Origin of the sequence: Leptolyngbya sp. FACHB-541 (assembly GCF_014695875.1) — a bacterium.
Lineage (GTDB): Bacteria > Cyanobacteriota > Cyanobacteriia > Elainellales > Elainellaceae > JAAUTN01.
On record NZ_JACJPC010000110.1, the window covers coordinates 173,014 to 230,684 of the forward strand.

Below are 57,671 nucleotides of genomic sequence, written 5' to 3' on the forward strand. Positions count from 1 at the left end.
GAGGCGGCAAATCTCTGTGTTTCCAGCTTCCGGCGCTGCTCAAACCAGGGCTGACGGTCGTGGTTTCGCCGCTGATTGCGCTAATGCAAGATCAGGTCGAGGCACTGCAAGATAACGGCATTGGAGCAACCTTCCTCAACAGCAGCGTAGGTTTAACGGAGGTGCGTCAGCGCGAGGCGGACATTCTGAATGGGCGGATTAAGCTACTTTATGTGGCTCCAGAGCGTTTGTTGGGAGAACGTTTTCTATCGCTGCTTGACCAGATTCAAGCAAAAGTCGGGATTGCGGCATTTGCGATCGACGAAGCGCACTGCGTTTCAGAGTGGGGGCATGATTTTCGCCCGGAATATCGGCAGCTTCGCAGTTTGCGCGATCGCTACCCAGATGTGCCCGTGCTGGCACTGACGGCAACAGCAACAGAACGGGTGCGGCAAGACATTGTGCGGCAGTTGGAGTTGCGATCGCCCAACGTTCACATCGCCAGTTTCAACCGCCAAAACCTTTACTACGAAGTTCGTCCAAAGCAAAGACACGCCTACGGAGAACTGCTGGAACAGGTGCGACAAACTTCCGGCTCTGGGATTATTTACTGCCTCAGTCGGCGCAAGGTGGATGAACTCACCTATCGACTTCAGCGCGGTGGCGTTGAAGCGCTGCCTTACCACGCTGGACTTAACGATAAGGAGCGATCGCAAAATCAGACCCGCTTCATTCGGGATGACGTGCGCGTTATGGTTGCAACGATCGCCTTTGGCATGGGAATCAACAAGCCAGACGTGCGGTTTGTGATTCACTACGACTTGCCCCGCAACCTGGAAGGCTACTATCAGGAGTCGGGACGCGCCGGACGAGATGGCGAAGCGGCGCAATGCACCCTCTACTTCAGCTATGGCGACATTAAAACGGTTGACTTCCTAATTGAACAGAAGTCTGACCCTGACGAGCAGCAAATCGCCCGCCAGCAGTTGCGCCAGGTAATCGACTATGCCGAGGGAACAGATTGCCGCCGCCGAATTCAACTGGCTTACTTTGGTGAGAGCTTTATTGGCAACTGCGGCAACTGTGACAATTGCCTGCATCCCCGCCCGACAGAAGATTGGACAGTCGAGGCGCAAAAATTTTTGTCCTGCGTGGCTCGCTGTCGAGAAAGCTTTGGGATGAAGTACATCATCGACGTACTTCGCGGTTCCAAAGACAAGCGAATTCTGAAGAACGGACACGACAAGCTTTCGACTTATGGCATTGGACGCGATCGCAGTGCCGATGCCTGGAAAGCGTTGGGGCGATCGCTCCTGCACCAAGGCTTGTTGGAAGAAAGCTCTGACGGCTACTCAGTCTTAAAGCTGAATGCCGCCAGTTGGGACGTGATGCGGAGCCAACGCACGGTCGAGATTGTGTTGCCGCCACGTCTAGAAAGCCAGGCTGAGGAATCTCAACCCAGAGCAGATTCAGAAATGCTGTTTGAGCGGCTGCGAGTGTTGCGCAAGGCGATCGCCGATGAGCAATCTGTGCCGCCCTACGTCGTCTTTGCTGACTCCAGCTTGCGGCTAATGTCCCAAAAACAGCCCCAAACTCTAAAAGAATTCGCCAAAATTTCGGGAGTGGGTAGCCACAAGCGCGATCGCTACGGTGCTCGATTTACTGCTGAAATTCGGGCTTTTTGTGAGGAGCAGGGAATTCCCACTCGCTCAGAAAACGATGATTTCGGTTCAGAACAGACCGAACCTACTCCATCTCCCTCATCAGAGGGAATGCTGTCCACCACTCACCTGCACACGCTAGATTTGCACCAGCAGGGCATGTCTCCAGCCGAAATTGCCGAACAGCGCAACTTTCGCCTCAGTACGATCATTGATCACCTAGGAGTGCTGATGGAAGCTGGACAACGGGTCGATTTAGATTCGCTCGTTCCCCCAGAGCGGCAGGCAACGATTGAACAGGCGATCGCCATCACCGGTGCAGATTCCCTACGGATGATTCGGGATCACTTAGGAGAAACCTACAGCTACCCCGAGATTCGCCTGGTCAGAGCAGCCTGGAAGCGATCGCACTCCGATGAAGAATGACTGAGTGGCTACACGCTATTCGCCCTTCCAGTTAGGTTTGCAATCACTGCCATAAATTCCGCCGCATCGACGGGTTTGGGGATGTGAATCTGGAATCCTGCTAACAAAAGCTGGGTGCGATCTTCTACTCCAGCACAGGCAGTTAGTGCAACTGCGGGCAAAATCAGATTGCGATCGCGGGCGATCGCCCGAACTTGTCGAATCAAAGCATATCCATCTTCTTCCGGCATGTGGATATCGCTGACCAATAAGTCGGGGGTTTGGTCGGTCGCTGCAGTTAGAAAATCAACAGCCATTCGAGTAGATTCCAAAGCAATTACCGTTGCACCACACTGTTCCAAAAGCGTCGTGAGAAAGTCGCGGGTATCTGCCTCATCATCCACAACTAAAATACGTAATCCGGCTAGCTGATTTGGCTGGTGAATTGTTTTTTGTCCCAAAACGGTTGGTGAGGTGAGTTCCGCTGCTTCTGCAGCTTCGGGTGGGGCAACCAGCGGCAGGGTAACGGTAAAGGTTGCGCCCTGTCCCTCTCCCTCGCTCTCCGCCAGCACCGTGCCACCGTGCAACTCTACCAGGTGCCGCACAATCGCCAACCCTAACCCCAACCCACCGTGAGAACGGGTAATAGAGCTGTCTGCCTGCCGAAATCGATCAAACACATGCGGCAGGAATTTGGGGTTAATGCCTCTACCTGTATCGCTGACTCGAATGCTAACGGTACGATTGCTCTGCAATAGCTGCACTTCGACCCTGCCATTTTGCGGCGTAAACTTAATGGCATTAGACAGCAAATTCCAGATAACCTGCTGGATTCGTTCTGGATCGCCAGAAATCGCCTGAGTTCTGGGGTCGTAAAACGCCTCTAAGTCAATCATTTTGGCTTCAGCCGCCGGACGAACTGAGTCTAGCGCTGCTTCAATCAGAGAAATGAGGGTGACGGATCGAATGTTAAGCCGCACCTTGCCGCGAATGATCCGCGAAACATCTAAGATATCTCCAACCAGTTGGGTTTGCGATCGCGCGTTTCGCTCAATCGTTTCGAGTGCCCGATTAACCGTATCCAGGTCAAACTTGCGAGTACGCAACAGTTGTGCCCACCCCAAAATGGCATTGAGCGGCGTTCGCAGTTCGTGAGAAAGCGTTGCCAGAAACTCATCCTTCATCCGGTTGGCGGCCTCTGCATCGGCACGGGCAGCCTGTTCACGCACCAGCAATTCGTCCTTAGCTCGATTGGCGGCTTCTAGCTGAGCGGTGCGTTCAACCACCCGCTGTTCCAGTTCAGCATTGAGCGCACGAATTTGAGCCTCAGCCTGTTTGCGCTGGGTGATGTCGTGCATCACGACCACGGCTCCCAGCCTTGTCCCTTGGGGGTCAGCGATCGCCTGCCCGCTGGCTAATACCGTTCGGGCACTTCCCTGTTTCGGCACAATCATCATTTCCCGATTGTGGACATGCTCGCCTTGCAGGGCCCGAAACAACGGAATCTGCTCTTTGGTCAAAGGGGTTTGTCCATCAGGTGAATACAGACTGTAATATTCTGCCCACTGCTCTGGCGCTAGGGCTTGTTCTGGTAGTCCATGAAATTCTCGGGTTGCCCGATTAAACAAAGTCAACATGCCATTAGAATCGCAAGCGACAATCCCAGCATTCACATTGTCCAGCACGGCTTTGAGAAATTCTTGCTCACGCACCAGGGCAGCTTTAGCGTTAGAAAGTTCTGCCGTGCGTTGCTCTACTCGTAGCTCCAACTCATTATGAGCCTGCTTTAGCGCGGCCTCCGCCCGTTTTCGCTCCGTGATGTCCAGCACAAAGGAAACTCCGCACTGGTTTGATTCTTCTAGAAACGCTCCACCGATTAAAACCGGCACGCGGCTACCGTCTTTGCGGAAATACTCTTTCTCGAAGGGCGCAAACCTACCGGAACGGACTAACTCAGCGACGGTTTTTTGGTCTAGATCGCAGAACTCGGCAGGTGTCATATTTTTCCAGCTAATTCTGCCTGCCTGCAAATCTTCTTTGGTGTAGCCGACAGTCTGGAGAAAAGTGTGATTGGCTTCGGTGATGTTGCCCTCTAAATCCCAAAACATGATGCCGATCATGTTCGATTCGGCGACTCGTCTAAACCGAGCTTCGCTTTGCCGCAAAGCGATCAGCGCAGCCTGCAATTCTTGCTGTCGGCTAGCAACACTTTCTGACAGCGTGAGTGTATCCTTACTCTGAACGGCAAGCTCATGTTCCAATACATCCCGAAACTGCTTGACAGCAACTTGGTTAGAAACTCTTGCCCGCAGTTCGTCTACTGAAAAGGGCTTCATTAAATAGTCTTGTGCCCCATGTCGCAACAGATCGATTCTCAGATTGTCATCTGCTTTGGCACTCAACAAAATGATTGGCGTGCTGTTTAACTCCGGATAGGTTCGTAGGGTTTGCACCAGCTGGTCGCCACTGATTTGGGGCATCATCAGGTCGGTCAAAATCAGGTCGGGCTGAAGGGCGATCGCCTGTTCTAACCCAGCTTGACCGTTGGGAGCCGTGGCAATGCGATATTCCTGCTGTAGGGTTTCGCAGATGAACTGGCTCATATCAGGATTGTCTTCTACAACCAACACGAGCGGACGGACTGATTCTTCTGGAGAGTGGGTGAATGAGTCAGGAGTCTTATGACCATTGCCAACTTCTAAGGTTGCTAGCGTCTGTCGGGCGATCGCCTCGTCTATCTCAACTTGGATAGCATTTGCGGAGTTAGCAGCATTTTCACCATTACTGCCAACATCACTATCAGCTAGCGGCAGGGTAACGATAAAAGAGGCTCCACCTCCTGGCGCATCTTCTACTGCAATTGTGCCTTTGTGTAACTCGACAAACTCCTTGGCGATCGCTAACCCTAACCCCGTTCCGCCGTGCTGATTGGGCTGGCGATCGCCCTGCTGATAGCGCTCAAAAATGATTTGCCGCAGTTCTGGTGACACTCCCGGTCCACTATCTTGAACCGTTACGCTAACCTGTCTAGCAACCTCATCCACCCATGTTTCAGCAAAGCTTCCATGGCTCTGAAGCTGCAAAGTGCAGCGTACCTCACCCCCCACTGGCACAAACTTAAACGCATTAGCCAGCAAATTTAAGAAAACCCGCTGGAGTTTCTCGGCATCTCCTTGAACCAGCAGCGCAGATGGTGTTTCAACAATAAAGTTAACCTGACGTTCTTCTGCCAACGTGCTGAATTGCGAAGCACTCAACCGCAAGAGTTGTGCCAGGTCAAGCTGCACACAGCGTAACTCCATCCGATTTGCTTCCAGCTTTGATATATCCAACAAATCGTTGACATATTTCAGTAAGGTACGAGCGTTGCGGTTGATGTTCTCCAGGCTGTGGCGAAAGGGTTGAGCAGCCTCTTCCCGCAGTAAACGCTCCGTCGGTCCCAATACCAGCGTCAGCGGCGTTCGCAGTTCATGGCTGACGTTGGTAAAAAACTGGGTTTTAGCCTGATCCATCTGCTTAAGCTGGTCATAGAGCGTGGCTAATTCCTGGTTGGCCATCTCCAGTTGCAGTCTACGCTCCTCCGCTAGTTTTGCACTGCGAACCAACCTCTGAACCTGAGGAATTAAAGGAGGCAGGGCAAGGGCTGTGATCACGGAGGCGATCGCCGTTACCAGCTTCACTCCCCCTGCCAACCAGTAAGTGGGGTGCCAGAGCGTCCATACCTCAATAAAATGGGTCGCCCCGCAGGCGGCAATAAACAGCCCAAACGCTAAAAAAATTCCGTGAAAGGGAAGCTGAATTTTACGAACTAGGTGAACCAGCGTTACCGAAATTGCAAAATAGGCGAGCCCAATTGATAGGTCAGAACCTACATGCAGCCCAACCAGTTCTGGCTTCCATAAATAGCAATGTCCGTGTGGAATAAAGCCATTGGAAGCAAACAAACTATTCAAAAATTCAGACATACCGAATCAACCAGGAAGGTTAGAAGTCGCCCGTACTAATACACACTAGGAGGGTTTCTCCCCCGAACCCTATTCCCTTCATTATATTTTCGAGAAACCCTATAAACCTCTTGCTACTGAGGCAACTTGTCATCAGGACTGTAACAATTTATGCCTGAACAAAAAATTTAGCGTAAAGGCAATGCCCTCACGCTAATAAAGTTGTTTGAAAAGTAGCAGGCATCTCCGTAGAGGCGTAAATTTGGCAAGTAGACGCTGAAATAAACCGAGAATTTTTGCCCAAATGCCATGCCCCTACAGGCACTTGATATTAGTTAGACTGCACTACTTGTGCTCCTATCGCTGAGACTTGTGAATTGGAGTACCACAAGGGTAGGTGGCAATAGGCTCACGCTTTTCGGAGGTTGGTGTACTTGCAACGGACGACACAAGCTCTCGGTCTGCCTGTTGCGCGGTTATGTAATCTTGCCGCAGTTGCTCCAACAGCTCTTCACGGCGATCGTAGAGCCGCTTCAGCGGACGGGGAGGACACTGGTTGGTCACATAAGCAGTCAGAATCGGCAGTGCGATCGTGCTGTCGGTGTAGCAGACCACGGTGCTGGGTAGCTCATTCGGGTCAATTTTGCCCCAACTTACCGCTTCGGTAGGCGTTGCACCAGAAAGCCCACCCGTATCAGGACGAGCATCGGTAATCTGAATAAAGTAGTCGTGCCCCCGCTCTTCTAAACCCAACACCTCATGAATTTGGGGCTGGGTTTGCAGCAGGAAGTTCTTGGGGCTACCACCACCAATGATCACCGCAGCGCTCTTACCCTCTACACCGGGAAGGTCTGAATTACGAGCACCATAGGCGATCGCCGCTGTCTCATTCACATCGAGAGAGGGGTCAAGCACCAGTTTCGATCCTTCCAATGCCAGTGCAGCTACATTCATTCCAATCGAACTGTCTCCAGGCGAAGAGGTGTAAATCGGCACGCCACATTCGTAAGCAGTAGAAAGCAGGCAGGGATGCTGCACACCGCGTCTTTTCTCAACTTCACTCACGTATTTACCTAAAAGATAATGAAACTCAGCAGTTCCCATACGTTTCTGGAAGGGTTCAGAACGCAACAACTCACGGATGAAGGCATCGGTTTCTAGCAGCACATCATAGTCAAATACGATGTCATAAATTCGAATCCGGCCTTCCTGGCGGAGTTTCACGTCATCTACGAAAGGATTGCTGGCAAATAGGTCTAGCCCCAGACCGTAGTGCATATCGTGATACAGATTTGCCCCGGTGCTGATGATGTAATCGATCATGCCGTTGCGAATCAGCGGTGCCAAAACCGATACGCCAAATCCAGCAGGAGTCATCGCGCCTGATAGGGTCAGTCCAACCGTAACGCCCTCACGCATCACTTCGCGGCTAAGCAAGTGACAAATTTCTCTCAAACGCGCAGAGTTGTAGGCGGTGAAGTAGCTGTCGATCAAATCGACCACGCTAATTTCTTTGGGCATCGGAGCAGGTGCGATCTTGTGGCTGAGCGATTTAGACATTGGTACACTCCCAATTGTTAAGCATCAAGTGTGAAACGGTGAGGGTGCGCCTTTGGAGGATGAACCGCGTCTCTGCAAACTGTGGACTTGGGTTAAGTCAAAATTCAGCCTGATCTTGCAGGAGTTTATGGCTTGGACATGTTGCTCACACCAAGCTAGAAATCTAACCTGCAAGAAGTCTGAATGAGTTTTGATGAGTACACGAATGCGATCGCCCCTACTGATTCAACCCGTAATAGGGCTGAAACTCCGGCAGCAACCATAGCATTCCCAACAATCGCCCTAGCTCAAAGCTTTAGCGATCACCAACTCAAAGCAGGAATAGACATTTCCTGCCTCAAGCTCAAAACTGAATTAACCCAAATTCTTCAAATCTACAGATATCCTGATCGACCCAGTTTGCGAATATGCCAGAGACGGCGCTATATCGTCATGGCTTGTGCAGACATGCACTCCGCAAACCTCTAGTTACAGGTCGATCAGCTTATACTGGGACCCTCACAGCGGTCTGCCCAAGAGAGAGCTGGGTCACATCGCCGTCTCCGCTTTAGTTTCATTTCTAGATACCACAGGGGCATCCATGGATCCCCAGTGAAAGCAAGGAGTTTCAACGCTCTGTGCAACCTTTCTCAATAAAAGATAACTCTACTTTAACACTTATAGTCCCTCGCGCTATCCCATCAAAGGGGTACTTGGAAGTACATAAAAGTCTTACCTAGACAAGTTGCTGTAGCATGAATCTAACCAAGCTTTTTTCCCAAGCTTATTTACTATGATCTTTGCTCGGCTCTTGTAAGGTTCAGTCTAGTAAATCCTGATTCAGGAGCTACTCACTTATGCCAGATTACATCTCCTCATCCACACTGAGCTGTGTGCCAAGCTCGACTCAAACTCAAGAGTCAACCTGGCAGACCTTTGAAGGCATCTTGCAACGACTTCACCAAGAAGGAATTTATATTGATGCTGAGCAACTCGCAGTTTTTTTCCTCTCTCACGGTTTACCGGTGCATTTACGCTATGTACCCGATCGCCTAAAGCAAAGGGCGATCGCCATCAACCAAAATTACCAGGGCGACATGGCGCAACTCGTTGACGAAGTAGAATCTCACACACAAGATTGATGGAAACTAACGCTCCCGATCTCGATCAAAGCCTGTCCACAGAAACCGCACCCGACCAGTCATCTGATCAGCCCCCCACAGAACTGACGGCTGAGCAATATCAGCGCAAGATGCAGCGACGCAAACAGGTTCAGGAGCAGCGGTTAGCCGACAAAACAAACCAGAAAGGTCTGGTCATTGTGCATACGGGCAACGGCAAAGGCAAGACAACGGCTGCCCTGGGAATGGTGTTGCGATCGCTAGGACACGGCTATCGAGTGGCGATCGTCCAGTTCATCAAAGGAGCCTGGGAGCCTGCCGAAAAAGTAGTCCTTGCCCCCTGGACAGAGCCCAAAGACGGCAGTTTACCTCAGCTAGAATTTCATGCAATGGGAGAAGGGTTTACCTGGGAAACCCAAGATCGCCAGCGAGATATCGAAAAAGCCCAGGCTGCATGGCAAAAAGCCCTCTCATTCATCCATAACTCAGACTTTAGAACCGTACTGTTAGACGAAGTAAACATTGCTCTCAAGCTGGGCTACTTGCAAGTTGAACAAGTATTGACAGGTCTAGAGCAAAAGCCTGAAAACTCTCATGTCATCCTAACTGGACGAGGCGCACCCCCAGCGTTAATTGAACGGGCTGACCTAGTTACTGAGATGACGCTCATCAAGCATCCCTTCAAAGAGCAAGGCATCAAAGCACAAGCTGGAATTGAGTTCTAGCTCAAGGAGCAGGATTCTTACTCATCATCTGGCCAGGGCTACATATCTTAGTAAAGTTCTCTGCACCTTATAGAACTGAAGTGTAATTCTTATTTGAAGACTCAGTGCTGGTACTGGGCAGTACCAAACAAGAGCGGATAGCCTAGCTTTAACCGAGCTTAAAAACTTTTTGCGAACACCGGGAAACCCAGGGTGTGCAGCCATCTCTGCAATGCAGAGTAATTTGTGCTGCTTTGAAATCTATCTGCATCATTTCTTTGCACATGAGCAGGGCAAAATCAGCATGTATAAAAAGAGACTCAGCATTCGGACTCGTTCACTTTTTGTGACGACTTCTCTTATCCTGACCCTAGTTTGGCTGCTTGGAGTATTTGCTTCGGCAGTGCTAGCAGCCCAAGAATATGTTCCTCCTGACGTTGGGCTGCCAGACCGTCGAGAATCAGGCGGCGCTCGCTTCTTGATAGAGCGACAACCCGTCGATTTCTTGCAAGGCACTTTAGAAAGCTTCTACTAATCTGGATCTTGAGTATCGCCACGAACAGATTGAATCAACGGTATCGCTTCAGGTAACTGGCTGTAGCCTAGCCAAAGGGTACTACCCCCCAAAATCGTAATTGCCCCAATCAACAAACCAGTCAGCAACTTAACCTGAGAACGAAGCAGCTTGACTTCCTGTCTACGAGTCTCGGCATCTAGCAAAACAGCTTTAACATCTACAACTTCAGCTTCTAGCTTTTTAACAGCATTGGTTGGCGATCGCCGAAATGAAGCCTTTGAATATAGCCATTTCGTGATCAATTCAGGACAGTTTTTCTTAATCCAACGCATTGCAAAGAATCTGAATGCTGGCTTAGACATTGTTGAAATCCGCCTCATCAAGCCATTCAGAGAACGAGAGCGAAATTTTTGGTTGATCAGGTTTGCTGAACCCACGTCATAAAGACAGCTCAGAATTGCCTTAATCGTTACATCCTCTCGTCGAATCAGGTTATCCAACAACAGCAACACATCGCGCATCCGCTCTGCCTGCAAACGCTCTTCTTCTGCAGATGGCATATTCCGTATCGTGTTTTGGCGAGGAGGGCGCATGAGAAAGCTTTAGAGGCAGTAATTCTATTATTGATTAGGCATAAAGAAAGATGAAACCCACTTTCAGACAGAGATAACGATGTAACTAAGCTTACGTCTTCTAGCAAATTGTACTGCTGCAAAATGCAGCCTCTTAATCAGCGTCTTAATCGCAAACGGTGATTGTTAAACTTCTACTTGTGTTGCTAACTCTTACTCACTCCCTAAGCTCACGCTTTGAGAGACTTTGAGGGGTTTGCAAGCTCCTCAAAATATTTTTTGGGGCTTTAGAGTACGCCCTAAGCCCCTTACACCCTCCTTATTTGCTTAGCAAAGCCGTTTTACCCTGCTGGGTTAAATTCCATTGTTCACCTCAATACCAGGTAGGCTGTTGAGTTGAGCGTCGGTGAGCGGATTGCCGCCAAAGTTGCCATACATCCGAGCTAACACACCTGTAAAGGCAGCATTGTAATCGAGCGCAACTTCGTTAGAAATGTAATCGGTGCGGGCATCGGTGTAAGCATTGTCGTTAGGAGCAGACGGACCACCTACCAGTGCACCGTAAAGAATATTGCGGTTGGCAGTAGGGTCGCTGATGTTGGTTGTGCCAGAGGCTCCACGATGATGAGGATTCTTGGGTGACTTGTCCCCAAACCCAACCATGTAGCTCATTTTGTTGGGGTTAACGCCCAAAATGTAATCGACCTGGTCTTCTGTGAAGTTAGAATAGCGCCCTCCTCCGTTGTTGACCGTATCGCTGTAAATTCCTGATAGGAAAGCAGTATTAGCGCTGTAGCGCAGGGAACCCCACTGGTCGAGCCATGCCATGCCGCCTTCTGTATGTTTGACGCTGCCGGTTTTGCTGCTCCAGTTGTTGAGCCAGCCTTCTACATCGTTGCGGTATTTAACATTGCCTGTTTCCTGAGCCAGCAGAATGGCTGCACCGTGAGATTTGTTGTCCCAGTTGTGTGTCCAGCCTGCATTTACGCCCTGATAGTAGCTTTCGGCTTTGTTGAGGTAGTTTTTGTCGCCTGTGGCTTTGTAAAGCCAGGTTGCGCCCCAAACCAGTTCGTCGTTGTAACCGCTCCAGGAGTTGTAGTAATTCGCGGCATCGGGAATGGAGTCAGAATACTTGCCCCGATAGGTGTCTGCGAACTGGAATAGCTGAACGGCGTTTTTAAGCAGGCGATCGGCGTAGGCAGGGTCAGATGAGCGGAAGACGATAGAAGCTGAGGCGAGGGCAGCAGCAGCTTCACCCGCCAAGTCAGAACCAGGATTTTGGCGATCGATTTTATAGGCAGGGCGCTGCATTGTCATGTTTTCGGCAGATCCCCAATAGGCATGATCGAGGTCGCCTCGTCCGACTTGCCCCCAAAATGCTTTAGTGCCATTGCTGTCCGTGACGTGAGCTTTGAGGATGTAGTCTGTCCCCCAACGGATGGAATCGAGCGCCTCATCAAGCTGCCCGCTTTTTTGGTAAGCCTCGCGGTATTCAATCACACCCCAACTGAGCAGCGTCATTGAACCCGCCATTGGGAAGCCAAATTTGACGTGATCGCCTGCATCATAATAACCACCCGTAAGATCAACGCCGACATCGGCTCCGTCTTTGAGTCCAGAGTTGCCGCGCCATTCAATTCGATTGTCACCAGGAAGCGCACCAGAGCGCTGAGCTTCGTAAAACAGCAGAGATTTTTGCAGTGCTTCTCCGTAGTTGAGGGCTCCGGAAGTGGGTGGGGGGAGGGGGGTGGGAGTGGGAGTTGGGGTAGGCGTGGGAGTTGGGGATGCGTCGTCATTGAGGAGGGTGGCGATCGCCTGCCCATCCCGAATCGTAGCTTTTGTAGGGCTAGCCAGGTTGAGCTTAAAGGTTTCGTTTGCCTCGACCGTATTGTCGCCCTTGATGGTGACAGCAATCTTTTTGGAAGTTTCACCAGGCGCGAAAGTCAGGGTGCCAGAAGTAGCACCGTAATCAGAACTAGAGCTAGCGGTTCCATTGGCGGTGGAGTAATTGACCGACACAGAACTGGTGCTGGCTTGAGAGAGCTTAACGGTGAATGCGGCGTTGGTGTTGGTATTAAGAGTTCCTTCCTTAACGGAGAAGTCGTCGACCGAGAGTGTGGGTAGGGCGATCGGAGCAGGTGCAGGGGTAGGTGTCGGAGCAGGAACAGGGGTAGGTGTGGGGGTAGGCGTAGATGAACCTAACGATTGCCCATTTAAAATGTAGTTAGTTGGCTTAATGGTCGTTCCACTTGACTTATTGCTATTAAATCCAAAGGAAATATTTTGACCCGGGGAAATGCTGCCATTCCAGCTAACATTTCGGACTACATACCGATTTCCTGTTTTGCTGACGATTTCAGCATTCCAAATATTGGTAATTTCAAAAGGAGCCTCAAATTCTAGTGTCCATTGTTTTAAGGAACTGGTGCCACCGTTCGTGATGGACACTCCTCCAGTGAAGCCGCTACCCCAGTCATTGTTTACGGAAAAGGCGACAGTATTCATTCGTTGTCAATTTCCTTCTGTGAGTAAACAGCAAAAGCTTGGCGATTTTTTTGCTCAAAAAAAATAGTAGGTACTTCATTTCTGCGAGAGAAAATAGAAGCACCTACTGTGTTAATCGCTTTGTATATCTCGGGACTAAATCTGTTTAAAGATTGTTCCCAGTTGCTTAAAGATTAGTCTTTTAGTTCGTCTCAAGCAAGTGTTTTAGGAGTAATAAACAGCCTAAAGAACTGGAATCATCCGATGTAAGCTACTTCATCAAATTTGAGGAACAGCATTTTTCCTCACTGCCAGTTGTGCACTTATAAACGCCTCCTTTTCGAGCGGACTGTTCTCGATTCGCGGAACAGTGATCGCTGAAATCTGCGGCTAATTTATTCAGCTCTTCTGGCGCAAACTCGTAGCGATCGGGAAGGCTATAGGGTTTGCCGTTTTGGTCTTTGATGGCAATGTTTAATCTCATAAGAAATCTCCTGCTCTGCTTAAAATGCCTACAGTTTCGTATCCTACTAAGGCTTACAGGGTAATAGCATCGCAATTGTTGATAGGGGTGAAGCTAGCAGTTGGCGGATCCTATGATGCGATCCATCGTCCTGGCTTTGCCAAATTTGTCAGAATAGTGAGTCAGTGGCATCCAGGTAAAATAGGGCTGCATGGAAATTCTCTCGGTTACATTAAAAAACTTTAAGTCGCACAGCGATCGCCACTTCCAGTTTCAGCCTGGCACCAATGCCATCTGTGGTGAAAACGGCGCAGGAAAAACCAGCATTTTGGAGGCGATCGCCTGGACACTGTTTAACTACAGAGGTTCGTACAAGAATGAAGACCTGATTCGCAATGGGGCAAATAGTGCTCAAGCGACAGTTGCTTTTGTGTCGAGCCGCGACACCCGCACCTACGAAGTGCAGCGCTGCACGACCAAGGGCTACACCTTGTACGATCCGCAACTGGGGCAGCGCCTCGACTACAAGCACATCGAAGAGGAAGTGATGCCCTGGATGCGGCAGCATCTAGGAGTAGCTCCAGGAACCGATTTGGGGCGACTGTTTGCTAACACGATTGGCGTGCCGCAAGGAACTTTCACGGCAGACTTTTTGCAAACAGCAGAAAAACGCAAGCCGATTTTTGACGCAGTTCTCAAAGTAGAGGAATATCGGCAGACCAATCAACAAATGCTGTCGCTGGAAAAGTACGGCAAAGCAGAAGTTGAGCGGTTGGAGGGGGCGATCGCCCAGTACGAAGACTCGCTTAAAGACTGGAAAACCTTGCAACAACGGCGACAGGAAATCAGTCAGGAAATTGCAACAGCAGAGGCAGCACTTAGGCAATTGCAGACAGATTTGGCAAAGCTGCAAGTTGAGAAGGACGCTTTGGCTGCTCAGGCGCGACAAGTGCAGCAGCTAGAAGGCCAGTTGCACAAGCTAGACGCGCAGCTTGAAAGTAAGCAGCAAGCAAACTGGCTATTGCAGCAGTCTGTCGAGCGATCGCAGCAAGCAGTCCAGACCTGTGAATTGAGTCGCGAGGGCTACCAGGTATTTCTGCAAGCTGAGACAGCCCTGAGAGAATTGGATCAGCAGGGGCGAAACCGTCAGAATTTAATCAAACAGCGGGATGCTCAGCAAAAGATGCTGCTCGATCAGCAAACGGAGTTAACTCGACTCACCGTACAGCTCGAAAATTTAAAGCAGGCTGAACTGGAAGCTGAACAGCTACAGCCGTTAATCCAACAGCAGCTTGACCTGGAGCAACAGCAAACCACAACCGTTGAACTACTCCAGCGGCTTCAAGCTTCTGAAACGGAAGCTAAAAACCTGACGAAGCAGTGGACAAAAATCCAATCCAGCCTGGAGCGGCTGACCCAAGAGATTGTTCAGATTCAGGCGCTAGAAACGGCGCTCAGGCAAATTCCAGAACTGGAGCAGCGGCGCGATCGCCTTCAGGAGAGACTCAGCCGCATTGCTGCTGCAAAACAGTTTGAAGCAGCAATGCGGCAGTTAATAACAGTGGGGACAGAGAAGGGCGATCGTCACCAGCTTCAGGCAGAAGAAGCATTGTCTACACTGGCGCAAATGCAGCAGATAGTACCGCTGTTGGCAACAGCTTCTGTGGATGCAGCTCTAGATGCAATTCGGGCAGGAGTTGAGCTAAACGACGAACTGTTGGATGCGCTGCAACGCATTTTGGCAGATCTGGAACAGCAAACTTCTTTGCCGCAGCTTGAGCAGCAGCTACGCGATGTGAGAAAGCAGCTCGATGAGATTTACAGACGGCAAGCAGAGTTTGCCACGTTAGAAGCTCGTTTGGCGCAGCAGAGTCAATGGCAGGAGGAAGCTGAGCAAGTTCACAGCCGCATCAGCCAGCTTCAAACTCAACTGACAGCAGAACCAGCTTTAAAGCAACAGCGATCGCAGCTTGCAGCCAAGTTGGAGCAGTTGGGCGATCCGCGTGGACGCAGTCAGCTTCTCGCCCGACAGCTTCAGCAGCAGTCCCAGATTCAATCTGCCTTTGCTCAGCTTCAACAGGCACAGGCAGGCATTCAACAAAAAATTGCCGATTTAGAGGTGACTATCAACCAGTTTGCTGAGCTAGATGAGCAGCTAGATCAGCAAAAACAGTTGCGTCAAACCCATCAACCTGCTTACCTGACCTATCTCCAGCACCAAAAAGATGCTGAAACTCTGCCAGCTTTGCAAGCTGAACTGGAGGGGGCGATCGCCCAACTGCAAACGTTAGAAACCGAGCAGGTTGCCCTCAAAACTAACTACGATCAGACCATTCAAACCTACGATCCAGAACAGTGGCAGCAGGTTGAAGCCGTTTACAACACGACTCGCAGTCAGGCTGACCAAATCATGGGTGGACTGCCTCAGCAGCGCAAACTGTTGGACGAGCTAGATCACCAACTGACTACACTTCGGGCGTTAGCCGAAAAGCGCGATCGCGCCCAAATTGATTTGAAACAGCGAGAGCGAATTCGCCGCTTTATCACCTTTGCCCGCAAAGTTTACAAAGAAGCTGGGCCGCGCATTACCGAACGCTACGTGCAAAGCGTTTCCCAGGAAGCCGACAAGCTGTTTCGGGAATTGATGAACCGCCAAAACGTAGCACTGGAGTGGACGCGAGACTACGAAATCATGGTGCAGGAAGGCGCATTTTCTCGTCGCTTTATCAATCTCTCTGGAGGTGAGCAGATGTGTGCTGCGCTGGCAGTGCGTCTGGCATTATTGCGAGTCCTAGCAGACATCGATATCGCCTTTTTTGACGAACCCACAACCAACATGGATCGTCCTCGGAGAGCAAGTTTGGCAGAGGCGATCGCCAATATCAAAACTTTTCGACAGCTTTTTGTCATTAGCCACGACGACACCTTTGAGCAAGTCACCGAAAACGTCATCCTGGTCGAGCGAGAATAATTGTCGTCTTAGAGCAGGAAGAGCGCACCCTGCAGTGCAGGGTGCGCTCTTCCTGATTTTTGAACGGGAGTCCGGTTTCCCTAACTCCCGTTTGCCGAAGGGGCAGAATCTTGTCTGCCTGGTAGATGCAAGCTCGTTACAACCGCCGCCTCATGCTTAAGCTCTTTATTGCAGGTCGGCTTGGCAGGTTGCTAAAATTCGCTCGTCATTCTCGCTCATTTGCTCAATCTGGTGATAGCCCTCTAAACCAACGGGGGCGATCGCATTTCCCGTCGTCGCGACTGAGGAATTCTCGCTCAGTGCTACAACGTAAGGATGAGCTGTTTGTTCGTAGCTGTTAATTACAGTTAACTCTAGCTGATTCCCGCCAAACTGACCATTAAAACAGTCAAAGGAGGAATAAGGCATATAAAACGCACCCTCGACCTGGCTATCGTTTACCTCAAAAACCATGTAAGCAGCACCCACCTGCTCACGTTCTGGAGACTGACCAAATAAGTAAACTCCATCCGGTAGAGCGCGAAGACTTCCGACATCGGCTGCTGCAGTAGCGACTGACACGCGACCCTCACGGGCAGTTTCTGGAGCCTCTGTTGCCACTACAGCACCAGAACTACTAACTGCCAATCCCAGAGCGAGAAACAACCCAGCTAACGGCTGATTGATAACGTGTGTGAGAGTACGCAACGGCGAGAATGCGCGAAGAGATGAATTAAACACCGTAGTTTCCTCCCAAAAAAACTAAAAATCGAAGATCAGGCTGTTGTCAAATTTACTGGAGAAGCTATGTACAGCTATTCAACTAAGGAAAGACTTTGAACAACCGTTGGATAACCGTTAGGATGATTTGCCTTCCTGAGAACAAAGCTCTTGGTGCATAGCTGCAACCGTTACATTGAGCTACAACGGCAAATTTCTTGATTCCAGAAATTAATGTGGCAAATTCTTGGAATTGTCCGGGCGATCGCCCCTCTTCTGTAGCTTGCCCTTAATTTACGCCGAAATGCTGCTTCTTCGCTTCATCCGATTGATTCACCCGATTGATTCATCCAACTGATTCATGTGATGGACTGATCGGCTAGGATTCAACTGAAACAGCACCCGCAAAAGGTGCCTTCAGATCGCGAGGACAAGCCTTTGGGGTGCTGCGGAAGCTATTCATCATAACTAAAATCGCCTCTTGTCAGGGGCACCGGGGATCAGCAAGCCAGAAGCCTGCTGCAACCTCGGTTAGCTTGCCAGGTAGCCTCCCACGCTGGCTTTGCGGCGACGCAGATGGTCAAGTGCCTGACGCTCAAGCTGGCGTACCCGCTCTCGGCTAATGTTCATCCGTTGACCGACTTTGGCGAGAGATAGCTCATTGCCATCTTCCAAACCAAAGCGCAGGACGAGAACTTCGCGCTGTTGGGGTGTGAGTTCAGCTAGCAGACCTTCCAGGTCTTGACGCAGGGACTTCTGAGCAGCATAGGTTTCAGGCGACGCACCTTCGTCTTCTAGCAGATCCTGTAGCTCGGTGTCTTGGTTATCTCCAACCTTAAGGTCGAGAGAGACAGGTTGCCGCGCCATGATCAGGTATTCCCGAATTTGAGCGGGCTCCAGCTCCAATGCTTTGGCAATCTCGGCTGGGCTAGGGCTATGTCCCAGTTCCTGAGTTAGCTCGCGCTGAACTTTTTTGATCTTGTTCAGCTTTTCGGTGATGTGAATGGGCAGACGAATGGTACGAGCTTGTTGAGCGATCGCCCGCGTGATGGCTTGACGAATCCACCAGTAAGCATAGGTGGAAAACTTGTAGCCGCGCATGGGATCAAACTTCTCAACACCGCGCTCTAGCCCTAGGGTTCCTTCTTGAATCAGATCGAGAAACTCTAGATTTCGCTTTTGGTACTTTTTGGCGATCGCTACCACCAAGCGCAGGTTTGCTTCGATCATTTTTTGCTTAGCCCGCTGTCCCTGACGGACGACCTGATGCAGCTCAGACTCACTCAGGTTGACCCGATTCGACCACTCTGTGTCGGTAGGATCACGACCTAACTCCTGAGCTAGCGCTTCTTTAGAATCTAGAAGCGCCATCATTTGCTGCACTTGCTTACCGTAAACGATCTCTTGCTCGTGAGTCAGCAGGGGCACGCGACCGATCTCATGCAAATATGTGCGTACCATATCTGCGGTAAACATGGGCTTAGCAGCAGCCTTGGTTTTAGTGTTTGCAGTTGCCATGGGTGATACGGTAAACTCCGTCAGATGAAACGTGGAACACAATCTAAAGAAAATAGAAAGAAGGGTTAGGCTTTCAAAGGAAAGACTGTTTGGGAAATGGGCTAGATAAACTCAGATGCTCTAGCAAGAATCAAGTCTTCAGAATGCCTATCCCAAATGAGGAGCAGAGGACAGGTAAATAGCCAGACTAGCTGAGGCTTTAAACTTCCTCAGCCAATACCAGAATCAATTACAAACCCAACTAAGCGACGTACTTTGAAGACGCAGACTCAATCTCAACACTCAATCTCAACAACAAACAAGCGATGAAAATCAACCAGCTTCGAATCAACTAACAGCTTCTACCAACATTCAAACTCCCGAGCTAAACTCGGAGTCATTATGAGTTTGACTTAATTAAATAGTAGTACAAGTTTAGACTCCAGTAAATAGACGGCGATTCATCCTTTTGGATGAAATTGAAGATGTTTTTTGTAAACGCCGCGCACCTGTCAGGTATACGATGTTTACAGCTGGATTGAATTGTAAGCGGTTCGGTAGAAGGCATACAGACGTTCTCTACTTCTATAAGCATGAACTAAATTCCTGTTACAGAGGTAGTGAAAACCCAGAGTAATAACCGAACTGAGAACTAAGCTTAAGACTTTTTTAATGTTCTGCTCAGGTCAAACTCAGTTAAAACCCTAAATCTGCCTTTGCAGACTCAGCAGCCTTGAAAACACTCGCACTCGGCATTTCTTCCCAGGGAGTATCCCCGATCTCGGCATAGAAGGTTTCGTCGTAGGGGCGGGTGCGAACCACAACAGGCATCGGTACAGCATGACCCAAAATCAGCGCTTGCTGCTTAGAATCTAGCTTTGCCAACACCGATCGCAGGCTTTGCCCACCAGAAACCCCCGTAAAGATGGCATCAATATCCTTCTCATCGTTGAGCAGGGCAGTGATGCGGGTACCGACCTGAGACATAACTTCATTGTCGATACCAGAGGGGCGCTGATCGACTACCAATAGGGTGACAAAATACTTTCGCATTTCGCGAGCAATCGTCCCAAAGATGGTTTGACGCACCGTACTAGGATCGAGGAATCGATGGGCTTCTTCGATCGTGATCACGAGTTGTTGGGGGCGATCGCTCACATTCTTGGTCTGCAAAAACTTTTCCGCTTTATGTACATAGCTAGCGTGAATGCGGCGAGCAATGACGTTGGTTGCCAGCATGTAAGACAGCAAGTTGGACTGAGAGCCGAACTCTACCACCACATGCTTTCCCGCTTCTAGAGACTCCAAAATTTGTCCGACATAGTTATGCGGGCAACTATTGCGGATATATTTCAGCTCGTCTAAGCGGGTCAGCTTTCGTTGTAATGCCATGATTGACGACTTGCTGCCCATCTTGGTTTCACAAAATTCCTGGATCTCCTCGTTGGTCATCGCTAGCAGGCGAGTAATCCAGGCTTTACCAAACTCGTTGCGGAGGATAATTGCGTTTTCCAGGCTAGCCTCTGAAAGATTTAGCTCTCCTCTAACGAGCATCAAATCTTCTACGTCAATCTGGTCGTAGCCAATGTAAAGCTCCTGCGCGTCTCGAACGCCCCGTCGTTTGGTTGATTCAGGATCAAGCGTGTAGATTTGCACCTGTCCGGGGAAAAGCTGGCGCAATCCTTTCACGGTGCTGAAGCGCTTGCCCTCGCTGGCTGCTTCCCAGCCATATTCAGAGTGCATATCAAAAATCAGGTTGACGGCTGCCCGTTTGCGAATGATTCCAGACAGTAGCAGTCGTGTGAGGAAAGATTTGCCCGTACCAGATTTGCCAAAGATACCATTACTGCGTTCGACAAAGCGATCGAGATCTAGGCAAATGGGTACGTCCATATCAATGGGTTGCCCGATCGCAAAGTTGCGTCGATGCGGGTCGTCTTCCCAGCCAAACACGGCACGAAAGTCTCGTTCGCTAGCATCAAATACCTGACTGAAGTGGCTGGGAATCGTTTTGACGGGCAGCAGTTCGATGTTGGCACTGCTTTGAGCCTGGTGAGAGGCGATCGCCCTTCCTCCTCCATTCCCTTCTAAACTCACTCCATAGCTGCCGGATTGCTTGGTACCTCTGCCATTCTCATCCTGCATTACCTCTTCTGGGGTAAACATCAGCATCGGCGTTAGATTGATCGTGCCGTAAGTCCCGGTTCCAGCCAGCACTTCTTGCAAAAACGTGTTGCCAGGATCAGGAGGATTTGCCATGATGCGTTGGCTAGCAGTTCCTAGTGCTACGTCGGTCAACATACAGAAAAAGCGCGATCGTACCCCCTGCACCACCAAAAACTTACCAACCCGCATGTCTTCTACCAACACATCGGGATGCAGCCGCACTTCTAATCCTTGGCTGAGAGAACCCTGAATGACTGAACCCAAAGGTTTCTCTGTCATGGTATCTATTCCACAATCGCTCAATCCTTTGAGCTATCGTAACTTGAATATCCTTTAATTAATACATTCGTTCTCAATACATTCGTTCTAACCGTAATTTTTGATTCCCAAGTCCGTCAGTCTAATGGGCAACTTATTGTCAATTTCTAAAAACAGATCAGGTAGGGGCGGTTCGCGAACCGCCCCTACAAGGGGTACTCGTGCTCAGCCTACTAACATGTCCTTAAGATGTTGGGTCCGCTGTGCTTCACCCAACCTACACAGGCTGTAGAACTAGTGACTTTTACTCAATGTTGATTGAGGTCGGGGCAGACGAGGAAGGAGGAACCGTTGAAACTGAGGATTTGCGGTAGTCGGCATAGAGGCGATCGCGCCACTTAAAGAACGGCTCAAAGGTACCAACATCAGCAATGCCGGGAACTCCCTTACCCTTCAGATTCTCAGGGATATCGAGATAAGAACCCGAAGGAAACTTGACGTACATGGTTAGTCCAGCAACAGCAAAGTCTGCCAGGGTAGGAGAATCACCCAGTAAATAAGGCTGATCCATCAGAATGAAACAGAGCGAGGCTAGATCCCGCTTCATGGCATCCTGAGCAGTTTTGAGAGCCTCTGGGCCTAAACCTACACCCAAACCTAGAACGCTAAAAATCTCATTGGGCACTGAGCCGACTAACCCTCTAAGCAAATCAGGAGTCGTTGCAGGCAGAAAGGCTTTACGGAAAGACTGGTCTTGTCCCAATGCTCCTAACATGACCTTGCGGGCGTTCAAACCAATTGATTCATCTGCCCACTGCTCCATTAGCAGGCACAACCCTCGCTGCTTGGAATCCGCTGGAATGATGGGGCGATCGGGATATTTTCGGTCGAGGTATTCGGCGATCGCTGTTGAGTCTGCAATGACCTCACTGCCATCCTTCAACACAGGCACCTGGCGCTGCCCCGACAACCTGAATAGCTCTAGCTGTCCAATTCCTGGCGTAACTTCAATCTTGCGGTAGGCTAGCCCCTTGTAGTCCAGGATTAGCCGCACCTTTTCAACGTAATGCGATAGCTCAAATTGGTACAGTTCCAGCATGATTTACCTCCTGTAATGACTTTAATATCAGCGATGTTTACCTAGAGGACAATTGCACGATGGTTCTAATCAATAGACATACTGATGCCTATTTCCATCAGAAATGCTTCGCTACATAACTTAACGCTTCTTATATCTACCGAAGGATGGAAAGTAATTGGCTCAATTTTGCTATTTCTGACCGAAATCATCCTCACTCATCCACAATTCTGATAACTGCGCCTGGAACCGGGACTTTAAGGAAACGTCATATTACTCAATAATGCTTTACAAAAACTTGGCATAAAGGAGAATAGTTTCCATGAGTACATGGGTCTCAGTCAAAAAAATCCTCGGCTTTGCAGGCATCAGCGCTGCTAGTGTCCTGGTTGCGCTGCCCGCACTGGCGCAGACGGCTAATCCACGTCCTAGCATCTTTAACGAAGCACCTTATAACCAGACTGGTGCAACCCCCACTGCACCTGCTGATCTTAGCCAACCTGCTCCGACAGAAATGGAAGCTCCAGCAGGAATGGAGACAGAAGCTCCGGCAGGAATGGAAACACCCGCAGAACCGACCGCAGCGGCTGAAGCTGGCACTATCGTTGATGTAGCTACTGCCAACGGTTCTTTTGGAACGCTAATTGCTGCCCTAACTGCGGCTGAGTTGGATCAGGTGCTTCAAGGCGAAGGTCCTTTCACCGTGTTTGCGCCCACCGATGAAGCGTTTGCGGCTTTACCTGAAGGAACTGTAGAACAGTTGCTACTGCCTGAGAATCGGGACTTGCTAGTACAAATTCTCTCTTACCACGTCGTTCCTGGTGAACTCACTTCTAGCGAGCTCACGTCAGGAGAAGTGCAAACCGTAGCAAATGAGCCTGTGACTGTTGAAGTCAGTGCAGACGGTGTAACGGTGAACGAAGTAACGGTCGTTCAGCCGGATGTAACCGCTAGCAATGGTGTGATCCACGTGGTCGATCAGGTGATCCTACCTCCAAGCCTGTAAGACTTTTGCCCCTCCTAGTTCACGTTTCCTTGGACATTTCCCCGTGCCGACTTACTACGACACGGGGTTTTCTTTATACAGACCAGCGCTGTAATACTGGTTAGGTTGAGTTCTATCTTTTGCTTGTGAGTGAATTGGTGCAAACGATCAACTCAAGTCTGTTGCGGTTGATTGCTCAGGCGGTTGAGTTTTTGCCTTCATTTATTCTGGCGATCGCCATTCTAATCACTACTCGATACGCGGTTAGACCGATTCGCGCAATCACCCAAACTGCCACAGATAAAGTCGTTAAAAGCCCTTCGCTGCGATCGCTGATTCTTCAAATCGCCTACGTCACCACCTGGATCGCCGGAATTTTGTTGGCTTGCGTTATTGCCTTCCCCGATTTGGGACTGGGTGACATTATCGGGCTACTCGGTTTGGGTTCTGTGGCGATCGGTTTTGCCTTTCAGGATATCTTTAAGAATTTTCTAGCAGGGGTTTTGCTGCTACTCAACGAGCCATTTAGGTTGAACGATCAAATTGTGGTGAACGACTACGAAGGAACTGTAGAGCAAATCAATATTCGTTCAACAGAAATTCGCACCTACCAAGGGGAGCGGGTTGTCATTCCCAATGCGACTGTATTTACCAGTTCCATCCGAGTTTTGACCGATCGCCCCTATCGACGCACTGATTTGGCGATCGGACTGGACTATAACACCCCGCTTCCTAGAGCCGTGCAGGTTTTGCTGATGGCACTCACCGACGTAGAAGGTGTGCTGTCTAACCCCTCAGCTGAGGTAGATGTGGTGAGCTTTGGCGATAGCTCAATTGATTTTGTCGTGCGTTATTGGACATTGCCCCAAAAGTTGCATGTGCGCCAAACTCAAACTCGCGTGATGATGGCGCTAAAGGAAGCCTGTGACCAGGCAAATTTCAGTATCCCTTATCCCATTCGCTCGGTTTACCTGTTTGATCAGCAGTTTAATGACCCTGTTCCGACGGCAAGTAGCACAACGCCTAATTAGGAATGAGGGATGAAGGTAATTTTCCTCCATCCCTCATTCTTTAATTTGCCTGATGCCGCTGCTGATGCCACTGCCAGGCGTGAGATAGGATTTTGCTCAGGTCAGCATACTGCGGTTGCCACCCTAATATCTTGCTGGCTTTCTCACCACTGCCAACCAGAGCAGGCGGATCTCCTGGACGGCGATCGCCCTCCACCACCTTAAAGTCTCGCCCCGTCACCTGCTTTGCCGTTTCGATCACCTGCTTGACTGAAAAACCGTTGCCGTTCCCCAGGTTAAACACGTCTGTGTCGCCTCCTTTCAGCAGATATTCCAGCCCCAACACATGAGCGCTAGCCAGGTCAGCAACATGAATGTAGTCTCGAATGCAAGTTCCATCGGGGGTTGGGTAATCGGTTCCCAAAATTGAAATAGACTCTCGCTGACCCAAAGCCGCCAGCAGTACCAGGGGAATCAGGTGAGTTTCAGGATTGTGGTCCTCACCTAGCCGCCCCGCCGGATCAGCTCCCGCCGCATTAAAGTAACGGAAGCAAACTGACTTGAGCCCATAGGCTACACCAAAATCAGCTAGCACCCGCTCAACCATCAACTTAGTTGCCCCATACGGATTGATCGGATCTTGGGGATGATCTTCTGGAATTGGGACTGTTTTAGGTACGCCGTAGGTGGCACAGGTCGAAGAAAACACAAATTTGTTGACCGAAGCAGCCACCATTGCCTCTAAAAGAGTCAGCGTACCGATGAAATTGTTGCGGTAATACTTTGCTGGGTCAGTTACCGACTCACCTACATAGGCATAAGCTGCAAAGTGCATCACAGCAGCAATGTTGCGACTGGCAAAAAGCTGATCTAAAAGGGCGCGATCGCAGGTATCGCCAACGACGAGTTCTACCTGCAACACTTTCTCTACCAAGTCTCGATGTCCGTATACCAAATTATCGAGAACAACCACCTCATAGTCTGCTTGCTGAAGTGCCAGCACTGCATGAGAGCCGATGTATCCTGCACCCCCCGTGACTAAAATGGTTGGTCGAACTGGCGACATGTTGGACTCCTCAGTTGTGTTTTGTTGCTCCAGGCTAACATCGCTTTAAAACTTTAAAAGTAGACATCAACCCCAAGCCCTAGTCAGCCTAGAGTGCGTTTATATTACAATTAGTAAAGTTTCTTAGGCGATCGCTCTACCCATGCTGACCGAACTTTTTCCCTTCCGGTTTGGACTGGATGCGACAACGCTAGCAGGTGTTGGTCTGTGGTCATTAGCGCTGTACTTGGGCTTTTCGCCCATCAGCGAATGGGTAATGGAGCAGCTAAACCGCTGGTTCAACTTTGCTGAACGGTTTCTCTACACTTCAGCAGAAGAGTTTGAGCGTACTCGCAAAGGCAGGGAATCTTTAAACGCCCTCTATGCTTCCCTGTTCAGCATCGTGCCGTTTTTGCTAGTGGGTGGATTGTTTAACTACGGCGTGGAAGTTGGGTTAGGACAAAGTTGGGCAATTAGCGTAGGCATTCTTGCGGCGATCGGTGGCGGTGTATATGAGTTGGGTCGCCGTGATGGTCGTGCGTCCCGCGAAGAAGATTAATATCGATTCAGATAGAAGTTGGTGAAGCACAACAACGGTAGGGGCGGTTCGCGAACCGCCCCTGCGGAGGCAAAGGCAGGTTTACGGGGTTTCCCGCAGTTTGTCTAGAACGCCCATATCTTCTAGCGTAGAGGTGTCCCCAGAGACTGCTTCACCGCTGGCGATTGTTCTTAACAAGCGACGCATAATTTTACCGGAGCGAGTTTTGGGCAGGGCATCGGCAAAGCGGATCTCACCAGGGCGTGCGATCGCCCCAATCTCCTGCACCACATGCTTTTTCAACTCACTCTTGAGGTCATCGCTTGCGGTATAGCTGCCCTCTAGGGTGACAAAGGCAAATACGTCTTGCCCTTTCACCTCATCGGGCTTGCCGACCACGGCCGCCTCAGCCACAGCAGGATGGGAAACCAGCGCCGACTCGATCTCCATTGTGCCAAGGCGATGTCCTGCGACGTTGATCACGTCATCGACCCGACCCATCACCCAGTAATAGCCATCTTCATCGCGGCGTGCGCCATCTCCAGCAAAGTAAAAATATTTCCCGTCTTTAGGCGGAATGTGTTCCCAGTAGGTACGTCGGAAGCGATCGGGGTCGCCATAAACCGTTCGCATCATGCCCGGCCAGGGATGCTTCACCGCTAGGTAGCCACCCTCATTTTCCTTAACCGAATTGCCCTCTAGATTCACAATGTCCGCCAAAATTCCGGGGAAAGGACGGGTCGCAGAACCAGGTTTAGTAGGAATGGCTCCTGGTAGTGGCGTAATCATAATACCGCCAGTCTCGGTCTGCCACCAGGTATCGACAATCGGGCAGCGTTCGCCTCCGATTACACGGTGATACCACATCCAGGCTTCTGGGTTAATTGGCTCGCCAACCGTGCCCAACAACCGCAGCGAAGACAGATCCCTCGCTTTAGGCAAGTCTTCACCCATTTTGATAAAAGCGCGAATAGCGGTCGGTGCAGTGTAAAACACATTTACGCCGTACTTCTCGATCACGTCCCACATACAGCCAGGGTTTGAAGGACGAGGCGCACCTTCGTACATCAGACTGGTTGCCCCGTTGGACAGTGGACCGTAGACGATATAGCTGTGTCCGGTGATCCAGCCTACGTCAGCGGTACACCAATACACGTCGTCATCGTGCAGGTCAAAAATCCACTTGGTGGTCATGTGAGTGTAGAGGTTGTAGCCACCCGTGGTATGCACCACACCTTTGGGTTTGCCTGTACTGCCAGAGGTGTAGAGAATGAAAAGCACGTCTTCGCTGTCCATCGGCTCTGCGGGGCAGTCGGCTGACATCTGCGGCTGGAGTTCATGCCACCAATGGTCACGAGCACCTAGCTGCATCGGAACTTCTTGTCCCGTCCGACGTACGACTAACACATTTTCGACGCTGGGTGCATTGCCATCTGCTAACGCTTTATCAACCTGAGTTTTCAGCGGCACGATCGCATCTTTGCGCCAACCCCCGTCTGCTGTCACGACTAGCTTCACCTGCCCATCGACGAGGCGATCGCGCAATGCTTCAGCGCTGAATCCACCAAAGACGACCGTATGGGGCGCACCAATGCGGGCGCAGGCAAGCATGGCGATCGCCGCTTCAGGAATCATCGGCATATAGATACCGACGCGATCGCCTTTCTGCACACCCAGATGCTTTAGCGCATTGGCAAACTGACAAACCTCTCGGTGAAGCTGGGCATAGGTGAGGGTACGTGAATCACCGGGTTCGCCTTCCCAAATTAGTGCTGCTTTGTTGCGCCGCCAGGTTGTTAGGTGGCGATCGAGGCAGTTATAGGAGATGTTGGTTTTGCCGTTGACAAACCACTTAGCAAAGGGCGGCTGCCAGTCCAGCACTGTGTCCCACTTCTCAAACCAGTGCAGTTCCTTTTGCGCTAGTTCTGCCCAAAATTTTTCTGGGTCAGCCTCAGCCCGTTTATAAAGCTGCTCATATTCTTCCAGGCTTTTGATATGGGCCTGTTGAGAAAAAGCAGCAGGGGGATTAAATAATCGCTTTTCTTGAAGAATTGATTCAATCGTAGATTCTGACATAGTGCTTTGCTGTGTGTCTGCGGCGGCAACTTTCCGGTGGGTAATGGGGGCTACCTTCTCCAAACCATACTTTTTTTAGCCACTAATTTGCACAGCAAGTATGTTTTCTTTAACTTTTACAAGACTTGGGAGGATGGAAGGCAGCGCTGATTAAGGTGTACCAATTCAAAAAATAATGGAAAGGCACCCCACTTGCAGATGCCTTTCCATTTATAGAATGCATAACCTTTGGAAGGGCGTAGCATTCGGGCAAAGACTCTATTTAGGCCCAAGAATTGCTGCCAAATGCCGCGCCCCTACCCGTCCAGCAGATTGCCTCAGGTTGAGGTGTGTTGCTAGGCTGCATTTAAGCAGGACAGGGTAGAAGTAAAGGTTTAGGCGATCCCTAGCCTCCAACCCCTAGCCCCATTCCTATGCCCAACCTGCTCTATCCATAATTTGAAGCGCTTCTGGATTATTGCGTCCAAACACAGACGCATTGATACTGTCTTCTCTAAACTCACCCAGAGCTGCAACTACAGGATCAAGCTCAACTCCTTGCAAGACAGGATATTCACTGTTCCCTTGGGCGAAGATTGCCTGAGCCTCGGGACTAACCAAATGCTCTAGGAATTGAATTGCCGCTTCTCTGTTGGGAGAGTTAGCTAGTACGCCGCCACCGCTAATGTTGACATGGGTACCGCGATCGCGCTGATTAGGGAAGAAGATTGCAGTTTGCTCAGCCGCTTCCCGCTCTTCGGGGTTCTCAGAGTTAAGCAAGCGCAAATAGTAGTAGTGGTTAGAGATTGCTACATCTCCGACTCCTGCCGCTACAGCAAGGATTTGGGGCGTATCACCACCTTCAGGGGGGCGGGCAAAGTTAGCGACAATTCCTCTAGCCCACTCTTCGGTGTACTCTGGCCCATGTACTTCCAGCAGAGAGCCTGTGAGGGATTGGTTGTAAACGTTGGAAGATGACCTGACCAGAAGCCGTCCCCGCCACTTTTCGTCTGCCAAATCTTCGTAGCTAGATAGCTCGGCTGGGTTAACGCGAGATTTGTTGTAGACAATCACCCGCGCCCGCTTAGAAAGACCAAACCACAAGCCCTCTGGATGCCGCAGATTTTCTGGCACGGCTTGCTCCAGCACAGAGGAAGAGACTGGTTGTAAGATGCCTTCCTCTTCTGCCCGCCAGAGACGACCTGCATCCACCGTGATGAACACATCAGCCGGACTGTTTGCCCCTTCGCTCTTGATCCGTTCAATCAGTTGGTCAGCTTCAGCCTCGACCAAGTTGACTTGAACTCCAGTCCGGTTCGTAAAGCTTTGGTATAAGTCGTTATCAGTGTCATAGTGACGGGCTGAGTAAAGATTGACGACTCCGCCAGCCTGAGCAAGTCGGGTTGAGCGATCGCCACGGGGAGCAATTTGAGCCTGACCAGGGGCAGTTCTCCCCAGTTGCCCAGCCGCCACCGCAGCCATTGCTGCACCTGCGCCCATAAAGACGCGCCTTGTCATCTTCATAATCTGTGGTTTACTCCTGTGAGTGATTAAGTCAACAGATAGCTACACGCCATCCGTCTGTTCATGAGTTGGGTCAAGGCTGTATTGTACTATTAATGCAAGTAATTCCTAACTAGCAAGCTAGTTTTTTCAGCTATATGACTTTTTTGGTTTGCGAAGAATACAGAATTAGCTAAATTACTTGTTCTGGAAAGCAGATCTGGTAAGCTTTTTGAAGCAGGAAAGATATTTTGATTGGGGCTGACGCTCCTATCAGGCTTTCAAATCTTTTGCAATACTCTCTGTGCTAGAGCCGTTTCTTTTGCAAAAGTTTTTAGAGCAGTTGCGTGTGTTGAATTGGCGATTAGCGCTCCGCGCAACTCCGCAGGAACCGCTCCACTTTCACATAGCCCTCATTTCCTTGATTTCTTCCCAACTTTTTGCGTTAAGTTCATGACCCAGCCGCGCCTTTGGAAAAGATTGCCCGCGCCTCTACGTTTGCTGCTGCGACCCTGGTTTATCGTTTCAGTCGGGTTGCATACTGTGGTGTTGCTGCTGCCGCTGCCTAATCACTCCACGTCTGAACTGCCCATCTCTGAAGAGCCAGTTCGAATTACCCAGCTTCCTGCTTCGCCTTCGCCTACAGTCCCTTCACCTGTAGCGGTTCCATCACCACCCATATCACCATCACCAACTGTTCAAGCTGCGCCTGTGGCTCCTCGCCCCACTGCACCTGTGGCTGCGCGTCCAACTGCGCCCGCTTCGCCAACTCCTTCACCCCAAGCATCACCCAGCCCCACTCCTCAGTCCAATTTGTCTGCTCCAAGCCCAACCCCTTCACCTCAGGGCACCCTAGACTCTACGCAGCCTTCTCCAACCGCTTCCCCCGCATCTTCCCCTACTCCTTCGCCAGAAATCACGGGTTCGTTTTCAGCAGAAATTCCCCACGCGGCGATTGGTGGGGAACCGGGCTGTGGCGGTCAGGAAAACTGCTGGCAAACTCAGGACACGCAGTGGCGAGCAGTCGCTAGGACACTAGAGCAAGAATTAGAAAACAAAGGCTACGAGGTTGAGTCGCAGACAGATGATGAAGTTCCCGGCTTTAGAGTGTACGAAGTTTCCAAGGACGGCGAAACAGAATACCTCAATCTGCTCTCTACATTGCAGGGAACCTTCTATGTTCTAGCTGACCAGCCGATGACCCGTGACGAGTTAGAGCAGCTAACGGAAGCGCCTAACTCGTAAACTGGGTTTGGAGGCAGTTCCTGCGGAGTTGCGCGGAGCGCTAATCGCTACCCCACCTTTGCCGCATCCGCAAAGCGAATCTTCAGGTAATCTTCTTCCATTTTTGCCCCGGCAGGCTGAAGTGCTGCCAGCGCTTGAGGCAGAACCAGATTGCGCCGATGATTGCCAATTCGAATGTTTAGCTCATCTCCCGTTTTGGTCAGCTCAACTTGATCCTTGGGAATTCCCGGTAGGTAAACTTCTAGGCTGTATTGATTCTGGTCTTGCACTACCCGCAACGTTGTTTCTTTGTAGTAAACCTGCGTTGGGTCTTCATCGGCGTACAGCGTTTCCTTCAGCCGATTAAGTGCTTCCATGCCGCACATTTCCTCTGAGTAGAGCGGCACTTCTTTCACAGGCAGAGGGTGGAAGTTTTCGTGGATTTCGTGGCGATACTGCTGCTGATTTTCCTTCCACCGCTGGAAAAATGGATCAGTCACCTCGTCAGGAATGATTCGATTTGCCACAACCATATCAGTTGCCACGTTATAAAGGCTGAGGTAAGCATGGGCACGGAGCGATTCTTTAATCACCATCTTTTCAGGGTTGGTGACTAGCCGCACTGAGGTTTGAGTATTGTCAGTCAAGACTTTCTCTAACGCTTCAATCTGTTCATAAAACTCGAAGGGCGCATCCATTACTTCTTTGTTGGGCAATGAGAATCCGGCGATCGGGCGAAACAGTGGCTCCACCAGCGGACGCAGCGCCACAGACATCGCCTGCAACGGTTTGTAAAACCTCCGCATATACCAACCCGCTACCTCCGGCAAACTCAATAACCGCAGTGCAGTTCCAGTTGGGGCAGAGTCAATAATGAGTACGTCAAATTCGCCCTCGTCATAGTGCCGCTTCATCCGCACCAGGCTAAAAATCTCGTCCATGCCAGGGAGAATTGCTAACTCTTCAGCCTCGATGCCTTCTAGCCCTCTCGCCTGCAGCACTTGAGTAATGTAACGTTTGACAGCACCCCAGTTTCCTTCTAGCTCCATCAACGCATCCAGTTCTGCACCCCACAGGTTGGGAGTCACCTCGCGGGGAGCGTGTTCTAGCTCTATGTCAAAGCTATCTGCCAGGGAATGTGCCGGATCGGTACTGAGGACGAGGGTGCGATAACCCAATTCTGCGCTACGCAGACCCGTCGCAGCTGCGACTGAGGTCTTGCCCACCCCTCCCTTACCCGTCATCAAAATTACGCGCATGGATAATCGAACCCACCTAAGAAACGACTCAAATATTTACGTTCTTTTAATCTATCGGTTTTTCTTCGGTGCGGTTCGCGCTGGGGGATTTGTCTTTTAGAAAAAAGTGTTGCTTCACGACATCCAGTCGGGAGCAGTGCCAGTAATCGATGTGAGCACAGATTAAGCCGTCCTGGTTAAGCTCTAGTTCACTCCAGCCTGCGATCGCAATTCTCGGCTTCCAGGGCAAAGGCGTATTCCAACTCAGCGTCCACTCAGTTCTAATCTGATTTCCCATTTGCTGAATCTGATGCAAGTCCATTTTGGGATTAATGAACCAGGTGTCGATGAAGCCAATCATTAGTTTGTAGCGATCGCACCCCCGAAACTGATTCATCGGATCTTTGAAGTAAACATCTTCCGCATAAAGACTATAGGTTTGGTCTTTAGGAAACCTGCTGTAGTCGTCTTTCAGCGTTTCAACAATATTCATCACTACTACTGTCCCTACTCCTGTTACAGCAAAACTTTGTTTTATGCATAGTTGTCCGTCTACTCCACCAAATCAACCAAAACCTCAATTACAAACGGATTCCCTTGAGTGATCACTGGATAAGCTGAGCAATTTCTTAAAACAACTCTCCCTTCCGTAGTAACTTGCGCCTGGATTGCGTAGAGATGATCAGAGCGAATTCGGTCGGGATTGTAGGGTACTTCAAATGCAATGGGAAGTTGATCAGGATCAGTGATAGTTTGTCGAGCAATGATGCTAGATTCTACATCTTGTCGGGGCGATACGTCTAAGAGCGTGATGTAGGCGATCGCACCTTCAGGAAGTGCAACGCTTGGAGCAGAAATCAGGGTTCCACTCACTTTGTTAGGTTCTGATGGAAGTGAGTTTGAAGTTAATCCAATTAGCATTAAAAGACTTAGCGTAATAGCGTAAATTACTCCTAAGCTCTGCATATCTAGCCCTTCATATACAACAATTTATACCTGGAAATTTAAAATCAGGAGCTTACTTTTACTAGATCAAAACATAACCATTCTATAGCCCTCCTCAATAAGCTTGAATGCTAAATCTTTGACTTTTCAAAGAAGCCAGAGATCTGATTTCTGAAGGTAAATCGCAATTGCTATGCGCCCCTATATAAACTTTTCATGAACTGTAGTAGAAGTTACGAAAGTATCTGCGAATGGAACTTAACTTCAGGCTACAGAGCATTTTTCTCCGTCCAAGCTAATCTCTTCTCCTTAACTTTAACTGAATCTATCTTTAGAGGTATTCTTAAAAACTTCATTTATGATCGGCGTAAAATACCGTCCTAAAAATGTTTTCAGGAAGACTTCTAAAGAAGATCAAGATATTGCCTTTGAGCAATTGTTTTGTCATGGAAAAGTTGCGTTTAACCGAGTTAAACAGATTCAACTTGCTCACGTTACCTCAATTAATTCTTATCAGCCCCCGTTAAATCTGTAGTAATCAAGTGAGGATGTGATACTTAATGACTAGATGCTTTCAGAAAGCCATTTTGGTGGCAACTCCATCTCTATTACTAGGACTCATTTCAATAGCCGCAGAAGCAGCAACGTTCTCGGTTCCGCTGGATGAAGCAACGATTCTGGATGTGAGTGCCGCATTTAGTGAAGGAACGCTGACGAGCAGCGAACTGACGCAGATGTACCTTGACCGCATTGCTGAGTTTGACCAGGCTGGCCCCACTATCAACTCAGTTGCGTATCTGAATCCTGATGCCCTTGAAGATGCAGCAGCGTTAGATAAGTTGCGCTCGCAAGGAACCGTATTAGGTCCACTGCACGGCATTCCCGTTTTGATCAAAGATTCTTATGACGTAGAAGGACTACCGACCACTAACGGAGTCGAAGTTTTTAAGACACTTATTGCTCAAGATGATGCGTTTTCAGTGAGTCAACTGCGCGAGGCTGGAGCAGTCATTCTGGGTAAAGCAAACATGAGCACCTGGGCCTTTTCCTACGACGGCATCAGCGAAGCATATGGCCCAGTGATCAATCCCTATGCTCCCGATCGCACTCCCGGTGGTTCTAGTAGCGGATCGGGAGCAGCGATCGCCTCTGGCTTTGCCATGTTTGCAATGGGCGGTGAAACGGGCGGCTCAATTCGAGTACCCAGCGCTCACAATTCACTGGTGGGACTCAAGCCCAGCGCCGGACTCATCTCAGTAGATGGCACATGGCCCTTGGTTGCAGAGCGAGACGCAGTTGGGCCAATGGCAAAATCGGTTGCAGATGTCGCCTTCGCAATGGAAGCACTGGTCGGTTTTGACCCGAACAACATTTGGAACCCCTACATTCCAGAAATTCCTGAATCGCCGGATTACAGTAGCGCTCTAGATGATACTTCCCTGGAAGGGGTGGTGTTGGGTTTGCCTCGTTCTTATATTGGTAAGGGCGATCCGGCTAAGGGTGAAAGTTTCCCGCTAGACCCCCAAATTTCTGAGGCATTTGAGCAAGCCAAACGGAACTTGAGAGCACAAGGCGCAACTTTAGTTGAGGTTGATATTCCGGCTCATAAAACCTGGTTTATTGACTACTTGGTGAATGGCAATCCACCTTACGACTATCCCACCGACAGTTCGCGCAACGTTCAAAGTCGAGCCTATTACTATGAGCAACTAATCAAAAGTTACGACGACGATGAGATTAAGTCCTTTGTTGATTTGCTCGACATTTTGCCAGAGGACTATGAATTCTACGATTACGTCAAACAGGTTGCCGATACGATCGCTGCAGGAGATGCTAAACCCTGGGAAGATTTGCCGCTTGTAGATCAGGCGTTGGAGGCGATCGCCAAACTACGAACTTTAGAATACGAAGACTTTATGGAAGCAAAGGGAATTGACGCATTCGTCTTCCCGACCCTCAACTATCTTGCACCGCCGCAAGGAGAAGAGGCAAACGAAGTTTATGCAACCTATGGCAGCCTTCCTGCGCGGTTCGAAGCCAACATTTTAGGCTTACCAGGAATTACCGTGCCAATGGGCTATTCCAAAGAAGGAATTCCCATGTCGCTAGAGTTTATGGGCAATTATTTTGGCGAGGCAGAAATTATTGGCTATGCCTACGACTACGAGCAAGCCACGATGCTGCGCCGTCCGCCCGTCCTTGTGCCAGAGCCAGCTACGGTGTCTGCTTTGGTGGTAGTTGGGCTGAGTGCTTTTGGCTTGAAGCGTAAACGCAGTCAGAATAATCTGGGAATAAGAAAGAACATCCTCTAATCCTTTGTTGTAGAAGATTTCTCGCAAACAAGATACCTGTAAGGGCAGGTTTAGCATTAAAGCTGTCGCTCAACTGCAGAGATTTTGGCAAAACCTGCCCCTACCTGAGGGTAAACTTTTTCTTAGCGATCTCCTTACGGCTCAATCCTTTACTGCGATCGCCAAACCCATCAACTACGAATTCTCACGAACTAGCAACACCGACTTAACCGATCGCACGACGGGATCGCCTGCTTCATCGACCTTGCCATAAACTGCTTCACCACCGAAATAAAAGGATGCTGATCCGCCACCATCCAGGTTCATCGCCTGCTCAGCACCTAGATTTTTAAGGCAATCGGCTAGCTCTGACAAAGACATTCCAGAATTAGCGGGTGCTTCAGGTTGTTGAGCTACCATTGCAAGAATAATGTTGCCTTCACGGGTGATTCCCACCGCAGATCTGGCATTGGGGCGTTCTATTCCTAATGGATCGCGCAAAATTTGACCATCAACCACGTGCCAAAATCCTTCCTGCACGGAAGTGAGTTCTGGCAACAAGCGAGGTCCACCTCCCAATGCACTCAGTAATTCACAATCCGGTGGCGCAGCTTGTTCGTGTAAGGCAATGTCGTAGCGAATCGTTTGCCTACAGCGATATTGACGCAATTCAGTTCGGTTAAAAATTTTGTCTAAGTAAGGAATGAGTTGAGGATTGCTGACTAGCAGCTCGTCATCTCGCGGATCGGCAACCTGTTCGCCATTTAGCACAACATATGAAGTCGATTTCAGATTTTCGGGGTCAAAGAAACCGCCATTGATGGCAGCGATCGCCCTATATTCCACCGCAAACTCTTCGATCGTATTGGCAGAAGGAGCGATCGCCGGAACAACCGTAAACCGCTCCCCCGTAGGAATCAGCAGCGTATGCACAATGCTCTGGGGCAGCGTATACACCTCGTACTGCAGTTCACTCACCGGAATTGTAGAAGGGACGGGTTCCGACTGGGCAGGGAGTTCTGGCACAACAGGTTGAGATGCCCACAGGTTTAGCGAAACAACCACAAACATCAGAAACCCAAAACCTGCCAGCGCTATTGCAGTCAGCCACTTTTTTCTCACATTAACTCTAAAAATTGTTCCTGAGCTAATTGTTCTTTATTGCTCTCCTCCCAGCGGGAGGAACCCATGAAGGTATGCCAATCCTTCACCATAGAAGCTATAGAGCGGTTTTATCCTTCATCTTTACTCTCACCTTTCCACTGGGGGTTGGGTGGCTCTGTATGAGCTAACAGTTTTCCTCGGGAAATGACATAGCGGACGGTAGCACGACGACGGATAGCATCATAGCGATCGCCCGCATCCAGCACAATTAAGTTTGCGGGTTTGCCCACCTCAACGCCGTACTGATCTTCAATGTGCAATGTCTTTGCACCGTGCCAGGTAATCATGTTGTAGCAAGCATCAATTTCTGGAGTGCCCGTCATCTGACAAACGTGAACTGCCATGCTTGCCACATCTAGCATGTTGCCTGTACCTAAGCTATACCAGGGATCTTGAACACAATCGTGACCCAAGCTAACGTTTTGTCCCTGCTGCCAGAGTTCCTTGACTCGCGTTACGCCACGTCGTTTGGGGTAGGTGTCTGCCCGTCCCTGCAATGTGATGTTAATCAACGGATTAGCGATGAAGTTGATTGGTGTGCGCTGCAAAAAGCCCAATAGCTTGAAGGCATAGGCGTTGTTGTAAGAGCCAAAAGCAGTGGTGTGGCTGGCAGTTACCCGTGCCCCCATATCTGTCCGCAGGGCACAAGCAGCGACGACTTCCAAAAAGCGAGACTGGTCATCGTCAATCTCGTCACAGTGAATGTCAATGAGGCGGTCGTACTTTTGCGCCAGTTCAAAGATGCGGTGAATTGATCGCACCCCATCTTCACGGGTTAGTTCGTAATGGGGAATGCCACCGACCACATCAACGCCCAATCTCAGCGCTTCTTCCATCAGTTCTTCGTTCTTAGCCCCGCCGTACACGCCATCTTGCGGAAAGGCGACCACTTGCAGCGTGATCCAGTCTTTCACTTCTTCACGGACTTCTAGCAAACCTTTGAGCGCAATCAGGTTTTGTTCGCTTACGTCAGCATGGCTGCGGACAAATAGCACTCCCTGCATCGCCTGCTGCTTGAGGGTGGCGATCGCCCGTTGCTTTACGTCTTCTATCGTTAATGATTGCTTGCGATCGCGCCAAATCTCAATGCCTTCAAACAACGTGCCACTTTGATTCCAGCGAGGCTCCCCCGCTGTCAGGGCAGAATCCAGGTGAATATGCGACTCCACAAATGGCGGACTGACCATTTGCTCCTGAATATCTAGCTCTAGCTGAGCCGACTGGTCAAGGTGAGGGGCGATCGCCACAATCCTTCCAGCCTGAATGGCAATATCAACCGTTTCAGCAGGCTGATCAAGATGAATTAACCGACAGCGACGCAGCAGCAGATCAAGGACTTGTGAAGACATAATTTCCCAGCTTCCAATCAGCCTGGTCAACAGTCAGACCAACCTCTTCACTTTAATCCACAACCTTCAACAGTCCGCTGCGCAGTCCATCAAAAACTCGGTTCACCTGAATCTGATCATCATGGCTGAGCCGTACTTTAGACAAAGCTGTAGACATAAAGCGGCGCTGGTCAACCCGGGTGATCTTACGAGAGGAGAGAATCTTCTCAACCAATTGAGCAATGTCCGATTGAGGCTTAATTTGAGCAGACATAGGAATTAGGGGAATCAATATGAGAAGCATTAAGGTATGTAACTAATATGTGATGTTGTGCAAGATGACGAGGTGAGTCGACAGACAGAGATTGGGGGTAGCAGCGCTTAACCCTGATGGCAGACTGCTGGAAACGAGTGATTAATCTCAGCAGGAGGGGTGATCCTGGTCACTCTCTAAATTTTTGAATAAAGTTAAGTAAGCTACTGAATTTGTCTACCAGAAGCTAGATGCTCAATAAGCAATGATGTATATCAGGTTTTAGTGCGTTGGCTAGAGATTGGTGCAGTCTACCTCCGTTGTTTCTGCTTAAAGTGCGGTTAATGTTGGCTTCAAGCAATATGTTTGGGTGATTTGCGTCAGATCTTCGCTAGCTTTTTTCTCGTGCGCCCCTTTTTTTACCGAATTCACAAGCTATTGACACGCAGATTTCAAGATCCGATTCAGCAGAATGCACTCCTGCGTCGGATTGTCGATCGCATTCGCAATTCCCTGGAGCTTAAAGTTGTCCTCCAAACTGCTGTAGACGAGGTGGCAACGTTATTAAGCCTGGAGCGGTGCATTTTTTTCTGGTATGTTAAAGACACCCAGCGGGTTCACGTCGTCTGTGAACAACTGCTTGATGGCTATGCCTCTCAGTTGGGAAACTATCCACTCTCCCGATTTAGCTCTGTTGCACCGCTAATTGAAGCAGGAGAACTAGTTGTCAGTGCTAGAAGTACCTCCGCGCCTCTGGGCTTAGCTTCGATTGCAAATTGGTTGTCACCTGGGCACCATCATTTCACTCAGTCAAAACTGCAAATCTTAGGAGCACACGCTAACCTGCTGGTACCCGTGCAGGGACGGGAAAATTCAACTGGGTTTATCGCCTGCCTTGCCGATCGCCCTCGTCGATGGTCCAAGGCGGAGGTTGACTTTATGCAGTCGATCGCCCAGCAGCTTGAGATCGCCATCCGTCAGGCGCAGCTTTACGAAAAAACCCAAAAGCAAGCACGACGAGAACAGCTCGTTAATCAAATCACGACGCAAACACGCCAGAGCCTTGAGCTAGAAACAATTCTGACTGAGGCGATCGCCCAACTGCTCGACGTTCTAGAAATCGACCGCTGCCTGGTACATCGGGTTGAAGACCTGGAGGAAGACCATAAACAATCTGTCACCTCTCCTTCCTCTCCTTTAGAGTCAGATGCGACTGTTTTTAGACGCAAGCACCTGTTTGAGGTTTGCCGTCCACCTTTGCCTGCCTCTCTAGACGATTTTGATACGAATGGTCCGATTACCCAGTGGGTGATTCAACATCGTCGGCAGGTCGTCATCTCAGATATCGCCCAAGATGCCCGAATTGGCGCTGATAACCAGGAATATCAGCTTGCTCAAATCAAGTCGTCGCTGGTAGTTCCAGTCCAGGCAAATGGCACCCTCCAGGCCATTCTTTACCTCAATCAGTGTTCCCACATTCGCTACTGGTCAAGGGATGACCAAAAGCTGGCCCAGGCTGTTGCAGATCAGTTAGCAATTTCAATTCAGCAAGGGCACCTCTATGCCCAAACCCAACAGCAGGCGATCGCCAGCGCCGCCCAAGCCGAACATCTCGCCTCACTGCTCCATGACTTACAGCAAACCCAAGCGCAGTTAATCCAAAGCGAGAAAATGTCTAGCCTGGGACAACTAGTGGCAGGTGTCGCCCACGAAATCAACAATCCGGTCAGCTTCATCTACGGCAACATTCCCTACATCGAGCGCTACATCAAAGATTTGCTGCGGCTATTGAGCCACTACCAAACCCGCTATCCCGAAGCGGACTCCTCACTTCAGGACTTAGCGCGAGAAATTGAACTAGACTTCCTATTGCAAGATATGCCCCGCATTCTTGGCTCAATTAGAGCAGGAGCCACTCGCATTCGCGAAGTAGTTCTGTCACTCCGAAGCTTTTCTCGTCTAGATGAAGCCCACTGTAAAATAGCAGACCTCCAGGCAGGTCTAGACAGCACCCTTTTTGTGCTGCAAAACCACATCAGGTCTGACATTCAGGTAGTTCGACAATATGGCGATGTCCCTGCGGTTGAGTGCTACCCCAGATTACTCAATCAGGTATTCATGAACCTGTTAATCAATGCGGTCGAAGCACTGCACCAGGATCAGGCAGAGCCTAAAACCATCGTGATTAGAATAGAGTCCTTTTTGGACGAGCTAACGGGCAAATGGGTACGAATAGCGATCGCAGATAACGGCTGCGGCATCCCCTACGAATTTCAGCCCAGAATCTTTGACCCTTTCTTCACCACCAAACAAATCGGTCACGGTGTTGGGCTTGGTTTGACGGTCAGCTATCAAACTGTAGTCAACCAACACCAAGGACACCTAAGATTTCACTCGCAGCCAGACAACGGCTCTGAATTTATCATCGAGATTCCAGTCAAGCACTCTGCCTCACTGGTACGCACCCGCAATCTTTATCTCCCCACTCAGTCTGATCAGTCAAACACTGGTGAAAGGTTAACTTCCGCAATTCAGAATACACACTAATCTTCAGTCATGTGGGGCAACGTGATGACATAGCGATAGCCTGCTTCCGCAGAACCCTGAAGCACGATTTGCCCACCGTGTAGCTCAGCAAGTTGACGAGTCAGCATTAATCCCAAGCTATGACGACTGCTAGTTCGATGGGACTGGTCGAATGCTGATTTTAAATCGCTAGCTCGATCGCCAACTACCTTGGGATTTGCAGAATCAAGAATTTCTTCCATCCCATTATTAGGAAGGCGATCGCCTTTCACCAATTCTGGCTCCTCTCCCTCCAGAGAAATTAACTCATTAAAATGCAATTCCGTCTGAGGCAGTCCATCTCCCAGCCACGGATGAGAAGTCCAAATTTTGATCACTAGTTGGTTTAACTTGCGGGAAACGTGAATCCGCAAGATGCTTTCAGTACTAGCAGACTGAATGATGCCAAATATCAAGTGATAGAGCATTTGGCGCACTTTGTCTTTGTCTAGCAACCAGATGCGATGTCCAGGCTCTACCGTTAATCGAAGCTGTTGGTCGCGGCGCTGCGCAACCTGCTTTAAAGTGTTAATGACTTGCTGACACAGCATTTCGATATCTACGGATGTAAGACTCAATCCCTGATTGCTGTCATCTAGAGCACCTAACTCTAAAATCTCGTTAACTAGCGACAAAAGGTACTGTCCACTGTGATGGACAATATCCATATATTCCTTTTGCTTGTCTGTCAAAGGGCCGTAAATTTCTCGATTAAGAACGCTGGCCATTCCCAAGATTGAAGTCAGAGGGGTACAAAGCTCCTGCGTCATTTGAGCAATCAGGTTGACTTTAACCGAATTTGCCAAAGGGTTAGTCGCCGCTGAAGATTTAGGAATTGCACTTGCAATGGGCTGCTCAAGTTGTGCCCCAACAGCGGGCCGAGTCAGTTGCATTTGTTTCAGCAAATGATTTCGCTCAAACTCACTCACACTCCAACGAGCAATCAACTCCAAAAATTCAATTTCTTTAGTTGTAAAGTGACGGGGCGCTAACTCCATAACTGCCAGCGTCCCTAAGCAGTACCCTGTAGACAGCAGCAACGGCACACCCAAGTAGGCTCGAATGCCGTACTGCTGAGCGAGTAGGCTATTAGCAAAAGCAGAGTGGGTTAGGGTATCGTGAATGACTAATATTTGATGGCTGTCTACAACATGGGTACAGAAAGCCTCTTCGCGAGGAAGCTGGCGAGAAGATGCCAGGCTATTCATCAAGCCAATTCTAGACAGTCCAATAGCTGACTTAAACCACTGGCGATCGCGATCTATCAATCCTAAAATGCAAATCGGTGCGTTCAAAGAATGCGCCGCTGTTTGGGTAGCTTCCTCAAAAATTGGCACACTTTCAGCTTCTAGCAAACCCATCTCCGTCAGAATAGCGAGACGCTGCTGCTCTCTTTCGGACTCTGGTGTGCTGTCCAGACGACAAGACAATCTATTTTCAGGGTTTGTCATGCCAACCCCTTCCCTCGCAGGCATTATGTGAACCATCTATTTAACAAGCGGCTGTTCAATATAGACATCATTCCCTAACTTTTGTAGCAGCGAACGTTGTCTAAAAAAGATTCTTCAATGCCTGAACCGTACAGTTTGCGAGGAAGCAAGCTAGCCAGAGAGAATTGGTAGATACACTGATACTCCCTATCCAATCGATTTTTTATTAACTTTTTGAAACAGCACTCTTGCTATCATAATTGCTTGAAACAAGCTTAAAGTGACTGCAACAAAATAGTTATAGATGCATTTTTTTGGAGCGCAGTTTTCTACAGGATTTCTCTTCAAAAAGTAGGTAAATTGTTTGTTTCTAGTTCTGTGCTGAATTTCACACTGAATTAAGAAACTGCAAATAACTATTGCTTAGCTCCTTGACTGCCAATTCGTAAAATTGTCTGCCGTGTTCTGGGGTTGCCAGATTAGGGTTAGAACCCATACGCCCATCGGGGTAACGCTGTCGAAAATTAGCAGCCCCATAAATGGGATGTCCAGAGGCAACTTCGGGCGACAGTTCAGCTTGCTTGATTGCTTCGGGGTAAACGTATTGGGTCAATGCAACTTCGCTAGGAGTAGCGTGAGAGCCTTCCTGTGAACCATATAGCTCTCTGGCCAAGTGCTGCACTGAGCTACAAGTAAACCAGTTAGTAAGGCGGCACTGCACCTGATCGGCATTCGGTAGATTTAAGTCTGACAAAACGGCATAGCTTTCAGAGAAAGCAGCCTTGAGCGTAGCGATATTACCACCGTGTCCGTTAATGAAGAAGAACTTTGTAAACCCCGCTCTGGTCAAACTGATCAGGTAGTCTCGGATTACTAGAATCAGGGTGCTGGGGCGTAGACTGATACTGCCTGGGAAAGCAGTGTGATGCAGTGCCATGCCTACATTGATAGTTGGGCCAACTATCGCTCGAGTAGAGTCTCCTACGCCACGAGCGATCGCCTCAGCACAAATTGCGTCCGTGCCAATCAGTCCACTTGGTCCATGCTGTTCCGTTGAGCCAATCGGCAGAATGATGCCTTGAGATTGGGTCAAGTAGGCTTCTACTTCAATCCAGGTGCTGAGATGCAATAACATGTTTTTTTCGGTCCGTTGTCTTCAATCAAACAAATGAGCTAATCCTAATTTCTCAGAGCTTCAAAGTTTGCAGCTTTATATAGGAATATGAACGGTCTAAACCTGCAACGCAAAAATTTCAAATAATGTCTCAAAAATTTCACTAAATCTTGACTCAGCTAGTTCTATGCTAGCGTTGTAGCTTCTAGCCCAGATTCTGGTCGATTGATCCCCAAACTTTGCTCAACAGTCGCTAGAATGATGGGTAAAGTTAGATGTTTTAAACTTAGCCATTAGGCGTGAGCTCTAGCAAATCGGCTTAACCGTGTTCTAAGCGCCTAACGCTGAAAGCTAGCACATCTGGCAATTTGTCCTCATATTATCCCTAGAATGCAAACTTGCCCCCTTCACAAGTCATCCAACTCAAGCTTTAATTGCCTTAAATTCGGTTGCGATCGCCTTGAGTTGAGTTCCCTAAAATCTTACTAGCTCTATGATGATCACTTTAACGGCTGCTTGTGATTCTGGAAGAAGCCCTGAGAGCGTTTTCTACCGCTTGATCCAAGCTCGGCTTCCCGACCCAACCAGCACGCTATCAGTGAGCGACACCTCGTTATTGAGTGCTACCTCATAACACTATTTCGTTGAAAACAGGTTGTTAGCAGCCTACCTGTTTAGAAATTTCTATTTCTGGTCAAAATTTCATTAAGCCCCATTTGACATGGCCAACTAGACCAGATTTGCTGCAAGACTTGAAAGCTATATTCAGTAGTTTAAGAGTCGCAGCTTGGTCAAGTATTTGAAAGTTACCTGCTCAGGAGGAGCGATATATGCTACACCGCAAGATCTACCAACTCTGTTGTGATGGTCGCGAGGTCTGGATTTTCTTGCGGGATCAGCAACGCTGGATTGAACGTGCCCGTATCCTTGATATTGAAGGAGATCTGGTCACGCTGCGCTACGAGACGGAAGAAGAGGATGAAAGCTGCTCTTGGGAAGAAATGGTTCGACTAGAGAGCATTGGAGCAGTCACCCAAAAACTAGCCACTGTTCCCAGAGGTGATGTTGAACCAATGGTTTCTGATGATTGTCCTGAAGCCGAACAGATCCGCAATCGTCATCCAGAATCCAACCCAGAATAACCAAGATTGAGTCATCTTTCGGGGTATAAAGCCCTGTGTTCTTCTAAGTCAAGTTTGCTGTTCTCGTACAAATAAGGAATGGGGTAAGGTTTAGCCTTACCCCATTCCTTTTGCTTTGGCGTGAGCAAAGCTTCTCAGGCTTCAAGCTTAGTTTTCTGCGTCGTCGAGCATTCCTTCTATGGCTGAGGGGCTAAATTCGAAGGCAGGACAGTAGCCTTCTGGTGTGACTTTAAAGCCAAACAAGGGAGAAGCTTGATTCCAGCAACGCTGTCCCCGATAGTGGAGGCAATTTTGACAGCACTCGATGCTGAGAGAGACTTTTGTTTCACTATCTCGGCTAAGTAGCTCTCGCTGGGATAGCCCACGTAAAACCAGTTCTTCGCCTTGCCAGCGGGCTTCTACTAAACCTGTATCAGCAAAATTTTGCCAGCGTGGATCAGAAGTTAAAGCATCGGGCAGCGTTACCATGATTGCCGTTTCAAGTTCAGTTAACTCTCCTTCGTAGTGGGTTTCTGGTGCAGCAGGTTGCAGGAAGGTTTCACCCACTGGCAACTCGACTCGCACTCCAGCAGCAGGAGAGTGCAGATGATAGCGATTTTGTAGCTCCTCCAAACTAGTCAGATCTGACAGATAGGTTGGAGAACCATGAACAAAAACAATATGTTGAGGGCGCAGGTTGTGAATTAGTTGAGTTGTGCCAGGACCATCACAGTGGTCGCCCAGTAGGTAGGTATCTACGAGCAGTTGTCCTGCCTGAATTTGAGATTGCAGAGATTTGGAGGTTTGCAGCTTCTGCACAATGGAAGATTCCACTGAATCCACTCGACCTGGGTATTGGGGCAGCAGCAGCAGCCAGGGTCCGGTGTCGGGGTGGCAATATTGGCTGAAATTCGCTGACTTGTGAGTGAGGATGATACAGGGATGATTGAGTTGAGGTGCCGTTTTGCCATTGTTTGGTTCATGGCTCAGCCGTCGAACTCGGGGACGAATGCGCTCGTCCCAAAAGAGCGGTTGATGGCGAGCAAAGTTTTGGACGGCGCTAGGGAAATAGGACAGGAGATCGAGGTAAGCATCGCAGCCTGCTGCGACAGTGTTATCGACCCAGATATCAAGATTGCGACCGGTAAAGTGGTGGTGGCTTCGCAATAGCATCAGCAATTCTTGCCCTAAACCCAAGGTTGGAGTGGGCAGCAAGACAGATTGCTGCTCGGCGATCGCCTGATTAATCCTCTCAGCAAGCTGGTTTTCTTGCTGACGGCGATGAGGGTGGCGGGCTGTGCCATAGGTGCCTTCAACAATTAGAGCGTCGGGTTTAAGCCCGCGCAATTCTTCTAGGGGAAGTCCCTCAACCAGGCGGGAGCTAGAGAGCAAGAAATCTCCCGTGTAAAACAGGGTATAGGGGCGTTCAGAGGTGGTGTAGGTGAGCAGCAGCGCAGCAGCCCCGGGTAGGTGACCGGCGGGGTAAAGTTCCGCACTTAGCCCATCTAGAAACTCGACGGGCGATCGCCAGGGTAAGGCATGGCAAAACATCGGCACGTCTTCACCCAACCAGTTGAGCGAAAGCAGTTGGGCCGTGACCTCACTGGCATAAATCGGTAGTTTTGGGAAAGCCCGATGCAGCGCTAAAAGCCCTCTGGCATGATCGGGATGAGCATGGGTGCAAAGAACCAAATCTGCTGGAGGTGCCTGCTTAGAGCTATCTTTAAACAAAGACAGATCTTCTAACCCACAATCTAGCAGGACTCGATAGGGTCCCATTTGCACCAACAAGCAAACCCCTTCATCTGCATGACCAACTGCATAGGGCAAGCATTCTAGTTCTGTCACGGTAAAGCCTCCCTGCCATTGTCAGGGCACCAAACGTGAAGCTGTCCTCGCCGTCTAAAGACTAGTGAGCGGAGCCGTTGCCGTGATAGTTGTCGGTATCGTAAAAACCGTTGCGTGTGCCAAAAAACAGACAGGACAAAATGAAGATAGGGGTCAGCGCCAATAAAATTAGTTTGACATCCATGTTTTTCTTTTGCGTCTCGCTTATACAAGGGGTTACACAAAAAGCTGAGTGACACTCAGTCAGCGTGAGCTAACGGAGCAGCAAAATCGAGCAATAGCCAAATTTATGAAAATTTGAGCAATTAAAGAATTTGAGTTAGATGTTTAAACGGTCTGATTAGACCTGTTCCAATCCTATCAAGTTAAAGCGCGATCGCAAAATTTGTGAATTCAATTCTGCCACAGCCATCCTCTGAAAATTCGGCTCAAAATGCTCGTCAACCCATTACCCCTGAGTGGTTGTCCCGTCCCTCGACGGAAGTTGCTCCAGATTTACTGGGCTGTACTCTAGTTCGTCAGGTTGAATCTGGACAGATTTATCGGGGACTGATTGTTGAAACAGAGGCATACGCCCCTGGCGATCCAGCTTGCCATGCTTACCGACGACCGACCAAGCGCAATCAGATAATGTTTGGGGCTGCTGGCATGACTTACGTTTACCTAATCTATGGAATGTATCACTGCCTGAATGTAGTGACCGATTTGGATGGGGTACCCAGTGCGGTATTGATTCGGGCTCTGGAATTGGAAACGGTGCCGCCCTGGAGCGATCGCCAAACAGAACGCAAACTCAACCGGATTGCAGCCGGTCCTGGTAAACTGTGCCGTGCCTTCAACATTGACTTAAGCCTAAGCGCTCAGGCGCTTCTACCTGGACAACCGCTTTGGCTAGAGCATCGCAGCCCGACCTTTGAGCACAAGTTGGAGCAGGGGGCGATCGCCTTTGTCCAGACAACTCGCATTGGGCTAACCCAAGGTACAGATATTCCCTGGCGGTGGTACATCAAAGACTGTCCAGCAGTCTCCAAGCTTTAGCAAAGCTATTACAGAGCTGACCTCCTACATGAATCACTCTTTAAAGCATGAATGGTAGCGCGGCAGAGCCGCGCTACCATTTACCCTAGAAATCCGTTGTCAGGCGGGCAATAGACTTAAAATTTTTGCTACGACTGCCAAGCTTTCCTCATACAGCATGTCTCGTCCCCAGCGCTGTAGCTGCTGGCTGAGCAAAGACTCTGCCCGTTGGTCAGACATCGGAGTTACCTGCTCGGTGCGACAGGCTTGAGCGCTTCCTCCAGCCTCCATTCGCATACAGCCCGTTGTTTCAGAGCAGAGAATGGTGCAGCAATCAGCATTTAGGTTAGTCGAAGTCAAACGCAGACCAACCATATCACCGGGAATCTCTCCCCAATCAGCCGTAGGAATAGCCGCCAATTCTGCTTCTATCTGCCGACCGTTAGGACCGTTGAACTTGACATGTTTCAGGTCGTAGTCGCCTCCCTCTTCAGTGAAGGCAACGGGTTCCCATTCCAGCCGACTGGCAAGCCAACCTAAGAACATCAACGCCTGAGCCGCGTTTCCTTTTTCGTAGTCAATGGTGACTCGATCGACTTCTCCCAGGGCAGCTCGTCGCTCTGGGGGGTCAAATGCAGCAGCCGTGAGTTCTTGCCAGGAAGCAAGCCGATGCCAGTTCAAGTCAGCAATATAGGTTCTTGCTTCAATCAGCTCCTGCATCTTGAGAAATTCGGATTCTGGATCGCTGAAATAACAGGAATCAAGAATGAGGCACTGGCAGGACGTTGACAGCCGTTTGAAAAGTTCCTGCTCAGGATTGGGCGTTGCTTTCCACCAGACAAACTTGGGCAGTTCGGGGATCATCAGAGAAGCAACGAGATCAGTGACCCGTTCCAGTGCTACTTTGGTGCCGCGCAGGGTAATGTACTCACAGCAAATCAGATTGCTAGCGCTACTTTTTTGAATTGGACAGTAGGCAGACACTTGAGCAGTCACACCCTCATCTTCTCCTAGTACCGGGGAGAGAGTAATGATGCGACAAGGGTTTTGAGCAGCGATCGCATCACTAATGCTAAATCCTCTAGCGTTAATATTTGGAATCTCTATCCGCTCGGCAGGCTGCTTGGCAAATTCTTCGCGTAGCCGTGCCAAGGTTTCAGAATCAACCCGTCCAGTCACCCGTAGCCCATAGATTTTCTGAGCTTCTGTAATTGCAGTTTTGGTGAGTGGTCCATGAATGCCATCAATGGGCCCATCATAAAAGCCAAGAGCTGCCAAGAGCTGCTGAAATTCTTCTGGTTCATAGACGACCATGCTAAACGTAGCGGCACGAGTGGCACCACCACCGCTCTGGCTACGCCAAATTTTGCCAAGCTCTGCCTCAATCTCGTCGAGGGAGATATCCTTCGGTTTTTGTAGGGCGACGATTGGGGTTGTCATTTGTCTCGTTTAGGTTAGTGATGAGTTGTAATAAATTGAAATACTGAACTGGAACTGTTGACAAAAGCAAAATCAGAGATAGAGCCAGTGAGATCAAAATCCTCTAACTTTCCCCCAGCCTCTCACCTAAAGCCTACGCCAGTTTCGCCCGTCCCGGTTCAGCAGCATTTCAGCTTCAACGGGTTCCCAGGTGCCAGCCTCATAAAGGGGAATCACTTCTGCAGGAGCAGGAGCATCCCAAACTTCTAGCAGCGGCGTGAGAATACGCCAGGATGCTTCTACTTCATCACCCCGAGTAAATAGGGTTTGATCCCCTAACATACAGTCAATCAGCAACCGCCCGTAAGCGTCTGCATTTGCCTGACCAAATGCCGTGTCGTAGCGGAAGTCCATATCGACAGAGCGAGTTCTGAGTGAGTTGCCCGGAGTCTTCACCTCAAACCGCATTGAAATTCCCTCATCAGGCTGAATACGCAGAGCTAGCACGTTGCGATTCACCTGCTTTGAAGCAGACTGAAACATCAGGTATGGCACCTCTTTATACTGAATGGCAATTTCAGTCACCTTTTTAGGCATCCGTTTACCTGTTCGCAGGTAGAAAGGCACTCCCTTCCAGCGCCAATTATCAACGTAGAGCTTGAGAGCAGCATAGGTTGGAGTTGTGGATTTAGGATCAGCACCTTCCTCATCCCGATAGCCAGGGACAGCTTTTCCTCCCATCCAGCCTGCGGTGTATTGCCCTCGAATAGCTGAAAGTTCCAGATTTTCTAAATCTGCCAGGTGGGTCGCTTGCAGCACTTTCACTTTCTCATTGCGAACACTGTCAGCATCGAGAGAGTTAGGAGGCTCCATTGCTGTCAAGCAGAAAAGCTGCATGAGGTGGTTTTGCACCATGTCTCGCAATGCACCTGCTGATTCGTAGTAGCCTGCTCGTCCTTCTAAGCCAACGGTTTCAGCAACAGTAATCTGGACATGGTCGACAAATTGACGGTTCCACAATGGCTCAAAAATCGCGTTAGCGAAGCGAAAGACCATCAGGTTTTGAACCGTTTCCTTACCTAAATAATGATCAATCCGGTAAATCTGTTCTTCTGAACAAACCTGACGTACCACTCGGTTAAGGACCTGAGCCGAACCCAAATCTCGACCAAATGGCTTTTCGATCACCAAACGCTGCTTGTGGGGCTCGCTTAACATCCCTGCATTACCAAGCTGTTGGGCCGCTTCTGCAAAGAACCGGGGCGCGACTGAGAGGTAAAAGACTCGATTTCCTCGGGTGCCTCGTTTTTCGTCTAACTCACTTAAAAAGGCTTTGAGCTTCTGATAGCCTGCCGGATTGTCAATGTCAGAGGCACAGTAATACAGCCCTTTGGCAAAGTCTTCCCAGGCTGCCTCTGCGCCAAGTCCACCGCCGAATTGTTCGACCCCTTCTCGAAGATGTTCTCGAAAGAAGTCGTGGCTCCACTCCCGTCGGGCAACTCCTACGATGGTTAACTCGGGGGGTAGCTTACGCTCCAGCTTCATCTGGTAGATAGCAGGAACGAGCTTACGCTGAGTCAAATCGCCAGATGCACCAAAGATCACGAGAATTTGGGGTTCCGGAATTCGGTCTTGCTGTAAGCCAACGCGAAGGGGGTTTTCGAGCAGAGTAACCATAGAAGGAGGGGAAGTAGGAGTTTGGAGATTTGAAGTAGAAGTTTAGAGGCTTGAAGTATGAGTTTTGAATAAAGAGCACTTAGCTCAAGATTCAAAACTCATACCTTAACTAACCTTTCTATGAGACGGGAGCGAGGTGATCGACTTTCTCCTGAAGAGATTTCATCAGGGACTCAAAGGGCTTGACGAATTTGTCGATTCCTTCAGTTAGCAGTTCGTCCATCACTTCGTCGAGGTTGATGTCGATGTCTGGGTCTTTGAGGCTTTCGATCAGGTTGTAAGCTTTGTCAACGTCAGTTTCAATGCGGCTAGCGACATCGCAATGATCTGCACAGGCCTCAATTGTAGCGGGAGGTAGAGTATTAACTGTTTCGGGCCCTACCAATTCGTCTACATACATGACATCGCTGTAGTCGGGATTCTTGGTGCTAGTGCTGGCCCACAGGAGCCGCTGTACTTTTGCGCCCTTGGCGGCTAGTGCCTGCCAGCGATCGCCCCCAAAAATCTTTTTGTATTCCTGGTAAGCAATTTTGGCATTGGCGATCGCCACTTTACCCATAACCTGTCTTAGCTTGGCTTCTTTCTCCAGGCGATCGGTGCCTTCCTTCAGCTTTTGCTCAATCCGCTCGTCGATGTTGATATCAATGCGGCTGAGGAAGAAACTGGCGACGGAGGCAATTTTGCTGATGTCTTCGCCTTTAGCAGCCCGTGCTTCTAGCCCTTCAATGTAAGCCCATGCCGTGTTGATATAGCTTTGAACTGAGAACAGCAGCGTGATGTTGACGTTGATCCCCTCGGCAATAGTGGCTTTTACTGCAGGCAGACCGGACTCAGTGCCAGGGATTTTGATCATCACGTTTTCTTTGCCGATCGCCTCGTAATAGCGCTTAGCCTCACTGGTAGTCATCTCGGAGTCGTGGGCAATTGAAGGTGGCACTTCAATGCTGACGTAGCCATCTAAGCCATTAGACGATTCGTAGACTGGACGCAGGATATCGCAAGCATTACGAATGTCATCAAAAATTAGTGACTCGTAGATCTCCTGCACCGACTTACCCGCCCGGATGCCTGCTTCAATGTCGCCGTCATAGACTGCGTTTCCGGCGATCGCCTTTTCAAAAATTGCTGGGTTAGAGGTAATTCCAGAAATTCCTTTTGTCTCAACGAGCTGCTTCAATTCGCCCGATTGAATCAAGTCACGGCTTAAGTTGTCCATCCAGATACTTTGACCGTACTGCTTGATCTCAAGTAGATGATTTGTTTCTGTCATTACAAATTCGCTCCTAATTAGATTCTTTGTATCAAACGTGATTCACTTACCCAGCGGCTCTGTTCAACGGTTTCCTTCAGTTATCACAATCGAGCAGCAGCCATTTGGTCTTGCTGATCTCTTGCGCGTTCCTGAATGAAAGATTCAACCAGCGCAACGTCTTCCTTGCTGCCAATAAACAGCGGGGTGCGATCGTGAAGCTGCTTGGGGATCACATCCAGAATGTCCTGAGTACCAGTGCTGGCGCGTCCGCCTGCCTGCTCCACTAGAAAAGCTAACGGCGCAGACTCATACAGCAGCCGCAGCTTTCCTTCTGGCTTTTTCACTGTCCCTGGATAGAGAAACACCCCACCCTGAAACAAAATTCGATGAAAATCTCCCACTAGCGCCCCGCCATAGCGAGCTGTATAGCCCTCATGCCGATGCACGTAGCGAATATAATCTCGAATCGACTCATCCCACTGCCAGAAATTGCCCTCGTTCACGCTATAAACAGGGCCGTGCTCAGGAATACGAATGTCTTCACTGGAAAGAATAAATTCGCCCAAACTGGGGTCTAGGGTAAAAGCGTGAACTCCTTTGCCAATGGAGTAGACCAACATGGTGCTGGGACCGAACAGCACATAGCCTGCGGCGATTTGTCCACGTCCATCTTGCAGCAAATCTTGAGCCGTTTCGTCAAGGTCCTCGCCTTCCTGCCTGCGAATCGCAAAAATTGCTCCCACGTTCAGATTGATATCTACGTTGGAAGAACCATCAATCGGGTCATAAAGCAGAGTGTAGCGACCAACGGGACAGTTTTCAGGGATGTAGTAAGGCTTTTCCATCTCTTCAGAGGCTAGACGGCAAACCAAACCGCTCTGCTCAAAGACCGAAATGAAGACCTGATTGGCATAAACGTCCATCTTTTTGACGGACTCTCCCTGCACATTTACCCGTCCAGTAAAACCCAACGCATCTTCAACTAGCCCTGCTCTGGTCAGGCGACGGGCAATTAACTTAGCGGCAAGCGCAACCCGAGTCATCAACGCACTTAAATCCTGAGCTTCGGATGAAAAACTCTGAAGCTGCTGCAAAACGTGACGAGATAGAGTGGTGCAATCGCGATCGAGAGAGCGGTCTTGGGTCGGGGCCTGAGCTAACGGTTGTTCCGCATCAGCCATAAAATTCCTTCCTCCGCGTCTGCATTTGTAGTTCAAGCTGCAATCAGGCAACCAGTTGAATGCCTTCAATATTGCAATGCCTGAGTGCCCTTATCTTCTATCTTAGGAAGGCATCTCTAGAACGGGGCTGAACTTTAGACGAACTATAGAAACTTGGGGGAAAACTTACGGTTTTGCGAGATTGGGCAAGAACTTAAAAGCTTGATCGGATGAAATCTGTGATTTTTAGTAGCAATATCTACCGTTTTGATCGGGGCGAGGGTGTCCACGTCCGTCTCTTACTGCTCCTAATAGGGTAGAGACGACGGCACATCGTTTGATTTTGCCGCCGCTCGTCACAGTAGACAAGGTTAAGCGCCCTAAAATATTTGCGTGACCTTTGTGATTAAATTGAGTTCTGTAAATTCCGCTAGATGGCACGAAGGTTGTGGCGTCCACATCAATTCGTACACCCGTGTTTAAATTCTGCCAGTTTGCTAAGGCTGGAAGCGTTGTAACAGGATGGACAGCCCACTGTACTGTGCCGTTAACGTCTCGAAAGCTAGCCTGCCAACTGACACGATGTCGAATCGCTTCACGCTGCGCTTGACGGATGATTTGGTGAACTTGACTGCGGGCTGTGTTGGCCTGGGAAGTGTGATAGAGGGCGAGGCCGGAAGGTGCGGCGATCGCTGCCAAGATTCCCATTATTGCAACCACTACTAAAAGCTCTTGCAAGGTGTGCCCTCTAGTCAGCTTCCGAGTTTGTTTTCTAGAAGCAACAGCTTCAGTTCTTTGCAGGAAACAAAGCGCAGCGCGGCGACCAACTTTCATGACAACACCCTGGTGACTGTAAGACTGCAAGCTTTACTTGCAAATCACCCCCAGCATTCCCATTCATTCTTTTTTGTAACGATGTAATTCCTACGAATCCATGACAATGGATGGCTACAGCTTTGTTAACGCCGCACTAGGGAATCGATACAGAACGCAACAGCCGCTCAACTACCGCTTTTGCCTTGCGTCCCCCGGTTGGGATTAACCGATGCGACAGAACATGAGGCGCGAGAAATTTAACATCATCCGGTATTGCGTAATCTCGCCCCTCCAAAAAAGCCAATGCCTGAGTGGTTCGGTGTAGAGCGACTGCGCCACGCGGACTCACTCCCAGCATGACTTCCTCATCCTGACGAGTTGAGCGCACCAGATCAAGAATGTATTGCTGTAAGTGGGTTTCAACTTTCACTTGAATGCAAAGATGGCGAAGGGCTTTCATATCTTCCAGAGAAACGCAAGGCTGCAATTCTTGAGGAGTGACATCATGGCTGAGCCGTTGCAGCATCTGCAATTCTTCAACCTCACTGGGATAGCCCAACGAGAGAGAGATTGCAAAGCGATCCATTTGGGCCTCGGGCAATGGGAAAGTGCCCTGGTACTCAATTGGGTTTTGGGTTGCAATCACAAAAAAAGGAGCAGGCACAGCACGAGAAACGCCATCTACTGTTACCTGCTGTTCTTCCATTACCTCTAATAAGGCTGACTGAGTACGGGGCGTTGCCCGATTAATTTCGTCTGCCAGCAGTATATTTGCAAACACTGGACCTGGCAAAAATTCAAATTCACCGCGACTTGGGTTCCAAATGTTGGTACCTGTCACGTCAGTTGGCAAAAGGTCAGGAGTACATTGAATGCGCTGAAACTTGCCGTCAATTGAGCGAGCCAGAGACTTTGCCAATAGGGTCTTACCGACCCCAGGCACGTCTTCGAGCAGAGCATGTCCTCCCGATAAGAGAGCAACCATCACCAGCCGAATTGCATCCGTTTTTCCAACGATAGTGCGTCCCAGATTTTGCGTTAGTCGCTCGATGCTCTCTCTCATAAACCTGTTAAATACCCTACAATCCAAATTCCATCTATGCCTAACCTAAACGACTACTCTCTGTCCAGGATTTTTGTAATAGGTATTACTTTCGAGGAGATTGTAATTGATCAAACTCCTGAAGAGGCAGCTGGAGCAGCAGCAAGGATAGAGCGAGCGCTTGTGGAATCGGACTGAATTTGTGCCTTTAATTCTTCCAGGGAAGCAAATTTTTGTTCTGGACGCAAAAATTCTGCAAGACTTACGGTTAACGTTTGCCCATACAGGTCGCCTGACCAGTCCAGCAGGTGGACTTCCACGGTTTGCTGAACTCCGCCTACGGTAGGGCGATGACCAAGATTCATCACACCGGGTAGCGCCTGTGCCAAGTGATTGGATGCAGAAGGGTCAGTCGGTTTAGACAAGTAAACCCAAACGCAGTAGACTCCCTGACGCGGTAAAAACTTCTCAGCAGGAAGTTTTAGGTTAGCTGTAGGAAAACCAATCGTTCTGCCTAGCTGCTGCCCTTCAACGACTTGACCAACCAGGCTGTACGGTCTGCCTAGAAGCTGATTGGCTTTGGTGAGGTTCCCTTCTTGAAGCGCCTGACGAATTGCAGAACTGCTAATCCGCTCCCCATCCACAGTGTGAAGGGGAACGATTTGTACCTGAATGTTGAAGGGAGTAGCGATCGCCTGCAAATCTGTTGCTGTTCCTGATCGCTTGCGTCCAAAACAAAAATCTTCCCCCACACTAACCTGCCGAGCCTGCAAATGCTGTACTAGAACCGTTTCAACAAATTGCTCAGGAGTCAAATCAGCCAGCGCTCGATCAAAAGGCAGCAAAACTAGCTGCTCAACCCCTAACTTGCTTAGATAGGATGCCTTTTCGTCCAGAGGAGTAAGCAGAGGACGGCTTTGTCCCGAAAAAAACTCTTGAGGGTGGGGGCGAAAGGTGACGACCGTAGGACGCCCCGTCTCGGGTGCAGCTAAGGCAGCAGACAGGATAGGTTGGATAACCTGCTGGTGCCCTCGGTGCACCCCATCAAAATTTCCCAGAGCAACGAGAGTTGGAGATTTAGCTGTAGTCAGAGAAGAAGTGATCCACACGCTTTACATTCTGACATACATCTACTTGTTGCCCAACTTTTGAAGCAATTTTTGAAGCCAAAATGAGGCTTAGATTTGGGCAGAAACTTGCTTTTCGGGTCTAGCGAGCGCCCCTGCCTCAATCGAACTATTGCTCGAACCATTGGTATGATGAGCCTCAGAGCCATTTGAATTTGCATTAGCCCCGTCCCCATTTGCATCAGTCGCAACTGCTGGAGGCGTAAGCGACAGCTCTAGACCTTCCCAGGCGACAACGCTATTTGGAAATTGCTCAGCCGTTTGCTCTTTCACCCGATCCATAAAGTCATCGCTATGCAAAGGATCGTGGTGGAAGATTACCAGCTTTTTAACGTTCGCGGCCTTCGCCACTTTGACAGCTTCTTGCCAGGTTGAATGGCCCCAGCCAACCTTACTCGACTTCTCAGAGTAATATTCCTCATCGGTGTAGGTTGCGTCGTAAATCAAAATGTCGGCTTCGTGCGCCAGCCACAGGACATTCGGATCGAGGCGATCGGGGAAATGTTCAGTATCGGTAACGTAAGCTGCCACACACCCCCGCCAGTTCACTCGATAGCCGACTGCCTCACCGGGGTGATTGAGCAGTGCGTTTTCGACGAGAATATCGTCAATCTGGACGGGCTCGCCCACCGCAATATCGTTAAATTCCAGCTCAGCCCCCATTATTTGCAGCGGCACCGGAAAGTTGGGGTGAAGCATCTGGTCGTTTAACCGCTGCTCAATAGTGGAACCGTTGGGCGCGACTGCTCCATAGATGTGAAAACGATTGCCCCTAATAAAAGCTGGGACGCAGAACGGGAACCCCTGAATGTGATCCCAATGCGAGTGGGTGAAGAACATGTACGCCTCAAGCGGCATTTCTCGGAGAAGGGTTTGCCCTAACACTCGCAGACCCGTTCCGCCGTCAAAAATGAGGCGATGACCACCAACCCGCATTTCTACACAAGACGTGTTGCCGCCATAGCGTACCGTCTCTGCCCCTGGGCAGGCAATGCTTCCTCTCACACCCCAGAAATGAACTGTAAATTGGTCTTGCATGTTAGACATGAGTATCTCTTTCTGGATTCCACCGAGTCTCAAAAGATGAGTTTCGATTCCAAGCGTCCACAACCTTAAATCCTAGTTAACCCAGATCTTGTAGACACTGCCCTGGGAACATAACCTCTGTTGCAGATTGGTAGAAAACTTTACGAAGCACCCACGCCCAAGGTTTCTAAACCAGCAGACAGGTACTTCAACCCGGTCGGACTGCTGCCTACTGCTTCTAGTTTAGACTGTTTTCTCACTATCAATCTTGAGAACTCATAATATCTACCAAATCAATCACCCGATTCAGGGATTTTTGAAAAAATTTAGCTGCCAATCCTTCAAATTTGCTAGTCCTAGCTTACACGTTAAGTTGTACTGGAGTGGTGTGACTGTGATGTAATTTTGACGAATTGCCTGTACATCAGTCATTGTTTGATTTGCCCACTCTAGATTAAGGTCAGGTACACCCGCCATTGTAGTTATCTGATCCGGTTCAGAAATTTCTTCGATTAGCTCTCCAGCCAGCCAGTAATAGGTTTTGCCTCTAGGATCGATCCGCTTTTCAAACGTATCGAAATAGCGGCGGATTCCTTGACGAGTCAGTGCAACCCCGATAATGTCTTGCTGACGAACTGCTGGAATATTGACATTGAGCAGCATAGCGGAAGGCAAGGGTTGTCTGGAAATGCGATCGACTAGGGTTTGAGCAAAATTCGCAGCAGGCTGAAAGTCTTGAGTAGAAGAACTAGCTAGACTAAAAGCGATGCTGGGAATCCCCTCTATCAGTCCTTCCATTGCAGCGGAGACTGTACCGGAATAAAGCACATCCGTTCCTAAGTTAGAGCCATGATTGATCCCTGACAAAACGATCTCAGGGGGGCTATCCATTAGTCCTCCCAGGGCTAGCTTGACGCAGTCAGAGGGGGTGCCCGAACAAGCCCAGGCTCTCACGGTTGGGTGAAAAATTGAATCGATTGCCTCTACCCGAATGGGGTCATGAATGGTCAAGCCGTGCCCAGTGGCTGAGCGTTCGCGATCGGGACAAACGACTGTAACTTGATGCCCAGCGGCTGCTAGGGTATTTGCGAGGGTACGAATGCCTTGGGCAAAGATGCCGTCGTCATTACTAATCAGCAGGTTCATGCAGTCACTTGTGATAATTAAAGAGATAGACTGAGGTATGCTGGCATCGTATCCCAGCCCTTGTCCGCATGACTATTTTGACGATTACCTTAGGCCACTACGAGCATGACCACACAGCTTAGCGAGCTTGAGTCTCAACTAGCAACTTTGCGCCAAGAAGCTCAGCAGGCGATCGCCACTGCCGAAACCCTGGAGCAACTTGAGCCACTGCGGATTAAATATCTGGGCAAAAAGGGACAGCTTCCTCAGGTATTGGGCAATATGGGCAGACTGG

General features: G+C 49.6%; 46 protein-coding genes (2 of these 46 only partly in view). 15 read left to right on the plus strand and 31 right to left on the minus strand.

The annotated features are described in order from the left end of the window. Positions 1-2,066 carry the 3' portion of a DNA helicase RecQ gene (gene recQ / locus H6G00_RS23345; RefSeq protein WP_190798581.1) on the plus strand. Its footprint begins 154 nt before the window's first position, so the window shows 2,066 of its 2,220 coding nt (coding positions 155-2,220); the start codon falls outside the window, past its left edge; its stop codon occupies positions 2,064-2,066. Between the two features lie 8 nt (positions 2,067-2,074). Here the strand turns inward: recQ and H6G00_RS23350 are convergent, their stop codons facing one another. Then, the gene (locus tag H6G00_RS23350; RefSeq protein ID WP_190798582.1) at positions 2,075-6,010 is read right to left on the minus strand and encodes an ATP-binding protein; all 3,936 of its coding nucleotides are present in this window, start codon (positions 6,008-6,010) and stop codon (positions 2,075-2,077) included. Positions 6,011-6,346: 336 nt separating this feature from the next. Further along, a complete protein-coding gene (gene speY / locus H6G00_RS23355) occupies positions 6,347-7,549 on the minus strand; it encodes a deoxyhypusine synthase (protein ID WP_190798583.1) in 1,203 nt (400 codons plus the stop codon). Between the two features lie 183 nt (positions 7,550-7,732). On the opposite strand from speY, the gene H6G00_RS23360 reads away from it, so the two are divergent. The 4 genes from H6G00_RS23360 (at position 7,733) to H6G00_RS23375 (ending at position 9,888) form a co-directional block, all read left to right on the plus strand. After that, entirely contained in the window at positions 7,733-8,017 is a 285-nt protein-coding gene (locus tag H6G00_RS23360; protein ID WP_190798584.1) for a hypothetical protein, read from the plus strand. A 368-nt stretch (positions 8,018-8,385) separates the two neighbouring features. Beyond that, entirely contained in the window at positions 8,386-8,670 is a 285-nt protein-coding gene (locus tag H6G00_RS23365) for a hypothetical protein (protein WP_190798585.1), read from the plus strand. Continuing rightward, the gene (cobO, locus tag H6G00_RS23370; RefSeq protein WP_190798586.1) at positions 8,670-9,374 is read left to right on the plus strand and encodes a cob(I)yrinic acid a,c-diamide adenosyltransferase; all 705 of its coding nucleotides are present in this window, start codon (positions 8,670-8,672) and stop codon (positions 9,372-9,374) included. Before H6G00_RS23365 ends, cobO begins: the two co-directional genes overlap by 1 nt. A gap of 325 nt (positions 9,375-9,699) precedes the next feature. Then, positions 9,700-9,888, plus strand: coding sequence for a hypothetical protein (locus H6G00_RS23375; RefSeq protein WP_190798587.1), 189 nt, complete (start codon positions 9,700-9,702; stop codon positions 9,886-9,888). On the opposite strand, the gene H6G00_RS23380 is transcribed toward H6G00_RS23375, so the two are convergent. From H6G00_RS23380 to H6G00_RS23390, 3 genes are all read right to left on the minus strand, one after another. Beyond that, a complete protein-coding gene (locus H6G00_RS23380) occupies positions 9,885-10,430 on the minus strand; it encodes a hypothetical protein (RefSeq protein ID WP_190646179.1) in 546 nt (181 codons plus the stop codon). The genes H6G00_RS23375 and H6G00_RS23380 overlap by 4 nt on opposite strands. Positions 10,431-10,796: 366 nt before the next feature. Further along, positions 10,797-12,947, minus strand: coding sequence for a glycoside hydrolase family 9 protein (locus H6G00_RS23385; protein WP_190798588.1), 2,151 nt, complete (start codon positions 12,945-12,947; stop codon positions 10,797-10,799). Positions 12,948-13,197: 250 nt separating this feature from the next. Continuing rightward, positions 13,198-13,410, minus strand: coding sequence for a hypothetical protein (locus H6G00_RS23390; protein WP_190798589.1), 213 nt, complete (start codon positions 13,408-13,410; stop codon positions 13,198-13,200). A gap of 190 nt (positions 13,411-13,600) precedes the next feature. Here H6G00_RS23390 and H6G00_RS23395 point away from each other — a divergent pair, with 190 nt between their 5' ends. Further along, complete coding sequence (locus H6G00_RS23395; protein ID WP_190798590.1) at positions 13,601-16,360, plus strand: SMC family ATPase; 2,760 nt, start codon at positions 13,601-13,603, stop codon at positions 16,358-16,360. A 165-nt stretch (positions 16,361-16,525) separates the two neighbouring features. Here the strand turns inward: H6G00_RS23395 and H6G00_RS23400 are convergent, their stop codons facing one another. From H6G00_RS23400 to H6G00_RS23415, 4 genes are all read right to left on the minus strand, one after another. Continuing rightward, positions 16,526-17,080, minus strand: a complete 555-nt coding sequence (locus H6G00_RS23400) for a hypothetical protein (protein ID WP_190798591.1) — start codon at positions 17,078-17,080, stop codon at positions 16,526-16,528. A 510-nt stretch (positions 17,081-17,590) separates the two neighbouring features. Next, on the minus strand, positions 17,591-18,577 hold the full coding sequence (locus tag H6G00_RS23405) for an RNA polymerase sigma factor, RpoD/SigA family (RefSeq protein ID WP_190798592.1): 987 nt from the start codon (positions 18,575-18,577) through the stop codon (positions 17,591-17,593). 675 nt (positions 18,578-19,252) lie between these two features. Further along, positions 19,253-21,001 (minus strand): ATP-binding protein, encoded by a 1,749-nt coding sequence (locus H6G00_RS23410; RefSeq protein ID WP_190798593.1) that lies wholly within the window; start codon positions 20,999-21,001, stop codon positions 19,253-19,255. Between the two features lie 283 nt (positions 21,002-21,284). After that, positions 21,285-22,079 (minus strand): glutathione S-transferase family protein, encoded by a 795-nt coding sequence (locus tag H6G00_RS23415; protein ID WP_190798594.1) that lies wholly within the window; start codon positions 22,077-22,079, stop codon positions 21,285-21,287. Positions 22,080-22,380: 301 nt separating this feature from the next. On the opposite strand from H6G00_RS23415, the gene H6G00_RS23420 reads away from it, so the two are divergent. Both H6G00_RS23420 and H6G00_RS23425 read left to right on the plus strand, forming a co-directional pair. Further along, positions 22,381-23,064: a fasciclin domain-containing protein gene (locus H6G00_RS23420; RefSeq protein WP_190798595.1), complete on the plus strand. Its 684-nt coding sequence runs from the start codon at positions 22,381-22,383 to the stop codon at positions 23,062-23,064. Between the two features lie 125 nt (positions 23,065-23,189). After that, complete coding sequence (locus H6G00_RS23425; protein ID WP_190798596.1) at positions 23,190-24,074, plus strand: mechanosensitive ion channel domain-containing protein; 885 nt, start codon at positions 23,190-23,192, stop codon at positions 24,072-24,074. A 40-nt stretch (positions 24,075-24,114) separates the two neighbouring features. On the opposite strand, the gene galE is transcribed toward H6G00_RS23425, so the two are convergent. Next, positions 24,115-25,119 (minus strand): UDP-glucose 4-epimerase GalE, encoded by a 1,005-nt coding sequence (galE, locus tag H6G00_RS23430; RefSeq protein WP_190690219.1) that lies wholly within the window; start codon positions 25,117-25,119, stop codon positions 24,115-24,117. A 142-nt stretch (positions 25,120-25,261) separates the two neighbouring features. On the opposite strand from galE, the gene H6G00_RS23435 reads away from it, so the two are divergent. Further along, a complete protein-coding gene (locus H6G00_RS23435) occupies positions 25,262-25,657 on the plus strand; it encodes a hypothetical protein (protein ID WP_190646168.1) in 396 nt (131 codons plus the stop codon). 81 nt (positions 25,658-25,738) lie between these two features. Here the strand turns inward: H6G00_RS23435 and acs are convergent, their stop codons facing one another. Together acs and H6G00_RS23445 are read right to left on the minus strand one after the other, a co-directional pair. Further along, the gene (gene acs / locus H6G00_RS23440; RefSeq protein ID WP_190798597.1) at positions 25,739-27,712 is read right to left on the minus strand and encodes an acetate--CoA ligase; all 1,974 of its coding nucleotides are present in this window, start codon (positions 27,710-27,712) and stop codon (positions 25,739-25,741) included. Positions 27,713-28,123: 411 nt separating this feature from the next. Next, entirely contained in the window at positions 28,124-29,215 is a 1,092-nt protein-coding gene (locus tag H6G00_RS23445; protein ID WP_190798598.1) for a Fe(3+) ABC transporter substrate-binding protein, read from the minus strand. Positions 29,216-29,647: 432 nt separating this feature from the next. Between H6G00_RS23445 and H6G00_RS23450 the strand changes: the two genes are divergently transcribed. Then, the gene (locus H6G00_RS23450) at positions 29,648-30,439 is read left to right on the plus strand and encodes a hypothetical protein (protein WP_190798599.1); all 792 of its coding nucleotides are present in this window, start codon (positions 29,648-29,650) and stop codon (positions 30,437-30,439) included. 47 nt (positions 30,440-30,486) lie between these two features. On the opposite strand, the gene H6G00_RS23455 is transcribed toward H6G00_RS23450, so the two are convergent. From H6G00_RS23455 to H6G00_RS23465, 3 genes are read right to left on the minus strand one after another with little or no spacing between them, the layout of a single operon-like run. After that, complete coding sequence (locus tag H6G00_RS23455) at positions 30,487-31,677, minus strand: TRC40/GET3/ArsA family transport-energizing ATPase (protein WP_190690204.1); 1,191 nt, start codon at positions 31,675-31,677, stop codon at positions 30,487-30,489. Between the two features lie 46 nt (positions 31,678-31,723). Continuing rightward, positions 31,724-32,149, minus strand: coding sequence for a DUF2358 domain-containing protein (locus H6G00_RS23460; RefSeq protein WP_190798600.1), 426 nt, complete (start codon positions 32,147-32,149; stop codon positions 31,724-31,726). 59 nt (positions 32,150-32,208) lie between these two features. Continuing rightward, entirely contained in the window at positions 32,209-32,529 is a 321-nt protein-coding gene (locus H6G00_RS23465; protein ID WP_190798601.1) for a YbaY family lipoprotein, read from the minus strand. A 632-nt stretch (positions 32,530-33,161) separates the two neighbouring features. Here H6G00_RS23465 and H6G00_RS23470 point away from each other — a divergent pair. Then, positions 33,162-34,913, plus strand: coding sequence for an amidase (locus H6G00_RS23470; protein WP_190798718.1), 1,752 nt, complete (start codon positions 33,162-33,164; stop codon positions 34,911-34,913). Positions 34,914-35,087: 174 nt separating this feature from the next. Here the strand turns inward: H6G00_RS23470 and H6G00_RS23475 are convergent, their stop codons facing one another. The 3 genes from H6G00_RS23475 to H6G00_RS23485 form a co-directional block, all read right to left on the minus strand. Beyond that, positions 35,088-36,014 (minus strand): phosphodiester glycosidase family protein, encoded by a 927-nt coding sequence (locus H6G00_RS23475; protein ID WP_199318663.1) that lies wholly within the window; start codon positions 36,012-36,014, stop codon positions 35,088-35,090. Between the two features lie 110 nt (positions 36,015-36,124). Continuing rightward, positions 36,125-37,405 (minus strand): cytosine deaminase, encoded by a 1,281-nt coding sequence (gene codA, locus H6G00_RS23480; RefSeq protein ID WP_190798602.1) that lies wholly within the window; start codon positions 37,403-37,405, stop codon positions 36,125-36,127. A gap of 52 nt (positions 37,406-37,457) precedes the next feature. Continuing rightward, a complete protein-coding gene (locus H6G00_RS23485) occupies positions 37,458-37,658 on the minus strand; it encodes a hypothetical protein (protein ID WP_190798603.1) in 201 nt (66 codons plus the stop codon). A 417-nt stretch (positions 37,659-38,075) separates the two neighbouring features. On the opposite strand from H6G00_RS23485, the gene H6G00_RS23490 reads away from it, so the two are divergent. Beyond that, positions 38,076-40,184: a GAF domain-containing protein gene (locus H6G00_RS23490; RefSeq protein WP_199318664.1), complete on the plus strand. Its 2,109-nt coding sequence runs from the start codon at positions 38,076-38,078 to the stop codon at positions 40,182-40,184. Here H6G00_RS23490 and H6G00_RS23495 read toward each other — a convergent pair. Together H6G00_RS23495 and H6G00_RS23500 are read right to left on the minus strand one after the other, a co-directional pair. Beyond that, positions 40,181-41,653 (minus strand): GAF domain-containing sensor histidine kinase, encoded by a 1,473-nt coding sequence (locus tag H6G00_RS23495; RefSeq protein ID WP_190798604.1) that lies wholly within the window; start codon positions 41,651-41,653, stop codon positions 40,181-40,183. The genes H6G00_RS23490 and H6G00_RS23495 overlap by 4 nt on opposite strands. A 367-nt stretch (positions 41,654-42,020) precedes the next feature. Continuing rightward, positions 42,021-42,767 (minus strand): creatininase family protein, encoded by a 747-nt coding sequence (locus H6G00_RS23500; protein WP_190798605.1) that lies wholly within the window; start codon positions 42,765-42,767, stop codon positions 42,021-42,023. Between the two features lie 809 nt (positions 42,768-43,576). Between H6G00_RS23500 and H6G00_RS23505 the strand changes: the two genes are divergently transcribed. Then, positions 43,577-43,888, plus strand: a complete 312-nt coding sequence (locus tag H6G00_RS23505; RefSeq protein WP_190646156.1) for a DUF6679 family protein — start codon at positions 43,577-43,579, stop codon at positions 43,886-43,888. A 147-nt stretch (positions 43,889-44,035) separates the two neighbouring features. Here the strand turns inward: H6G00_RS23505 and H6G00_RS23510 are convergent, their stop codons facing one another. After that, complete coding sequence (locus H6G00_RS23510; protein ID WP_347278216.1) at positions 44,036-45,715, minus strand: MBL fold metallo-hydrolase; 1,680 nt, start codon at positions 45,713-45,715, stop codon at positions 44,036-44,038. A gap of 61 nt (positions 45,716-45,776) precedes the next feature. Further along, complete coding sequence (locus H6G00_RS36240; protein ID WP_277881944.1) at positions 45,777-45,899, minus strand: hypothetical protein; 123 nt, start codon at positions 45,897-45,899, stop codon at positions 45,777-45,779. 263 nt (positions 45,900-46,162) lie between these two features. On the opposite strand from H6G00_RS36240, the gene H6G00_RS23515 reads away from it, so the two are divergent. Continuing rightward, positions 46,163-46,753, plus strand: a complete 591-nt coding sequence (locus H6G00_RS23515; protein WP_347278220.1) for a DNA-3-methyladenine glycosylase — start codon at positions 46,163-46,165, stop codon at positions 46,751-46,753. A 99-nt stretch (positions 46,754-46,852) separates the two neighbouring features. Here H6G00_RS23515 and opcA read toward each other — a convergent pair whose 3' ends face one another. The 9 genes from opcA to surE form a co-directional block, all read right to left on the minus strand. Continuing rightward, positions 46,853-48,172 carry a glucose-6-phosphate dehydrogenase assembly protein OpcA gene (opcA, locus tag H6G00_RS23520; RefSeq protein ID WP_190690180.1) on the minus strand — a complete coding sequence of 440 codons (1,320 nt, stop codon included), beginning with the start codon at positions 48,170-48,172 and terminating at the stop codon, positions 46,853-46,855. A gap of 126 nt (positions 48,173-48,298) precedes the next feature. Then, positions 48,299-49,828 carry a glucose-6-phosphate dehydrogenase gene (gene zwf / locus H6G00_RS23525; protein ID WP_190798606.1) on the minus strand — a complete coding sequence of 510 codons (1,530 nt, stop codon included), beginning with the start codon at positions 49,826-49,828 and terminating at the stop codon, positions 48,299-48,301. A gap of 118 nt (positions 49,829-49,946) precedes the next feature. Next, positions 49,947-51,098, minus strand: coding sequence for a transaldolase (gene tal, locus H6G00_RS23530; protein WP_190646153.1), 1,152 nt, complete (start codon positions 51,096-51,098; stop codon positions 49,947-49,949). 83 nt (positions 51,099-51,181) lie between these two features. Then, entirely contained in the window at positions 51,182-52,261 is a 1,080-nt protein-coding gene (gene fbp, locus H6G00_RS23535; RefSeq protein WP_190646152.1) for a class 1 fructose-bisphosphatase, read from the minus strand. Between the two features lie 225 nt (positions 52,262-52,486). Beyond that, positions 52,487-53,074 carry a type II secretion system protein gene (locus H6G00_RS23540; RefSeq protein ID WP_190798607.1) on the minus strand — a complete coding sequence of 196 codons (588 nt, stop codon included), beginning with the start codon at positions 53,072-53,074 and terminating at the stop codon, positions 52,487-52,489. A gap of 136 nt (positions 53,075-53,210) precedes the next feature. Continuing rightward, a complete protein-coding gene (locus H6G00_RS23545; RefSeq protein WP_190646150.1) occupies positions 53,211-54,119 on the minus strand; it encodes a MoxR family ATPase in 909 nt (302 codons plus the stop codon). A gap of 110 nt (positions 54,120-54,229) precedes the next feature. Next, positions 54,230-55,207, minus strand: a complete 978-nt coding sequence (locus H6G00_RS23550) for a bifunctional riboflavin kinase/FAD synthetase (protein WP_190798608.1) — start codon at positions 55,205-55,207, stop codon at positions 54,230-54,232. Positions 55,208-55,276: 69 nt separating this feature from the next. Then, positions 55,277-56,272, minus strand: coding sequence for an MBL fold metallo-hydrolase (locus H6G00_RS23555; protein ID WP_190798609.1), 996 nt, complete (start codon positions 56,270-56,272; stop codon positions 55,277-55,279). A 285-nt stretch (positions 56,273-56,557) separates the two neighbouring features. After that, positions 56,558-57,397, minus strand: a complete 840-nt coding sequence (gene surE / locus H6G00_RS23560; RefSeq protein WP_190646147.1) for a 5'/3'-nucleotidase SurE — start codon at positions 57,395-57,397, stop codon at positions 56,558-56,560. A 105-nt stretch (positions 57,398-57,502) separates the two neighbouring features. Between surE and pheS the strand changes: the two genes are divergently transcribed. Then, on the plus strand, positions 57,503-57,671 hold the beginning of the coding sequence (gene pheS / locus H6G00_RS23565; protein ID WP_190646146.1) for a phenylalanine--tRNA ligase subunit alpha. 833 nt of this gene lie beyond the right edge of the window; 169 of the gene's 1,002 nt are visible here — the first part of the coding sequence; the start codon lies at positions 57,503-57,505; its stop codon lies off the right edge, out of view.

Coding starts and splice junctions, on each gene's coding strand:
- H6G00_RS23350 (WP_190798582.1), bottom strand. CDS start 6,010: ATGTCTGAATTTTTGAATAGTTTGTTTGCTTCCAATGGCTTTATTCCA.
- speY (WP_190798583.1), bottom strand. CDS start 7,549: ATGTCTAAATCGCTCAGCCACAAGATCGCACCTGCTCCGATGCCCAAA.
- H6G00_RS23360 (WP_190798584.1), top strand. CDS start 7,733: ATGAGTTTTGATGAGTACACGAATGCGATCGCCCCTACTGATTCAACC.
- H6G00_RS23365 (WP_190798585.1), top strand. CDS start 8,386: ATGCCAGATTACATCTCCTCATCCACACTGAGCTGTGTGCCAAGCTCG.
- cobO (WP_190798586.1), top strand. CDS start 8,670: ATGGAAACTAACGCTCCCGATCTCGATCAAAGCCTGTCCACAGAAACC.
- H6G00_RS23380 (WP_190646179.1), bottom strand. CDS start 10,430: ATGCCATCTGCAGAAGAAGAGCGTTTGCAGGCAGAGCGGATGCGCGAT.
- H6G00_RS23385 (WP_190798588.1), bottom strand. CDS start 12,947: ATGAATACTGTCGCCTTTTCCGTAAACAATGACTGGGGTAGCGGCTTC.
- H6G00_RS23390 (WP_190798589.1), bottom strand. CDS start 13,410: ATGAGATTAAACATTGCCATCAAAGACCAAAACGGCAAACCCTATAGC.
- H6G00_RS23395 (WP_190798590.1), top strand. CDS start 13,601: ATGGAAATTCTCTCGGTTACATTAAAAAACTTTAAGTCGCACAGCGAT.
- H6G00_RS23405 (WP_190798592.1), bottom strand. CDS start 18,577: ATGGCAACTGCAAACACTAAAACCAAGGCTGCTGCTAAGCCCATGTTT.
- H6G00_RS23410 (WP_190798593.1), bottom strand. CDS start 21,001: ATGACAGAGAAACCTTTGGGTTCAGTCATTCAGGGTTCTCTCAGCCAA.
- H6G00_RS23415 (WP_190798594.1), bottom strand. CDS start 22,079: ATGCTGGAACTGTACCAATTTGAGCTATCGCATTACGTTGAAAAGGTG.
- H6G00_RS23420 (WP_190798595.1), top strand. CDS start 22,381: ATGAGTACATGGGTCTCAGTCAAAAAAATCCTCGGCTTTGCAGGCATC.
- galE (WP_190690219.1), bottom strand. CDS start 25,119: ATGTCGCCAGTTCGACCAACCATTTTAGTCACGGGGGGTGCAGGATAC.
- H6G00_RS23435 (WP_190646168.1), top strand. CDS start 25,262: ATGCTGACCGAACTTTTTCCCTTCCGGTTTGGACTGGATGCGACAACG.
- acs (WP_190798597.1), bottom strand. CDS start 27,712: ATGTCAGAATCTACGATTGAATCAATTCTTCAAGAAAAGCGATTATTT.
- H6G00_RS23445 (WP_190798598.1), bottom strand. CDS start 29,215: ATGAAGATGACAAGGCGCGTCTTTATGGGCGCAGGTGCAGCAATGGCT.
- H6G00_RS23450 (WP_190798599.1), top strand. CDS start 29,648: ATGACCCAGCCGCGCCTTTGGAAAAGATTGCCCGCGCCTCTACGTTTG.
- H6G00_RS23455 (WP_190690204.1), bottom strand. CDS start 31,677: ATGCGCGTAATTTTGATGACGGGTAAGGGAGGGGTGGGCAAGACCTCA.
- H6G00_RS23460 (WP_190798600.1), bottom strand. CDS start 32,149: ATGAATATTGTTGAAACGCTGAAAGACGACTACAGCAGGTTTCCTAAA.
- H6G00_RS23470 (WP_190798718.1), top strand. CDS start 33,162: ATGACTAGATGCTTTCAGAAAGCCATTTTGGTGGCAACTCCATCTCTA.
- codA (WP_190798602.1), bottom strand. CDS start 37,405: ATGTCTTCACAAGTCCTTGATCTGCTGCTGCGTCGCTGTCGGTTAATT.
- H6G00_RS23485 (WP_190798603.1), bottom strand. CDS start 37,658: ATGTCTGCTCAAATTAAGCCTCAATCGGACATTGCTCAATTGGTTGAG.
- H6G00_RS23495 (WP_190798604.1), bottom strand. CDS start 41,653: ATGACAAACCCTGAAAATAGATTGTCTTGTCGTCTGGACAGCACACCA.
- H6G00_RS23500 (WP_190798605.1), bottom strand. CDS start 42,767: ATGTTATTGCATCTCAGCACCTGGATTGAAGTAGAAGCCTACTTGACC.
- H6G00_RS23505 (WP_190646156.1), top strand. CDS start 43,577: ATGCTACACCGCAAGATCTACCAACTCTGTTGTGATGGTCGCGAGGTC.
- H6G00_RS36240 (WP_277881944.1), bottom strand. CDS start 45,899: ATGGATGTCAAACTAATTTTATTGGCGCTGACCCCTATCTTCATTTTG.
- opcA (WP_190690180.1), bottom strand. CDS start 48,172: ATGACAACCCCAATCGTCGCCCTACAAAAACCGAAGGATATCTCCCTC.
- zwf (WP_190798606.1), bottom strand. CDS start 49,828: ATGGTTACTCTGCTCGAAAACCCCCTTCGCGTTGGCTTACAGCAAGAC.
- tal (WP_190646153.1), bottom strand. CDS start 51,098: ATGACAGAAACAAATCATCTACTTGAGATCAAGCAGTACGGTCAAAGT.
- fbp (WP_190646152.1), bottom strand. CDS start 52,261: ATGGCTGATGCGGAACAACCGTTAGCTCAGGCCCCGACCCAAGACCGC.
- H6G00_RS23540 (WP_190798607.1), bottom strand. CDS start 53,074: ATGAAAGTTGGTCGCCGCGCTGCGCTTTGTTTCCTGCAAAGAACTGAA.
- H6G00_RS23545 (WP_190646150.1), bottom strand. CDS start 54,119: ATGAGAGAGAGCATCGAGCGACTAACGCAAAATCTGGGACGCACTATC.
- H6G00_RS23555 (WP_190798609.1), bottom strand. CDS start 56,272: ATGTCTAACATGCAAGACCAATTTACAGTTCATTTCTGGGGTGTGAGA.
- surE (WP_190646147.1), bottom strand. CDS start 57,397: ATGAACCTGCTGATTAGTAATGACGACGGCATCTTTGCCCAAGGCATT.